The following is a 57,671-nucleotide window of genomic DNA, read 5'->3' on the forward strand; positions in this document are numbered from 1 at the left end:
TCACCGCCACCAGCCTGAACGGCACATGGACACCACAGGCCGCCACCGAGGGCAACCCCTTCGCCGGCAAGGCCAACAGCGGCGCCACCTGGACCGACGACATCAGCCACGGCGAACTGATCCGCACGAGCGCCGACCAGACCTTCACCGTGGACCCCTGCAACCTCCAACTCCTCTACCAGGGACGCAGCCCCAGCTCCGGCGGCGACTACGGCCTCCTGCCCTACCGACCGGGTCTGCTGACACTCCGGCACTGACGGCCTGAGGGGGGCGGGAACGGCCGTCCCCAGGTTCTCTGGAAACCGTCGTGGGCGGGCTCGGCACAAGGCCGGGCCCGCCCACGTCAGCTACGGCCGGCCGGTTCGCCCGCCTGCGGCGGGCGGCCGGCACAGGGCGTCACTCCCATCGTTCGCCGGCGTACGACCACGGCGACAGGTCCCCGCAACCGAGGGCCGACTTGTGGCAGACGTCGTGCCAGTCCGGGTGCTGTTCGCAGTGACCCCAGTGCGACTGCTCCTCGTGGCAGACGTCGTGCCAGTCCGGGTGCTGCTCGCAGTGGCCCCAATACGGATGTGCCTTGTGGCAGTCCCCCGGGTGGGACGGGGTGGGCGTCGGTGTCGGCGTGGGCGTGGGCGTCGGAGTGACGACCGGCGTGGGGGTCGGTGTCGGGGTGGGCGTCGGAGTGACGACCGGCGTCGGAGTCGGAGTCGGAGTCGGTGTCGGGGTCGGTGTCGGGGTCGGTGTCGGGGTCGGTGTCGGGGTCGGGGTGGGTGGGCGGTTGTAGACGGTGCAGCTGACGGCCGCGTCGCTCGGCACCTCGACCGTGAACCCGAGCCCGCCGCTGTTGGTCACCGGCACCTCGGCGCCGGTGTCGATCAGGCGGCAGACGGCGTTGCGCCCGTCCTGGGTGACCAGGGTGTGGCCGGGGTGCTGGGCTTCGGTGACGGTGACGTCGGCCGACGGGGTCTGGCTGAAGGTGAGGTCGAAGTTGACCGATCCCGTGCCGTCGTCGGTCGTCGACTCGGTGGCGGGCAGCCCGCCGATGCCCGGCGTGGTGGTCTCGGCGCCGAACTCCCAGCCGGGGCCGGCCGGGGTGGCGCCGGTGACGTCCTCGCCGGTGTTGCCGGACGGGACGATCTGCTTGACCACCGACAGTGACCCCCGGCACTGGGCCTGGACGATCTCGCGCAGCGCCTGTCCGGCGGCGGCGTAGTCGCTGGTCTGGAAGTAGTCGGCGGCGGCCGCGTTGGAGCCGTCGAAGGCGGTGGTGCCGGAGATGGCGCGCAGGTTGAGCGCGGTCAGGCCGGTCACGCCGTTGCCGACGCCGACGGCCAGGACGCGGGTGCCCTCGGCCTTGACCGCGTTGGCGGAGAAGATCCCGGCCTCCACCTCGGCGATGCGGGTGTTGCTGCCGTCGCCGAGCAGGGTGTCGTAGTAGGTGGGGTTGCCGTCGGTGAGCACCACCAGCAGGTCGTAGCGCGGCGCGGCCTCGGCGACCGCCCACAGGCCGCGGTCCCAGTTGGTGCCGCTGCCGAGCTGCCAGTCGGCGTACTGGTTCTTGAACGCCTCGGCGCCCGCCTCGGTGGACACCGGCATGAGGTCGGGGTTGTTCGTGGTGCCGGCGCTGGGCGAGTTGCGGTCGAAGGTGAACAGCGCCATCCGGGACGGGGTGCCGGTCAGGGCGTCGGTGAAGGTGTCGGCGGCCGACTTCAGGTCGGGCAGCGCGCTGCCCACCGAGGCCGACAGGTCGAGCAGCAGCGCGACGTCGAGGCCGCAGGTGAGATCGGGCCGGGGGTTGTCCCGTGACTGCTGCCAGATCCCGGTCGAGGCGGTGGCGTCGCCGCGAGTGTTGTTGATCATGAAGTCGCGGGTGGAGGTGTACGTGGTGTCGCTCTCCAGCGCGGGGGTCTGGAAGACGTACGGCGTGGCGACGGAGTTGGACCCGCTGCCGCGGCCGGTCCGCAGCTCGGGGTTGGTGTACCAGCCGTCGGGGGCGGAGATCTGCCTGACGTAGAAGCGCGCGCCCTCGTTGGCGCCGCCCGGCGCCGTGTCGGGGACGACGAAGCTGCAGTCGCCGTCGCCGTCCGACACGCACACGCCCCAGTCGCCGTCGACCGGGGTGGTGGCGTCGGGGCCGGTGAACAGGCCGAGCTCGACACCGGCCAGCGGGCCCACCGTGGTGTCGCCGGTCCGGTCGCCGCCGGTTCGCACCGTCACCACCGACGTGTCCGGCGACGGCTCGGGCACGACCAGCGGGGACGACGGGACCGCGAGCAGCCCGGCACACAACACCTTCGCCATCCTGACGGCGACTACGCGAACACTCTTCATCTTCCCCCCTGAGCAAATCAACCACTACGGACTGTAACCAGAGGGAGATCAAGGAACGCTCCCGCCGTTTCCGGCGACACGGACAATGCCGACCGCACCTTGGGCCGCGCTTGACGCAGGCCGGGCGCGCCGTCAGCCCGTCGTGCGCTCGGTGATCCAGCGGGCGGCGAGCAGGCCGGAGACGGCGGTGAGGACGGCGCCGGCGACGACCGTGGCGCCGAGGCCGAGCGCGTCGGCCAGGACGCCGGCGACGAGGGCTCCGGCGGCGTAGCCGATGTCGCGCCAGAAGCGGTAGGCGCCCAGGGCGTTGGCACGCCAGGCGGGGTGGGCGTGGTCGGAGACGGAGGCGATCAGGGCGGGGTAGACCATGGCGGTCCCCAGCCCGAGGGCGACGGCGGACAGGACCCCGGCGAGCAGGGGGACGTCCAGCAGGACGAGGGCGAGCAGCAGGCCGGCGGCCTGGACGAACATGCCGGTGACGATGAGCGGTTTGCGGCCGAGGCGGTCGGCGAGGTGACCGGCCGGGATCTGGCCGATGCCCCACAGGAGCGGGTACAGCCCCTTGATCAGCCCGACGGCGGCCAGCCCCAGGCCGTGGTCGGTGAACAGCAGCGGGAAGACCCCCCAGGTGAGGCCGTCGTTGAGGTTGTTGACGAGGCCGGCCTGGCTGACGCCGCGCAGCGAGCGGTCACGCCAGGAGGTGCGGGCGAACACGGCGGCCGGTCCCGGGGTCTCATCGGCGGCCAGGGGCCGGGGATGCCGGTCGAGTTCGAGGGCCACGTGGGCGGCGGTGTCGCGGACCACCAGGGCCAGCGCCAGGCCGGCCGCGACGAAGACGACGCCGACGAGTTCGGGGACGGGACGCAGGCCGTAACCGGTCGCGAGGTAGCCGGTGAGCAGGGCGGTGGCGCCGACGGCGGTGTACCCGGCGGCCTCGTTCAGGCCGGTGGCGAGACCGCGCCGGGCGGGCCCGACCAGGTCGATCTTCATGTTGACCGTCATCGACCAGGTCAGCCCCTGGTTGAGGCCGAGCAGGACGTTGGCGGCCACGATCCACCCCCAGGAGGGCGCCCAGGCCAGGACGAACGGGACGGGGACGCCGATCAGCCAGCCGGCCACGAGGAGCTGCTTGCGGCGGAACCGGGCCGTCAGGGCGCCGGCGGCCAGGTTGGTGAACGCCTTGGTGAGGCCGAAGGCGACGATGAAGGAGAAGACGGCGAGGTCGCTGGTCAGGCCGAAGGTGTGGGCGCCGATCAGCGGCACGGTGGTGCGTTCGAGGCCGACCAGGCCGCCGACGGCGACGTTGACGACGACCAGCAGGGAGAACTGGACGGCGTTCGCCCGGAGCCCGAGACGTACGGGCGGGCGGCCGGTCGCGGCGGGCGCGGGATTGGTCTTCACGGGCGGAGGTCCTTCGCACCTGGAACGAGGTCGCGCCAGAGGGCGGCGGGGGCATTCGTCCAGGTCACCATACCCCCATAGGTATGCTGGGCGATACCCGGAGGGGTATTTGACATCCGCTTCACCCACAACCTACTGTCGGGTACAAGATACCCGGGGGGGTATGGACAGCCACCGCCCCCACCGGTCGCGTTCCTCACGAAGGGATTGCCGTGTTCTTCACCCAGTACTACCTGGACTGCCTCTCGCAGGCGTCGTACATGATCGCCGACGAGGGCACCGGCCACGCGGTGGTCGTCGACCCCCGGCGGGACGTCTCCGAGTACCTGGCCGACGCCCGCGCGCACGGCTTCACCGTCGTCGGCGTCGTCAACACCCACTTCCACGCCGACTTCGTCGCCGGGCACCTGGAGATGGCCGACAGCACCGGCGCCTGGATCGGCTACGGCCGGCGCGCCGAGACCGAGTACCCGATCCGCAAGCTCGGCGAGGGCGAGCGCATCTCCCTGGGCGACGTCACCCTGGAGATCATGGAGACGCCCGGCCACACGCCGGAGTCGATCAGCGTCCTGGTCTACGAACGTGCCGGGGACCGCGTCCCGTACGGGGTGCTGACCGGCGACGCGCTGTTCATCGGGGACGTCGGCCGCCCCGACCTGCTCGCCTCCGTCGGCGTCACCCCCGAGGAGCTGGGCGCGATGTTGTACGACAGCGTGCAGAACAAGCTCATGGGCCTGGCCGACGAGGTGCGGGTCTTCCCCGCGCACGGCGCCGGCTCGGCCTGCGGCAAGAACCTCTCGACCGAGAAGCAGTCGACCATCGGCGAGCAGCGGGCCACCAACTACGCGTGCGCGCCGATGGACCGGGAGTCGTTCGTCGCGCTCGTCACCGCCGGGCAGCCGGCCGCGCCCGGCTACTTCGCCTACGACGCCGACCTCAACCGCAAGGAGCGCGCCCGCTACGACGCCTCTGCCGCCCCCAGGCCGCTGACCCTCGACGAGTTCACCGGGCTGCGCGCCGCCGGCACGGTGGTGGTGGACGCCCGCGACCCGCAGGACTTCGCCGCCGGCCACCTGCGCGGCGCCGTGAACGTGCCCGCCGACGGGCGCTTCGCCGAGCAGGCGGGGACCGTGCTCGACCCGGCCGGCGAGCTGGTCGTCATGGCGCCGCAGAACCGGGAGGAGGAGGTCGTCACCCGGCTGGCCCGGATCGGCTTCGACCGGGTCGCGGGCTACCTGCGCAACCCCGACAACGCCCTGGTCGAGCTCGCGGACGAGGTCGCCCCGGCCAGCCGCCTGACCGCCGCGCAGCTGCGCGCCGCCCTCGCCGGCGACGCCCCTCCCGTCGTCGTGGACGTCCGCACCTCCGGCGAGCGCGAGGCGAACGGCTTCATCGACGCCGCCGTGCACATCCCGCTGAGCGAACTGCCCGCCCGCAGCCGCGAGCTGCCCGCCGACCGGCCCGTCGTCCTGCACTGCGCGGGCGGTCACCGCTCGTCCATCGCGGCGAGCCTGCTGCGGCACCGCGGCTTCCAGGACGTCTCCGACGTCCTGGGCGGCTACGCCGCGTGGGCCCTGTCGGCCGGCGTCTGACCCCATTTGCTGACGCACGTCCCCTCTATACCCCCCTTGGTATTCGAACCCGAAGGAAAGTCTCATGAGCACCGCCCCCACCTCCTCCCTCACCCCCGCCGTGCTGCGGCGGCTCGTCGCGGAAGGGCGGGCGCCGCGCCTGCTCGACGTGCGCACGCCCGGCGAGTTCCGTACGTCGCACATCGCGGGCTCGTACAACGTGCCGCTGAACACCCTGCGCGAGCACCGGGCCGAACTCCTGAGCCACCTCGACGAGGACGTCGTGCTCGTCTGCCGCTCGGGAGCGCGGGCCGCCCAGGCCGGGCAGGCCCTCGCCGAGGCCGGGCTGGCGAACCTGCGCGTCCTGGAGGGCGGGATCGTCGGGTGGGAGACCGCCGGCGCGCCCCTTGATCGGGGGCCCGAGCGGTGGGACATCGAGCGTCAGGTCCGGCTGGTGGCCGGTTCGATCGTGCTGACCACCGGTCTGGCCGGGATCTTCGTGCCCGGCGCGCATCTGATCGGCACCGCGATCGGCGCCGGCCTGGTGTACGCGGCCGTCAGCAACTCCTGTGCCATGGGCGTCATGCTGTCCCGGCTGCCCTACAACCGCGGGCCGCGCCCGGACATCCGCACGGTGATCGCGCAGCTGCGGAAGACCCCGTGACCGTCCTGATCGTCGCGGCGTCCCTGCTCGTCGGCGTCAGCCTCGGCGTGCTGGGCGGCGGCGGGTCGATCCTGACCGTGCCGATCCTGGTCTACCTGGCCGGTCAGGACACCAAGGAGGCGATCGCCACCTCGCTGTTCGTGGTCGGCGTCACCAGTCTGGCCGCGCTGGTCCCGCACGCGCGGGCACGACGGATCCGCTGGCGCACCGGCCTGCTCTTCGGCGCGTTCAGCATGGCCGGCGCGTACGGCGGCGGACGCCTCGCCGCGTACGTCCCCGGCACGGCGCTGCTCGTCGCCTTCGCCCTGATGATGCTGGCCACGGCGGTCGCGATGCTGCGCAGGCCCCGGCACGCCGGGAGGCAGGCGCGGCCCGCCCAGGGCGAGCTGCCGCTGAAGCACATCGCGGCGGAAGGGCTCGTCGTCGGCGCCGTGACGGGGCTGGTCGGCTCCGGCGGCGGGTTCCTCGTCGTCCCGGCCCTGGCCCTGCTCGGCGGGCTGCCGATGGGCGTCGCGGTCGGCACGTCGCTGCTCGTCATCGCGATGAAGTCGTTCGCCGGGCTCGCCGGGCACCTGGCGGGCGTGGCGATCGACTGGCGGCTCGCCCTGACCGTCACGGCGGCCGCGGTGCTCGGCAGCCTGGTGGGCGGCCGGCTCGCGGGCCGCATCCCGCAGGACGCGCTGCGCACGGCGTTCGGCTGGTTCGTCGTCGTCATGGGCGTGTTCGTGCTGGTGCAGCAGGTCGACACCGCCGTCTGGAGCCATCCGGTCACGTGGGCGGGGCTCGCGGCCGTGCCGGCCGCCGCGCTCGTCGCCCGGCGGTGGCGCGCCTCAAACACCAGGTGACAGGTCAGGAGGCGGCGGCTCGTCGCGCACCTGGGCGGCCGTGACCGCGACGGTGGTGACGATGTCGGCCACGGTGGCGCCCCTGGACAGGTCGTTGACCGGCCTGCGCAGCCCCTGGAGCACCGGCCCCACCGCGACCGCCCCCGCGCTGCGCTGGACGGCCTTGTACAGGTTGTTGCCGGTGTTCAGGTCGGGCACCACGAAGACCGTGGCGTGTCCGGCCACCTGGCTGCCGGGCATCTTGGCCCGCGCGACGGCGGGGTCCACCGCGGCGTCGTACTGGATCGGCCCCTCCACCTGGAGGTCGGGACGGCGCTCACGGACCAGCTCGGTGGCGGCGCGCACCTTGTCGACCTCCGCCCCCGCCCCCGAGGCGCCCGTCGAGTACGACAACATCGCGATCCTCGGCTCGACCCCGAACATCGCCGCGGTGCGGGCCGAGGCGATCGCGATGTCGGCGAGCTGCCCGGCGGTGGGGTCGGGGTTGACGGCGCAGTCGCCGTACACCAGGACCCGGTCGGCCAGGCACATGAAGAACACGCTGGAGACCAGCCCCAGCCGCAGGATCTCGAACGCCGGCCTGATCGTGTGCGCCGTGGTGTGCGTCGCGCCGGAGACCATGCCGTCGGCCAGGCCGGTGTGGACCATCAGCGTGCCGAGGTAGGAGACGTCGGTGACGGTGTCGCGGGCCAGCTCGACGGTCATCCCCTTGTGCGCCCTGGCCTCGGCGTAGGCGTGGGCGAACCGCTCGCGCAGCTCGGGGTCGAACGGGCTGAGCACCCTGGCCGCGTCCAGGTCGAGGCCGAGCTGGGCGGCCTGGACCCTGATGCGGGCGGCGTCGCCGAGCAGGGTGAGGTCGGCCACGTCGCGGCGCAGCAGGATGTCGGCCGCGCGCAGGATGCGCGGCTCCTCGCCCTCGGGCAGCACGATGTGCCGGCGCCGGGCGCGCGCCCGGTCCAGCAGCTCGTACTCGAACATCAACGGCGTGACGACGTCGGTCTTGGCGATGTCCAGCCGGTCCAGCAGCAGCCGGCCGTCCACGTGCTCGGCGAACAGGCGCAGCGCCGTGTCGATCTTCCCGCCCGCCTCGGGCGTGAACCGCCCCTCCACGGCCGAGAGCCGGGTCGCGGTGTCGAAGGTGTCGTGACCGGTGGCGATCACCGGCAGCGGGATCGTCATGCCGCGCAGCAGCCGTTCCACGGAGGCGGGCAGGTCCGTGCCGCCGGTCAGCACCACCGCCGACAGGGACGGGAAGCCCGGCGCCTTGTGCGCGGCGATCAGGCCGGGCAGCAGCGCGGCTGCCCGATCGGACGGGATGATCACCGCCGCGCCCTCGGTGAGGCGCTCCAGGATGCCCGGCAGCGACATCGCGCCCACCATCAGCGCGCTCGCCTCCCGGCCGAGCCCGTCGCGCTCGCCGAGGAAGAACCGGCCTTCGCAGGCGTCCAGCAGGTCGGCCACCGTGGGCGCGCGCAGCGAAGGCGCCTCCGGCAGCACGAACACCGGCGTCGCGTGGCTGGGCGCGAGCGGCCCGCCGGCCGACCGGGTGACCACGACCGCGAGCTCCTGGGCGTGATGGTGGGCCAGCTCCCTGGACGACACCTCGACCGCCGCGGCGATCCTGGCGGCCGTCCGGCCCCGTCCGCTCACCACGTTGATCACGGGGGTGCCCAGGTCGGCGGCCAGACGGGCGTTGAACCCGAACTCCGTCGGCGCCCCCACGTCGGTGTAGTCGGTGCCGACCACCACGACCGCGTCGCACCGCCGGGCCAGCGCGCGGAAGCGGGCCACGACGTCCCCGGCCGCGCGCTCGACGTCGGCGTGCACCTCGTCGTAGGTGACACCCGCGCACGCCGCGTAGGGCAGGGCGAGCTGGAACCGGCTGCGGATGGTGTTGATCAGGCCGTCCTCGCGGCCGGCCCGTACCACCGGCCGGAACACGCCCACGGTCCCCACCTGCCGGGACAGCAGCTCCACCAGCCCCAGGGCGACGGTCCCCTTGTTGCTCCCCGCCTCGCCCGCGGCGACATACACAGCACGTGTCATGACACTCATTCTCGATGTCCTGGTACGTCGGAAACGCCACGGGCCCACCCCGTCGAGGGATGGGCCCGTGGCCGGAGGCCGGTCACCTGAGCCAGGCGTTGCGGCGGACGATCGGCAGGTTGCCGAGTCCGAGGGTGGTGCCGGCGCCGGTCAGGGCCAGGCCGATGAGGACGATGGCGTAGATGATGTGCTCGTCCAGGAAGGGGTTGGTGGCCAGGGGCAGTTCGGCGGCCCACATCATGGCGAGCAGGAGGGTGCCGGTGACGGCGGCGACGCGGGTTCCGACGCCCAGCACCAGGGCCGCGCCGATGCCCAGCAGGCCGGCCATGAACAGCCAGTCCACCCACGCCTGGCCGGCCAGGCCGGCGAACAGGCCGCCGAGCGCGTTCTCGCCGGTGCCCTTGAGGAAGCCGGTCGTGGGGCTGCCGCCCGCCAGCCACGCCTTGTTCGCCGGGGTGGCGAACCCCCAGCCGAACGTCTTGTCCAGGAACGCCCACAGGAAGACCCAGCCGATCGCGATCCGGGCCAGCGCCCAGACGTAGTCGACCGGGGTGCGCTCCGCCTTGGCGGCGGCGACGTCCGTCATAGGGCGGTGAATGGTGGTGGCCATGGCGGGCCTTCCTTTCGGTGGGGGGTGTGTCCTTGTTCGCACTTCCATTCCACTGGTTCCGCCGGCCCGCGATCAGTGTCGTACGCCCCTCGCTCGAAGGACCTTGGTCCTCTCATTCCAGGACGTCGGACAGCGGGCGCCGGGGCGTGCCCTTGCCCTCGTGGGTGACGCCGAGCCTCATGAGCATCTGCGGGTACTCCCCCGAGAACAGCTCCAGCCGCAGGAACTCGCGCAACAGGTCCAGCTCGAGGGCCTGGGTGTGGAAGGCGGCGCTCACCCCGTGCGCCGAGGCGTGCAACAACATCCGTTGCAGCGCCTGCCCGGTGGCCAGCCACTCCTTGCGGCCGTCCTCCCGCGTCGTGATCACGGCCACCACCCCGGTGGCCGTCTCCTCCTGACCGCCCGGCGCGCCCCAGCCGTGCCGCCACGAGTAGTGACGCTGAGGGAACTCCGCCTCCGTCGGCGCCGCCTCCCGCGGATAGCTCCCGGCGGGCACGCCGTCGGCACGCGTGCTGCCCGGCGGCCTGGCCCACCCGACGATCTCCAGGCTGAACCGCTGATCGGCGGCCTGAACGCCCTGCGCCGCCCGCGTGAGCGCCGCCAGCACCTCCACCGCCTCCCCGGACCGGACCGGCGTCAGCTTCACGCCCTCACCCAGCGCCCCCGCCACCAGCGACTCCACCAGCCGGTCGGGAACCGGGACGTCGGCGAACCCCGCCCGATGCGTGTGACGGCGCTCGATCTCACCGCCCAGCGACCGCGTCTCCTCGTCGGGCTCGCACTCCTGCCCCGGCCTGATCGTCGCCAGCAGCCCCGGCCGATCGGGATCGGGAAGAACCCGCACCACCGGCTCGAAGCCCGCGCACCGCATCGCCGTGCGCATCGTGAACAGCGCCGCACCACAACTGATCACCAGTTCCCGGCCGGACACGTCACCGGCCGAGAGCTTCCGGGAGGTGTCGGCCTTCAGCCCGATCTCCTCGTCGGAGACCGAGAAGACCCACGGCTGGGTGTTGTGCACGGAAGGAGCCCAACGCCCGGCCTCGACCGCCGCGTCCATGGCCTGCCTCGGCGAGCGCGCGCTCATGGTCCACCTCCAGAAGACGATGAGCACAGCGCATCACATCGGCGACCCTCAGTGAAGCAGCCCCGCCCGATCAAAGGACCAACGGCCCTGTCTTGGGGGTCGGGCAGCTGGGTAGCGTCACCGACATGGCCGCCCTTGACCTGCACCGGCTCCCAGCCGCGGTCCGCGACACCGACCGGGACGGGCGCGTCCGCGCGGGGTCGCCGTGAACCCGTGGACGCTCACGTACGAGGGCTTCGCCCCGGCCTCGGTCAGGCTGCGCGAGGCGCTGTGCACCCTCGGCAACGGCCGCTTCGCCACGCGCGGCGCCACGCCCGACGGCCGCATCCGCACGCCCGGCACCTACCACGCGGGCTGCTACGACCGGCTGGCGTCCGAGGTGGGCGGCCGGACGGTCATCAACGAGGACCTGGTCAACCTGCCCGACTGGCTGCCGCTCACCTTCGCCACGCCCGGCCAGGACTGGTTCGGCCCGGAGCTGGCCGAGCTGCTGGACTACACCCAGGAGCTCGACCTGCGCCACGGGGTGCTGCTGCGGGAGCTGCGCTGGCGGGACGGGCAGGGCCGGGTCACCCGGGTGCGGCAACGCCGCCTGGTCTCCATGGCCGACCCCGCCCTGGCCGCCCTGGAGACGACCTTCACGGCGGAGAACTGGTCGGGGCCGCTGCGCGTCCGCGCCGGGCTGGACGGGCGGGTCGCCAACGACGGCGTCGAACGCTACCGCGACCTGCGCGGCGACCACCTGACGGACCACGCCACGGGCCGCCACGACGAGCTGACCTGGCTGACCGCGACGACCCGCTCCTCCCGCGTCACCGTCGCGCTCGCCGCCCGCGCCGACGGCCCCGCCCCCGGCTCGGGCTCCGTCTCCATGGCGTCCGACCACGTCGCCGCCGAGTACGTGCTGGCGGCCGTCGAGGGCGTGCCGGTGACGTTCACGAAGGTCGTCGCCCTGCTGACCTCGCGCGACCCCGCCGTGCACGACCCGCTGTCGGCCGCCCTGCGGCGCGCGGGGACGGCGCCGGGCTTCGCCGAGCTGCTGGCGGCGCACGCCGCGGCCTGGGAGCGGCTGTGGGAACGGGCCGAGCTGAACGTGGACGGGCCGGAGCTGTCGCAGATCGTCCACCTGCACATCTTCCACCTGCTCCAGACCCTGTCCCCGCACACGGCCGACCTCGACGCCGGGGTGCCCGCGCGGGGCCTGCACGGCGAGGCGTACCGGGGGCACGTGTTCTGGGACGAGCTGTTCGTCCTGCCCTGGCTCAACCTGCGCTTTCCCGAGATCTCCCGCGGCCTGCTGCGCTACCGGTGGCGCCGCCTGCCCGAGGCCCACGCGGCGGCCCGGTCGGCCGGGTACGACGGCGCGATGTTCCCCTGGCAGAGCGGCAGCGACGGCAGCGAGGAGACCCAGACCTTCCACCTCAATCCCGACTCCGGACGCTGGCTGCCGGACGTCTCCCACCTCCAGCGCCACGTCGGCCTCGCCGTCGCCTACAACGTGTGGCAGTACCGCCTGGCCACCGGCTCCCTGCCGTCGTGGTGCGCCGACCTGATGATCGCCATCGCGCGGTTCTTCGCCTCGCTGGCCGTGCTCGACCCCGGCTCCGGCCGGTACGAGATCCGCGGCGTCATGGGCCCCGACGAGTACCACACCGCCTACCCCGGCGCCGCCGGACCCGGCCTGGCCAACAACGCCTACACCAACGTCATGACCGTGTGGCTGCTGCGGCACGCCCTCCAGTCGGGCGCTGTGGACGGGCCGGAGGCGGCGCGGTGGGAGGACATCACCCGCCGCATGCGGGTCGACTTCCACGAGGGCGTCATCAGCCAGTTCACCGGTTACGCCGAGCTGGCCGAGCTCGACTGGCAGCGGTACGAGGGCGTGCGCCGCCTCGACCGCGCGCTCGAAGCGGACGGCGACGACGTCAACCGCTACAAGGCGTCCAAGCAGGCCGACACGCTGATGTTGTTCTACCTGCTCGACGCCGGCGAACTGCTGGCGATCCTGGACCGGCTCGGCTATCCGGCCGACCCCGGCCTGATCCCGCGCACGATCGAGTACTACCTCGACCGCACCAGCCACGGCTCCACCCTCAGCGCCGTCGTGCACGCCTGGGTGCTGTCGCGCTGCGACCGGGCGCGCTCCTGGCAGTTCTTCGCCGAGGCGCTGGTCGGCGACGTGCACGACGTCCAGGGCGGCACCACGGCGGAGGGCATCCACCTGGGCGCCATGGCCGGGACCGTGGACATGCTGCAACGCTGTTACCTGGGCCTGGAGCCGAGGCCCGAGGGCCTGCTGCTCAACCCGCTGGTGCCCGCACGGCTGGGCACGCTGTCGCTGCCGGTCCTGTTCCGCGGGCGCCGGATCACCGTCGAGGCCGACCACGACGGCACGCGGGTGGACGGCGTCCCCGTGCCGGGCGGCGTCGGCCTCGTCCTCACGGAGAAGGAGATGATCATGACGAACAGTGGTGACTTCGGACGCAGGGTGACCCACCACCGCGACCGGCTCGGTCTCACGATCGACCAGCTCGCCGAGCGGGCCGACATGTCCCCGGGCTATGTCACGTACCTGGAGGGCCATCTCGGCGTCCCCGACAGGAACACGGTGACCCGCCTGGCCACGGCCCTGGAGACGACCCCGCAGGACCTGCTCGGCGGTGGCCGTGACCGTCCGCCGGGCCCCGGCGCCGGGCCGGAGGAGCCGGTCATGGACGTCCTCGACCCCGAGGAGTGCCTGCGCCTGGTCGCGCCGGGCGGCATCGGGCGGGTCGCGTTCAACGGCTCCCACGGGCCCACGGTGCTGCCCGTCAACTACCGGCTGCACGAGGGCGCCGTGCTGTTCCGGACCGCCCGCGGCGGCCCCATGGACCAGGACCTGCGCACCGGCCTGGAGGGCGTGGACATCATGATCGGCTTCCAGGTGGACCGGATCGACGAGGTGCGCAAGGAGGGCTGGAGCGTCCTGATCCAGGGCCCGGCCCACCACGTGCCCGAGGACGAGGTCGCCAAGCTGGCCGAGGCGGGCGTCACGCCCTGGGCGGGCGGGGAGCGCCATCTGTTCATCCGGATCGTCCCGCACCAGGTCACGGGCCGCCGCGTGCACGGCCTGTAGCGACGGCCCGTAGCGACGGCCTGTGGCGACGGCGTCAGACGGTCGCGGCGGGCCGCAGCAGCGCCTGTTGCAGCGTCCTGCCGAGGTCCGCGTCCGTGATCATGCCGGTGACGAGGCCGTCCTCGACGACCACGGCACGCAGGCCGCCCGTCCGCGAGGGGCGCTCCAGCAGGGCGGTGGCGTCGTCGTCCGGCGACAGGACGCGTGGCGGCGTCTGGGTCGCGACCAGCGCCTCCACCCTGGTCTCCCCCCTGCGTTCGGCGGGCACGGCGAGCAGGGACTCCAGCGACACCGCGCCGAGCGGGGCCCCGTCGAACCCCACGACGGGGAAGACGGACTGGTGGGAGCCGAGCACCACCGCGTCGACCAGCCCCTGCACGGTCAGCCAGGCGGGCGCCAGGTCCGGCGTGGCCGTCATGACGTCCCGTACCGACACTCCGCCGAGGCCGCGCCGGGCCGCCCTGCTCATGATCTCGCCGCGGGCGGCTCCCGCGATGTACCAGCCGGTGATCACCAGCCACATCCCGCCCAGCGGGCTCCACACCCAGATCACCGCGAACCCGGCGAAGGTCAGGGTGAGACCGATGCCGTAACCGGCCCTCGCGGCACCGACGTCGGCGCGGTGGCGATCCCCGTATCGGCTCCACAACAGCCCGTGCAGCACCCGCCCGCCGTCGAGCGGGCTGCCCGGCAGCAGGTTGAACACACCCAGGATCAGGTTCATCATGGCGAGCCAGGCCGCGGCGGCCCTGGGCACGCCCGGCGGCAGCACCGCCGCGGCGGCGTAGGCCAGGCCGCCGAGGAGCAGGCTCGCGACGGGGCCCGCGGCCGCCGTCGCCACCTCGCTCGCGGGCGTCCTCGCCTCCTCGCGGAACTCCGTGACGCCTCCCAGCGCCCAGAGCGTGACGCACTCCACCTCCATGCCGCACCGCTTGGCCGTCAGCGCGTGCGCCAGTTCGTGCGCGAGCAGCGACGCCATGAGCAGCAGCCCGATGACGACCCCGGCCACCCAGTACGCCGCCCTTCCCGCACCCGGGGCGGCGGCGGCCAGGACTCCGGAGCCCAGGGCCACCACCACGAGCGCGACGATGCCCAACGCGGACCAGTGAGCGCCGACGGGGATTCCCGCCACCCGTCCGAAGCGCAGGGTTTGCCTCATACTTCCAGCTTGCACGCTTCTCCACCCTCCTGACCAGCGACGTTCCGCCCGAGCCCCTCCGGCACGCCCCTCAGGGACGGACCACCGCGACGGGACAGCGGGCATGGTGCAGCACTCCCCTGCTGACCGAGCCGAGGAGCAGCGACCCGAACGTGCCCCGCCCATGTGAGCCGACCACGACCAGGTCGCACGGGACGCCGGTGAGCGCCTCGACCGGATGCGCGCTCTGGACGTCCTCGATCACGTTCACGTCGGGACATCTCTCCCTCCAGCCGGCGGTCCGGCCGCGGACCGTCTCGTGCTGGGCGGCCCGGACCTCGTCCAGGTCGTAGGCGATCTCGGGGGCGAAGGCGTGCACGGGCAGTTGCCAGGCGTGGACCAGGCGCAGCGTGGCGCCGCGCAACCTGGCCTGCTCGAAGGCGTAGCCGATCGCCGGTTCGCAAGTGCCGGAGCCGTCGACGCCGACCGCGATCTCACCGACCGGCTCCCGGCCCTCGGCGCGCACCACCACGACCGGGCAGGCGGCGTGCCCGGCCACGTGCACGGTCACCGACCCGAGCAGGGCTCCGGCGAACCCGCCCAGCCCCCGGTTGCCGATGACCAGCTCGTCGGCCTGCCGCGCCTGCTCCTGGAGCACGGCGGCGGGCGTCCCCTCGACGACCTCGGCGCGCGTCCTGAGCGACGGCTGACGGGCGCGCGCGACCGCCTCCGCGGCCTCCAGCACCCTGGACGCCGCCACCAGCAGGTAGTTGCCCTGGCCGTAGTCGGGGAACCTGGTGACGGCGTACGGCTGCCGGTCCAGGGCGTGCACGATCCGCAGTTCGGCGCCCGTGCGGGCCGCGTCGTCGGCGGCCCATTCGACCGCCGCGGCGCCGGGGGCCGAACCGTCGGCCCCCACCACGATCAGACCGGTCACAACGCCTCCTCCTCCGCGTGCGGCCGCACCACCGCCACCGGGCAGGCCGCGTGGTGCAGCACGCCGTGGCTGACGGAGCCGAGCACCGCGGAGGAGAAGCCGCCCCGTCCGCGCGAGCCGACCACGACGAGGTCCGCGGCGGCGGCGGCCTCGGCGAGCGCGGCCACGGGATGGCTCCGCACCTGCTCGTCGGTGATCTCGACGTCGGGGTTCTCGTTCCTCCAGGGGATCACCCGCGCGCGGGCCGACCTCGACTCCTCCTGGAAGGAGTCGGCCAGCAGATGGCTGTAGGCCGCCCAGTACGGCGACACCGCGGGCGTCTGCCAGGCGTAGACCACGTGCAGGCGGGCGCGGCGCGCACGGGCCTGCTCGACGGCGTACGCCATGGCCTGGCGCGACCCCGCCGAGCCGTCGTCACCGGCCACCACCAGGTCGTGCCGGACGGCGACGACCCCGCGGACGACCACGACGGTGCCCGCGGCATGCCCGGCCACGGCCCTGCCGACCGATCCGAGCACCATGCCGGCGAACCCGCCCATGCCCCTGCTGCCCAGCACCAGGCTGTCGGCGTCGGCCGATTCGCGGATCAGCACGTCGATCACGTTGCCCGTCAGCATCTCGGCGCGGACCTCGACGTCCCCGCTGATCGCGCGGGCCCGGTCGGCGGCGGCCTCCAGCGCGCCCGCGCAGTACCGGGCGTCGTCCACGCCGAGCACCCACTGTTCACAGACGTGCACGACACGTAGCGGGAGCCCTCTGCGCTGGGCGTCGCCGGCGGCCCATTCCACCGCGGCGGTCGATGACGCGGAGCCGTCCACCGCGGCCACGATCCGTCCGCGCATCATCCCTCCTTCGCCGTCAATATCCGCATTCCCTCCTATAAGGGACGGAAAGCAGCAAAAACCTCAAAAGACGTCAAGTTTCGGGAGGAACCGCATGACGGGCAAGCAGGTTAGGCCAAGAGTTTCCTCCCCTGTGGGGCTCATCGCGCGGGCCCCGGGAAGGCTCATCGGCGCAGGTACCCGGACGAATCACCTCCCGGAGGCGGCATTGATCGACGAACGCGCCGGCCGGCCCGTGCTCGTCGGCTACGACGACTCGATCGAGAGCCGGCACGCGTTGCACTGGGCGGTCGCCGACGCGCGGCTGCGCGGGCTGCCCGTCCTCGTCTGCCACGCCCTGCACTGGCCCTACGCCCCCAGGCCCGTCGCCCAGGAGATCATGGAGCACATCGAGCCGATGGCCCTCGGCGTCGTGGACGAAGGCGTCCGGCGGGCCAGGGAGCTGGCCCCGGAGCTGGACATCCAGCCGCTGCTGGGGCGGGGCACCCCCTCGGCGGTGCTGCTGGAGGCCGCGCGGGACGCCGAGCTGACCGTGCTCGGATCCCGCGGGCAGGGCGGGTTCGAGGGCCTTCAGGTGGGGTCGGCCGCCGTCCAGGTGCCCGCGCACAGCGTCACACCGGTCGTGGTCGTACGGCCGCCCCTCCAGCCGCCCACCCGGCAGGACGTCAGGATCGTGGTCGGCCTCGACGGCTCACCCGCCAGCCTGGCGGCCTTCGACCTCGCCCTGGACGAGGCCGCCCTGCGCGAGGGCACCGTCACCGCCCTGTGCTGCTGGGCGGACTGCGGGTCGTCGTCCTGGCAGGAGCCGCTGCCCTTCGTGGACTCGCACGCGCTGCGCAGAGGCGCGGAGAACCGCTTCCGCGAGGTCGTCTCCCACCTGGCCCGCAGGCGCACCGAGGTGACGGTGGTCACCGAGTTCCTGACCGAACGCCCCCAGCGCGTCCTGGTCGACGCCTCCAAGGACGCCACGCTCCTCGTGCTCGGCAACCGGGGCAACGAGGCCCCTCCCTGCCTGCTGCTCGGAGCGGTGACCCAGGCCGCGCTGCTGGAGGCCAGGTGCCCGGTCGCGGTGACCCCCGGGGCCGTCCTGAGCCCGCGGCTGCCGCCGGGATGACACGAGAGGAGACGGACGAGATGGCCGGACGGATCGTCGCGGGGGTGGACGGGTCGCCGCCTTCGCTGGCGGCGGTCGAGTGGGCCGCCGCGGACGCCCGCAGACGCTCACTGGACCTGCGCCTGGTGCACGTGTGCGAGCAGTGGTCGCGGGACGCCGGGATCGTCGAGTACTGCGCCGGGATGCTGGAGGCGGCGGCCGACCGGGCGCGCGGCCTGGCGCCCGGCATCGGGATCGGCACCGAGATGCTGCCCGGCCCGGTGGTGGCCGACCTGGTACGGGAGTCGGCCGAGGCCGACAGCCTGGTGGTGGGCAGCAGGGGGGTGGGCAGCTTCGCCGGCATGGTGCTCGGCTCGACGAGCCTGGCGCTGGCCGGGCACGCCGCGCGGCCGGTCGTCGTCGTCCGCGAGGCCGCCACCGTGCGGCACGGCAGAGTCGTGGTCGGGTACGACGGGCCGCACTCCCGCCCGGCCATGGAGTACGCCGTGACGCAGGCGCGTGCCCAGGACGCCGAGCTCCTGGTGCTCTTCGCCTGGCAGCCGCCGATCCTGTCGTCGTACGCGGCCGCCTACAACATGCTGAACGAGGACTTCCAGGACCGGGCCCGGGTCGCCGCCCAGGAGACGGCTCCCTGGCGGGAGGCCCACCCGGACGTGCGGATCGTCGACGACCAGCGCTGCGACCATCCCGTGGCCGCGCTCAGGAACGCCTCCTCCTCGGCCGACCTGGTCGTGGTGGGCTCGCGCGGGCTGGGCAGGTTCGCCTCGGCGCTGCTGGGGTCGGTCAGCCACGGCGTGCTGCACCACGCGGTGTGCCCGGTGGCCGTGGTGCCGTCGCCGTCCGGCTGACTCACGGCCGGGGGTGGTCCCCCGGCACGACGGCGACGGGGCAGGGCGCGTGCTGCGGGAGGGAACTCGTGGTGCCGAGGTGCGCGGCCCGCGGCCGGCCCACGACGACGAGGGTGGCCCGCTCGTGGGCCTCGCCCGGCTCAATGCGGACGTCCGGGTGGCGGGCCGGCCACTCCCCCAGGTCGGCGGAGGCCACCAGGGACAGCCCGCGCAGGGCCGCCTCGGCGAACGCGAACTCGACGACCGGCGCCTCGGGCTCCCGCTCGGCCAGGACGACCGGGCCCGGCCGGGTGGCCTTGGGCAGCGGTCCCGGGCCGCGTACGACGATCACCGGGCACTCGGCGTGGGCGGCGGCGTACCCGGCCACCGAGCCGACCACTGCCCTGGGCAGCGCGCTCAGCCCCCGGGAGCCGACCACGAGGAGCGCGGCCCGGCCGGAGAGCTCCACCAGGCGCTGGGCGGCCGGGCCCTCGTACAGGTCGGTCTCCACGCGGATGCCCGAGCTGGTGGAGCGGGCGCACTCGGCGCCGTGCCACAGGACGTGCTCGGCCGCCTTGCGCAGGTGGGCCTTGGCCTCCTCGTCCGCGTCGCCGTACGGCCACTGCCAGGCGTGGACGACGGTCAGCGGCAGGTTCCTGAGCTCGGCCTCGTCCAGCGCCCAGTCCAGGGCCTGCACGGAGAAGTCCGAGCCGTCGTAGCCGAGCACGATGCGATCCAAGTCCGTGGTCCCTTCAGTCGTCCCCAGGGCTCATCTCCCCGCGAGCCGACCGGCCACGCTGGAGCGGCCCTGTTTGACGGGACCTTGGTCCTCCTTTTCCGGCCGCGCGGGTCCGGCGCCGCTCGCGGGCGGCCGTGCTGAAACGGTGGGCCCTGCGGTGCGTGCGATGGGCGGCGGTACGCCCGCCACCGGCGAGGGCCTGCGGCGCGGCCCGGTAGAAGCGGCGCTTGCCGAACTCGATGAGGGCCAGATAGGCGGCCACCATCAGGCCCAGCGCGACGAAGAAGGGGCCGGGCAGCGGCTGGAAGCCCAGGACGGCGGCGAGCGGGGTGGCCGGGATGACCGCGCCGAGGGCCACGACGCCGAGGGCCGCCATCAGCAGGGGGACGCTCGGACGGCTGCGGAAGAACGGCACGCGCCTGGTCCGGATCGCGAAGACCACCAGCACCTGGGTCGCCAGGGACTCGACGAACCAGCCGGTGCGGAACAGCGACGGCCCGGCGTGGAAGACGCCGAGCATGACCGCGAAGGTGACGAAGTCGAACACCGAGCTGATCGGGCCGAAGAACAGCATGAACCGCCGGATCAACGACACGTCCCAGCGGGACGGGCGCCGCAACTGCTCGGGGTCGACGTTGTCGGTGGGGATGGCGAGCTGGCTGGAGTCGTAGAGCAGGTTGTTGAGCAGGATCTGGGAGGGCAGCATCGGCAGGAACGGCAGGAACGCCGAGGCAGCGGCGGCGGAGAACATGTTGCCGAAGTTGCTGGAAGTGCCCATCAGGACGTACTTCATGGTGTTGGCGAAGATCTGCCGACCCTGGGTGACGCCGTCGGCCAGGATGTCGAGGTTCTTCTCCAGCAGCAGCACGTCGGCGGCGTCCTTGGCGACGTCGGTGGCCGCGTCGACGGAGATGCCCACGTCGGCGGCGTGCAGCGCGAGGGCGTCGTTGACGCCGTCGCCGAGGAAGGCCACGTCCAGGCCGTTGCGCCGCTGGACGCGCACGATCCGCGCCTTGTGCTCGGGGCTGACGCGGGCGAACACGACGGCCTGTTCGATGAGCGCGGCCAGCCGGACGTCGTCGGCGGCCTCGACGTCCTGCCCGGTCAGCACCCGGCCGCCGGGCAGGCCGAGGTCGGCGCACAGCTTGGCCGCGACCGCGGGGTTGTCGCCGGTGAGGACCTTGACGGTGATGCCGAGCCCGGCCAGGCGTTCCAGCGCCCGCGAGGCGCCGGCCTTGGGCGGGTCGAGGAAGACCAGCAGGCCGCGGAAGGTCAGGTCGTGCTCGTCGGCCGGGGTGAGGGTCGCCTGGCGGGCGGCGGCGCCGGACAGCCGCCGGGTGGCGACCGCGACCACGCGGTTGCCCGCGGCGAACTCGGCCTCCAGCACGGCCCCGGCCCGGTCGCCGACGGCGGCGCAGCGCGCCAGCACGGCCTCCGGGGCGCCCTTGGTGATGATCATCCGGCCGTCGTCGTCCTCGACCAGGACCGAGGCCGCCCGCCGTTCGTGGTCGAAGGGCACGACGGCCAGGCGACGGCCGGCCGGCCCGGGTCGGAGGACGGCGGCGGGCGCCTCCCACAGGGCGACGTCCAGGGGGTTGCCGCTCGCCGTCCGGCCCGTCTCACCGTCCTGGCCGTCGAGGACGGCCTCGTTGCACAGCAGGCCCAGCTCCAGCACCTGGTCGTCGGGCCGGCCGTCCGGCCCGAGCGAGCGCATGAAGCTGATCCGGCCCTCGGTCAGGGTTCCGGTCTTGTCGGTGAACAGCACGTCGATGTCGCCCAGGTCCTCGATGCAGACCAGCCGTTTGACCAGCACCCGGTGCTGAGCCAGCCGGTGGGTGCCGGCGGCCAGGCTGGTCGAGACGACGGCGGGCAGGAGCTGGGGGGAGATGCCGACGGCGATCGCCAGCGAGAACAGCAGCGCGTCCAGCACCGGGCGGTGCAGGACGAGGTTGATGACGAAGATCCCGGCGGTGAGCGCGGCGGCGACGCGGACCAGCAGCATGGAGAACTTGCGCAGCCCGATCTGGAACTCGGTGTCCGGATGGCGTTCGCCGAGCTGGAGCGCGATGCGCCCGAACTCGGTCCGTCCGGCGGTGGCCACCACCACGCCGGTGCCGGACCCGGCGTGCACGACGGTGCCCATCAGCGCGCAAGCGGACAGCTCGGCCAGCGGCGTGCCCGGACCGACGGGCCGGACGGCCTTGGCCACGGGCAGCGACTCGCCCGTCAGCACCGACTCCTCGCACTCCAGCCCCGCCGTCGAGACCAGCCGCAGATCGGCCGGGACGATGTCCCCCAGCCGCAGCGTGACGACGTCGCCCGGGACCAGCGTGACCACGTCCACCAGCCGGGGACGGCCGTCCCGCAGGGCAAGGCAGCGGTGCCGGATCTGGGTGTGCAGCGCCTCGGCCGCCTTCTCCGCCCGGTACTCGTTGAAGAAGCCCAGCCCGACCGAGACCGCCAGGATCACGCCGATGATCAGCGCGTCCGACGACTCGCCGAGGAAGAACGACGCGGCGGCGGTGACGGCCAGCAGGATCAGCAGGGGCGAGCGCAGCTGGCGGGCCAGCACCGCGACGCGCCTGGCCCGGTGGGTGCGCAGGGAGTTGGGGCCCACCACCGCCAGGCGGCGCTCCGCCTCGGCCTGGGTCAGGCCGCCGGTCGTGCCGTCCAGCCGGGCCACGACCTCCTCGACCGGGAGCCCGGCCGCGGCCGCGACGTCCAGCGCGTCCTTCCCGTTCATGTTCCGGTCTTCCCGCTCGTCTCCCCCTGGTTCTGGGTTACCAGGCCCTCGCCCAAGACAACGGCAAACCCGTCCAACGCCGACGCCAACGCGGCGCCTCCCCGCCGGACCGGCACGTTTACGGCCCTGACCAGGGCGAAGACTAGATCCTGAGACACCTTGCAGCGACTCCGCCGACCCGTAGGCCACGGCGGGCAGGAAGGACACCCACGTGACGCCCTCGTCCTCTGGCCTGTCGTCGGCGGAGGCGGCCGTCCGCCTGGAACGCGACGGCCCCAACCTGCTGCCGCGCAAACCGCCCACCCCCTTGTGGCGGCGCGTCGTCACGCAGCTCAGGGATCCGCTCATCATCGTGCTGCTGGTCGCGGCGGCGCTGACGATCAGCACCGGCGACTGGACCGACGCCGCGGTGATCGCGCTGGTGATCGTGGTCAACACCGCCGTCGGCGTGACGCAGGAGGTGCGCGCCGACCACGCCATCACGGACCTGGCCGAGCTCGCCACCCCCGAGGCGCGCGTCGTACGGGACGGCCACCAGCGGCAGATCCCCGCGGGCGACGTCGTGGTGGGAGATCTTCTGGTGCTCGCCGAGGGCGACATCGTCCCGGCCGACGCCGAGGTGGTGGAGTCGGCGGCGCTGCTGGTCGACGAGTCGGCCCTGACAGGCGAGTCGGTCCCGGTGGACAAGATCGCCGGCGCGGCGGTCTCCTCGGGAACCGTCGTGGCCCGCGGCAGGGGCCGGGCGGTGGTCACCGCGATCGGCGCGGCGAGCGCCGGCGGCCGCATCGCGGCGCTCATGGTCAAGGGGGCCGGCCTCACGCCGCTGCAACGCCGCCTGGCCGGGGTCGGACGGCTGCTGGCCGGGGTGGCGGTGCTGCTGTCGGCGCTGGTGCTGGTCCTGGGCCTGGTACGCGGCCAGCCGGTCGAGCTGATGGTGGTGACCGCGATCAGCCTGGTGGTCGCCGCCGTGCCCGAGTCGCTGCCCGCGGTGGTGACCCTGAGCCTGGCCCTGGGCGCCCGCCGGATGGCGGCCCGCGACGCGCTCGTCCGCAACCTGCCCGCCGTCGAGACGCTGGGCTCGGTGACCGTGCTCGCCACCGACAAGACGGGCACCCTCACCGAGGGCCGGATGGTCGCCCGGCACGTGTGGACCCCGGCGGCGGAGGCCGCCGTCACCGGTTCCGGCTACGCGCCCGACGGCGAACTCGTCACCGACCGGGACCCCGGCGCCTTCGCCGAGCTGCTGAGCGCCGCGGCGCTGTGCAACGACGCGCGCCTGCGCCCACCCCAGGAGGCGGGCGAGGAGTGGACGGCGCTGGGCGACCCCACCGAGGCCGCGCTGCTGGCCGCCGCCGCCCGGCTCGGCCTCGACCGCGAGCGCCTCCAGGAACGTCTCCCCAGAGTCGCCGAGCTGCCCTTCGACAGCGACCGCAAGCGGATGAGCACGGCGCACCTGTTGCCGCACGGAGGCGTCCGCCTGATCTGCAAGGGCGCCCCGGAAGCGCTGCTGCGCCCGGACGTGCTGACCGACGATCCGGCGTCACGGGCGAGCGCCGCCGAACGCGCCGACCGGTACGCCCGGGACGGCTACCGCGTGCTGGCGGTCGCGAGCGCCGACCTGGACGCCCTCCCCCACCCCGTCCGGGAGGAGGGGCTGTCACTGCTCGGGCTGGTCGCGATCCTGGACCCGCCGCGCCCCGCCGCGGCGGCGGCCGTGGCCGACTGCGAACGGGCCGGCATCAGGCCCGTCCTCATCACCGGCGACCATCCCGGCACCGCCCGCGCCGTCGCCGTCGACCTGGGCATCATCGGCCCCGCCGAGCGGGTGGTCGACTGCCGCGAGCCCGGCGCGCTCGCCGCGGGCCCGGCCGGCGTCTACGCGCGGGCCACTCCCGAGCAGAAGCTCGACATCATCGAGGGCCTGCGCGGCCGGGGCGAGGTCCTGGCGATGACCGGCGACGGCGTCAACGACGGCCCGGCGCTGCGCCGCGCCGACATCGGGGTGGCCATGGGCAAACGTGGCACCGAGGTCGCCCGGCAGGCCGCCGACCTCGTGCTCGCCGACGACAACCTGGACACCGTCGTCGCGGCCGTCGAGGAGGGCCGCCGGGTCTACGCCAACATCCGCCGTTTCCTGGTCTACGGCCTGTCGGGCGGCACGGCCGAGATCGCGGTGATGGTGCTGGGCCCGTTCGTGGGGCTACCGCTCCCGCTGCTGCCCGCCCAGATCCTCTGGATCAACCTGCTCACCCACGGCCTGCCCGGCGTGGCGCTGGGCGGGGAGCCGACCGTGCCGGGAACCATGTCGCAGCCGCCCAGGCCACCCGGTCAGAGCATCATGGGGGCGGGCCTGTGGCAGCGGGTCGTGCGCATCGCCGTCGTGCTCACCGCCGTCACGCTGGGCGTGGCCGTCTGGGGGTCGCTGACCGGGCGGCACTGGCAGAGCATGGCCTTCTTCGCGCTCGGCGCCACCCAGCTCGGCGTGGCGCTGGGCACCCGGACCCGGCCCGGCACGCTGGCCAACCCGATGCTGCTGCTCGCCGTGGCGGGCGCGCTCGTCCTGCAACTGGCCGGGATCTACCTGCCGCCGCTGCGCGAGCTGCTCGGCACCCGGCCGCTGCCGCCGGGTGACCTGCTGATCGTCCTCGCGCTGTCCACGCTCGGGTACGCCGCCGCCCGCCTGGACCGCATCCTGCACCCGTCCCCGACGCCCGGGGCGGCGCCGCACCGGTGACCCGGCGCCCGGCGGCTGGTCAGGAGGCCGGGACCCGGACGGACGCGGCCAGGCTCTCGCCCCACTGCCTGGCCCGCTCCAGCTCCCCCGGCACCAGCGGCCCCTGCGTGCCGGCCACGTAGAAGCCGCGCGGCGGCACGACGAGCCGGACCCCGAGGCGGCGCAGCCGCTTGGCCACCGCCCGGCCCGCCGAGCCCGGCAGTCGGGGTCTGGCCACGCGGGTGTCGAACGCCGCCGAGCAGAGCCCGGCCGACGACGTGCTCAGCGTGGCCAGCCACTCCCGCACGCCCCTGCCGCGCGACACCAGCGGCCCGCCCGCCTGCTGGGCGGCCGAGTCGCGGGTGGAGGCGCGGCTCATGGAGAAGGCGTGCGTCGGCCCGCCCACCACCAGCAGCGCGACCTCGCCGCCCACGTGCCCGGGGGCCGAGCCGACCTCCGCCACCTCGGCCCGCATCCGGGTGGCCAGCCCCTCGGCCACGGCCTGGGCGATCCGCTCGGTGTTGCCGTACATGGACTCGTAGACGACCAGGGCCTTCATCTCACGCCTCCCGCCAGCTCTTCGACGACCGGCACGATTCCCGCCGTTCCGGCAGGATCGGTTCGAGGTGGAACATCCCGGTCATCACCTCGGTCGGCTCGTGCGGCGGCTCGATCCGTCCGGCGACCGCGGCCAGGACGTCCCGGGCGGTGATCAGGCCGACCAGGCCGTCGTCGGACAGCACGGGCACCGCGTCCACGTCGGCGTCGAGCATGACGGCCGCGACCCTGCCCAGCGGCGTGCCCGGCCCGACCCTGGGCGTACGGACGCCGCCCAGCAGCTCCCGCACCTCACGCCCGGCCTGCTCCTGCGGCCCGCCGGACCAGGACGCGGCCAGTTGCTCACGCGTCAGGATGCCCAGCAGGTGCCCTCCGTCGACGACCGGCAGGTGGTGCACGCCGGCCCGGCGCATCAGCTCCCACGCCATCAGCGGGGACTCCTGGGGTTCGACGGCCACCAGGACGCGGCTCATGACCTGTCCCGCCGTCGTCAGGCTGTTCATGCCCGGTCTTCCTGGCGAGGGCGGACCACCGCGACCGGGCAGGTCACGTGGTGCAGCACGCCGTGGCCGACCGAGCCGAGCACGGCGGAGGCGAACCCGCCCCGGCCGCGCGAGCCCACCACGACCAGGTCGGCCGTCGCGGCCGCGTCCATCAGGGCCGAGACCGGGTGCGCGCACGGCTGCTCGTCGGTGATCATCAGGTCGGGGTTGGCCTGCCGCCAGGGCGTCACGCGCTCGCGCGCCGCCGCCTGCTCCTCGCGCACCACGTCCTCGACCAGGCCGCTGTAGGCGACGGCGTACGGCGAGAACACCGGCAGTTGCCAGGCCGAGACCACATGGAGCCGCGCGTGGCGGGCCCTGGCCTGCTCGACGGCGTACTCCATGGCCGCCCGCGAGTCGTCCGAGCCGTCGTGGCCCACCACCACCGTGCCGTGCCCGGACGCCCCGGCCGCCCCGGACGCCTCGGCCGTGCGGACGACGACGACCGGCCCCGCCGCGTGCCCGGCCACCGCCAGGCTCACCGAACCGACCATCATCCCGGCGAACCCGCCGAGCCCCCGGCTGCCCAGAACCAGGGCGTCGGCCGCCGCCGACTCGCGGATCAGCTCCTCGACCACGTTCCCGGACAGCACCTCCGTCGTCACCTTGACGCCGTCCGCCACCGCGCGGGCCCGGCCGGCGGCCTCCTCCAGCGCGCGGGCGCAGTGCCCGGCGTCCCCCTCGTGCAACCATTGCGGGCCCACGTGCACGAGCCGCAGGTCCAGGCCCCGCCGCCGCGCGTCGGCGGCCGCCCATTCCACCGCTTCGGTCGCCGGGACGGACCCGTCCACACCTACGACGACGTGAGTGCTCATCACGCATCTCCTTCACCGGTCGAAGCTCTCACCGCCACCCTCGTACGGGCGGCGGCGCGGCGCCGGAGGAGGAAGTCCCGGACGGCAGGGCCATTGGTCCTTCGGCCGCGCGCCCGTCGTCAGGACGAGGCCAGCCGCGCGAACGTCTGGTGGGCGATCTCCCACTCCTCGTCGGTGGGGATGACCAGGACGGGCACCTCGGCGCCGGGGACGGACACCGCGCGCTCACCGGCCGAGCCCGCCGCGTTGAGCGCGGGGTCCACGGTGATGCCGAGCCGGTCGAGCCCGGCCAGGGAGGCGGCCCGGGTGGCGGCGTCGTGCTCGCCGACGCCGCCGGTGAACACGATCGCGTCCACCCGGCAGCCGAGCAGGGCGTGGTAGGCGCCGACGTACTTGCGGATCCGCCGGGCGTAGATCTCCAGGGCCAGCCGGGACTCGTCGTCGTCGCGGGCGCGCACCTCGCGCATGTCGCCGGACCCGGTGAGCGCGAGCAGGCCGCCCCGGTGGCTGAGCGCGTGCTCCACCTGCTGGGCGTCCAGGCCGCCGGTACGGGCGAGGTAGGCGGCCAGGGCCGGGTCCACGTCGCCGGATCGGGTGCCCATGACCAGCCCTTCCAGCGGCGTCATGCCCATGGACGTGTCGACGCTGCGCCCGCCGGAGACGGCGGTGACGCTGGCGCCGTTGCCCAGGTGGAGCACGATCAGGTTGAGGCCGGCGAGGTCGCGGCCCAGCACGGCGGCGGCGCGGCGGGAGACGTACGCGCACGAGGTGCCGTGGAAGCCGAAACGCCGCACGCCCTGCTCACGCCACTCACGCGGCACCGCGTACGTGTACGCCTCGGGCGGCAGCGTCCGGTGGAACGCGGTGTCGAACACGGCCACCTGCGGCACGTCGGGGAACACCTTGAGCGCCAGCCGGATGCCGGTCAGGTTGATCGGATTGTGAAGGGGGGCGAGCGGGGCCAGTTCCTCGATGGCGGCGATGACCTCGTCGTCGATGCGCGTGGCCGCGGCGAACCGGGTGCCGCCGTGCACCACCCGGTGCCCGACCGCGGTCGGAGCCAGGTCGGGGCCCGCGGCGGCGAACGCCTCCAGCATCGCCTCCAGCCCCTCGGCGTGGCCGGGGAAGGAACGCTCCAGGACGTACGGCGGGCCTTGCCCGTTGCGGTGCGTGAGCCGTCCGCGTTCCTCCCCGACTCGCTCGACCAGCCCTCTGGCGGCGCGCGAACGGGTGTGCGGGTCCACGAGTTCGTACTTGATGGAGGAGGATCCCGTGTTCAGCACGAGAATGGGGTCGGCCATGTCCCCGAGCCTATTTCCGGCCGACTCCGGCGAGGGACTCGGTGGCGTGCTCGGGACAGGGGTCGCCGCCGTACGGCCGCCAGTCGCCCAGCGGCACCAGCCCGGGGTCGAGGAGGGTGAACCCGTCGAAGAAGGCCCGGATCTCGGCCTCCGTGCGCGCACGCACCGGGTTGGCCGTCCGCGCGTGGACGGCCTTCCCCGCTTCCTGGGCGGGCTCCGGGACGGTGTCCGCGCAGACATGGCTGATCGCCAGATGGCTGCCGGACGCGTGGGCAGCCGCGTCTTGAACGCCTCGGCCGCCTGCCGGTCCACCGGATGGTTGTCCGTGCACGCGTGCACGGCTGATTCCCGGTGCGCACGGCGCCAGAACGAGGCCGGATTCCGGTCATAGGAGGAATAGCTGTCATTTCAACTATTTCCGGAAGAGCCGAACCCAAGTCCATGATCACACGGACGCGGTCCGTCCGGCGAGAAGGGAGCACGCCGGGCCGCCCGCGAGAGGCCGGTGAACTTAGTGTGACCATTCGATGAACGGCCTTTCGGTGCTGGTCAGGCCGTCTTTTCCGAGCCCGCCCGACCGGGCTCCCGCCTTGGGAACGTTCCGAATTCTCCGGCGGAAAAGCGGAGCGATCTTGTCTATTGACCCGGGTGATCGCGCATGTAAGGCTTCGCTCCGAATGATCAAGCGCGGCCCCGCGGAACTGCCATGAAAGGCCAGGGCTTAATGGCGCATTTATCCTCTTTCCGGACCGTCAAGAACGCCTTCCTCCATCTCGAAGTCGAGGACTCCGAGGCCGCCTCGCTGGCCTCCTGGACCGGCCACGTCCGCTACACCCCCAAGTACGGGGCGCGGAAGACCACCGCGGAAACCTGGGGGCTCGAACTGGCTCCCCTGTCCTCCCTGACGGCGGGCGTCAACTCGGTCCGCGGGCGAGAGCGTGAGCGCTTCTCGCTGGCCGGCGGAGAGGTCGTCGTCTACGACTGCGAGGACCCGTCCGACGCCAGGTGGGCGGCCTGGCTCGGCCCGTGGCACATGGCCCACGGGCTCTTCTACGCCCCCGAGTGGGAGTCGGCCGACATCGTCGACATGTTCAGCCGCGTGGCGTGGCACGACACCCCCGAGGGCATGACGACCGACGGAGGCCGGCGTTTCGACGTCTCCATGGAGCTCTACGCGATCTCGATCGCGGGCGTCGGGACCATGACGGTCGAGCCGAAGCAGGCGGGGATCAACCGGATCCCCAAGTGGCGGGGCTTCGGCGCGCCCTCGGGTGAGCTGTGGCGGCTGCCCGCGCCTCCCACGGACCAGGCGACGCCGTTCCTGCTGGTCACCGACACCGCGATCGTCACCCTGCACCCCTGGAACGCCCCGAGCTACAACAAGGCCGGGCTGGCCGCCCGCGCCGCGGCGGGCACCCCCGAGACCGCCGCCGACTTCCTGAACAAGGTCAAGCGCGTCGAGTGGCGGGCCTGACGTGGAACCGATGACCGCAGTGGTCATCATCCTGGCCGTCCTGGTCGCCCTGCTGTTCGCGGCGGGCGCCGGACTCTACCGCCGGGTACGCGAACTCGAACTGGCCACCTACAACGGCGTCGGCGTACGCTTCGCCGCCGCGGGCCCCGAGGCCCGGGCGAACGCGCTGGCCGTCCCCGGTGCCACGACCATGGTGATCAAGGTCAACCGTCGCTGCCCCATCTGCGACGACGTCCTGCTTGCTGCCGCCGCGATGGCGGCCGGCCTTCCCTCGGACCTGTCGTTCACCGTGTTGTCCGACGACCCCGGGTTCGACAAGTCCCTTCCCGACTCCATCCGGGTCATCAAGGACCCGGCCATCTGGCGCGCGACGAGCGTGCCGTACGCCCCGGCCCTGCTCGTCGTGGACGAGAACGGCGTCGCGGTGTTCACGGCCCCGGTGGGGTCGGGAGAGGCGCTCACGGAGATCGTCGAGCGAGCGGTAGCGAACAAGAAGGAAGTGAAGCTGTGAAGGCAGAGAAGCGGACCTCGATACTCGACCAGATACCCAGTGCCGAGGAGATGCCCGAGCAGGCGTTGCCGACGCTCGTCGGCGCCAAGCGGGAAGGCTGGAGCAGGCGGCGCGTGCTCGGCCTGGCCACCGGTGCCGCGGTGGCGACGGGGCTGGGCGTTCTCGACCTGCTGCCCTGGTCGAAGCCGCGCGGCGCGACGGCCGCCGCCTACGCCGTGTGGGAGACCTGTCACGGCTTCGCCGACGCCGGTTCCGTCTGCGTGCCCTCGTCCGCGCTCTACTCGGGCAACTGCTCCGGCTCGTGGCACCGCAACGACGGCGCGTCCGGCACCTGCTACAACCTCCGGTACACCCACAACCCCTCCAGCTGTGACGGCAACAACGCCTGGAAGTGGTACGGCGGCGGTACCACCAGCACCCGCCGCATGTGCTCCGACGGCTGGTACGAGTACCACGACTGCGGCGGCGGCAACGTCTCCCGCTTCTCCATCTGCCGCACGGCCATCTGACCCGGGTCCATGAGCGACTCCGCCACCAGAACGTCCGTCCGCCTGCTGGTGCCCGGTCTGGCACTGATCGCGGCGGCGGAGGCCCTGGTGCTGTATTCGAGGGTTGCGGGCGGGGACACGAAGGGCTTCACCTGGCTGGTGGCCGCCCTCGTCGCCGGCTTCTCCCTCTCGGGCTCCGTTTGAAGCCTGAACAGCGCCTGGGTGCTGTCCTCGTCGGTCCGGCGGGGTGCTGATGTCGCCGGCTTCATCGCCGGATTGTTCGTGGGAGCGGGCGCCGTCACGTTCGTGCTGGTGGTCCTCGGCTCCGTGCTGCGGGCTCCGTTCCCGGCAGTGGCTCTGCAGATCCTGGTCGCCGTGACCGCGGTGATCTTCCTGCTGCGCGAGCTGGACGTGTTGTCCTTCCCCTTGCTCCAGAACGCGCGGCTCGTGCCGCAGTTCGTCACCAGAATTCCCTTCTGGGGTGCCGTGCAGTTCGGCGCCGAGATGGGCACGGGGATGCGCACGTACTCTCCGACGGGGCTGCCGCACATCATGGCGGTCGCGATCCTGTTCCTGGCGTCCTGGGAGGAGGCGCTCCTCGCGGGCGTCGGCTTCGCGGCGGCGCGGGCGATGATGCTCCTGACCTTCGCCCTGGCACGGGACAGGATGCAGGCGGACACGGCGTTCTTCTTCACGCTGCCGAAGATGAAGGTCCTGTTCGTCGTTCTCGCGCTGCCCGTGGTGGCGTTGCTGGTGATCGGGTGACCGGGTGATCGCCTTCGTCGCCCGTTATGGGTTGGGCGTCGTCCTGGCGCTGGCGGTGCTCGGGAAGGCGCGCGACTTCGGCGCCTTCCGGAGCAGCCTGGCGACCTTCGGGCTGCATGGACGGACCGCCCAGGTGGGCGCCTTCACGGTGGTGACCGTGGAGGCGCTCGCCGCGCTGGCCGCCTTCTCCTTCCTCGCCGACGACCTGGTCGTGGGCGTGACGGGGACCTGCCTGGGCCTGTCGTTCACGGCGGCCCAGACGTATCTCCTGGTCATGGGCGAGCAGGCGGCTCCCTGCCTGTGCTTCGGCTCGGCGGAGCGGGCCTCGGCCCGCACGTTCGGCAGGGCCGCCCTGGTCCTGCTGCTGGGGCTGGCACTGTGGGGTGCCGCGGTCTGAAGCGGAGGTGTGCGCTCATGAACCGGGCTCTCGGCGGGGCCTCGGCCGCCCTCATGATGATCGTCGGCGGGGTCGCCGCCTGTCAGGCGCGTTCCCCCGCCGAGCCGGACGCCGCGGTGATCGTGGCGTCACCGGCGTACGCCGTCGAGCCGCCCGCCCAGGCGCCGACGCTGCCCTCCAGCGGCCCGGTCGGCCGGGGCGCCTTGGTGTACACCGCCTGCCCGTCGCGGTGCCCCACCTTCCTGCTGCTCGCGGACGGCCGGCAGTACCTGCTGGGCGAGCGGACCGTCAGCCCGCCGGGCAACCTCACGCTCTCACCCGACGGCCGCTGGCTCGGACGGCCCGCCGACGGCGGGTACGAGGTCAGGGACCTGCTGGGCGGCGCGGTGCACAGACTCGAACCGCCGACCGGCGGCGACGCGGACAGCGCGTACAGCCCATGGGTCTGGTCCGCGGACTCCCGGCGGCTGATCGTCGGGTACCACGCCAGCGGGGACGTGCGTTCGTATCAGGCGCTGGAGTTCCCCGGCGGCCGCGCCGGCGAGCTGGACCTGCCGCGCGGGCAGGAGCCGGTCGGCCTGCTGCCCTCCGGCGAGCCGCTCCTCCTCGACGTCGCCCGTCACGACAGGCGGCCGCTCAAACGCGTCACGCTGACACAAGCGGACACCGGCCGCGCCCTCACCCTGACGTCCGGGGCTGGAGTGCTCGCCGACGCGGACCACGGGTTGACCGTCCAGGTGCGCGGCGAGCGCGTCTACACCCTGGAGTACTCCGGCGACCGGATCGCGGTCCTGGAGTTCGACGTCACGGGCAGGCAGGTGGGCCGTCTGCCGCTACCGTCCGGCCAGTTCCCGGTCGGACCGGTGGACGGCGGCTTCGCCGTCGTCCAGGTTCCCCAGGACCAGGCCCGTGGGCGGCAGAAGCTGGAGGTCGTCTCCCCTTCGGGCCGCCGTCCGCTGTTCGACGTCCCGGGCCTGGCGGCCGTCGTCCTGCCGGGAGGAGCCCGCCACTAGCCGGGCGGCTGCTCCCTACAATGGCCGGGTGAATCGGGATCGGGTCGTGAGCGGCACGTGCTGAGCGCGGCGGGGCTGGGCGCGGAGGAGGAAGCCGCCTACCGGCTGCTGGTCAGGACCACCGAGGTCGAGTCCGACGCCCTGGCCGAGGAGCTGGGCGTGGCGGTCGAGGTCGCGCGGCAGGCGCTCGGCTCGCTGCTGGCCAAGGGGCTGGCGCGGGCCGTGCCGGGAGATCCGGGCCGGTTCACGGCGGTCGCGCCCGACGTCGCGCTCGCGGCCCGGCTGCACCGGCGGCAGGCCGAGATCGACCGGGCGCGCCACGTCATGGAGCAGCTCACGGGAGAGTATCTCGCGCACGCGCGGCGCCGCGAGGCGGCGCAGCTCATCGAGGTGATCACCAGCCGTACGGCCCTGCGCGAGCAGCTCCGCCTGCTCCAGGACGGCGCCCGCCACGAGGTGCTCAGCCTCTGCCGGGCCGGGCACGTGGCGATGACCTCGCAGGAGAACACCGAGGAGCTGGCGGCGCTGCGGCGCGGCGTCGGCTTCCGCGTCATCTACGAAGGGGCGTTGCTGGAGGAACCCGGCATGCTGGTCAACCTCGCCGACGGCATCACGCTGGGCGAGCAGGCCCGCGCGCTGCCCGTCCTGCCGGTACGGATGATCATCGCGGACGGCGAGCTCGGGGTGCTCCCGCTCATCCAGCACACCGACGGCCTGACCCAGCTCACCGCCGCGCTGATCAGGCCCAGCAGCCTGCTCGACGCCCTCAAGGCCCTGTTCGAGAGCCTGTGGGAGCGGGCCACGCCGATCAGCCTCACCAACCCGGGCAGCCCGCTCGACGCCGACCATCTCTACCTGCTGTCGCTGCTGGTCGCCGGCGTTCCGGACAAGTCGATCGCCACCCAGCTCAAGATCTCGCAGCGTACGGTGCAACGCAGGATCGCCTACCTGATGGAGCGGGCGGGTGCGCAGACCCGGATGCAACTGGCCTGGCACGCCGCCCGCGAGAACTGGCTCTGACCGATCAGTAGGCCTTGATCACCGTCTGGCGGACCGAGTTGCCGGCCGAGTCGGTGGCGGTGACCCGCAGCGACGGGTGCTGACGCAGGACGACCGCGGTGTAGCGTCCGCCGCCGAGCGCGACCACCGGCTGCGCCCGCCACGTCGCGCCGTCGTCGTACGACAGCTCCAGCTTCAGGTCCTTCGCGCGCGCTCCGCTGACGCCCTCCTGATGCCGTACGGCGAAGCCCACCAGACCGGGGCGCTCCGGACGCACGTCGTAGTCGATCTGCAGCAGCGGCAGCACCCCGTCGCCCGGCTTGGAGCGGAACGTCCAGGCCGTCTCGGTCGCGGTCGCCGTGGTCCACTCCTCCGAGGTGCGCCTGGTGGACAGCTCCAGCCGGTAGGCGGCCTCCTGCGGCGCGGCGGGGAACGCGCCCCAGGCGGCGTCACCCTCCGCCACCAGCTTGCCGTCCCGGTAGAACCGGGCCGACGCGGTGTCGTTGTCGACACCCGCGCGGGAGACGTGCCCGGAGGAGTCCACGAACTCGGGGATCCGGATGTCCATCGTGTCGCCCTCGCGGGTGGAGGGCTTGAGCCAGGCGGGGATCGCCGGGCGGACCACCGGGGCGTGCCAGCTCTCGCCGGTCCGCGTGCCCGGCTGGTAGGTGCGCGGCTGCTCGGTCATGCCGTCGAGCAGCCGGCCCATGTCGTCCCAGACGTACTGGTGGTTGACGAGGTGCTGCCAGTAGGAGCCGTTGGCGCTGACGTACTCGGTGCGGCGCAGCGGGGTCTTGACGATCCGCTGGGTCTCCATCTGCTGGCCGAGCGAGTACGACTGCCAGGGCCGCCAGCCGAAGCGCTGCTCCTTGGCCCAGGCGAAGCCCCCGTTGTCGGCATATGTCGTGTCGACACGGGCGGTGTTTCGGTCGTTCACCTCATACACGATCTTGTCCGGCACGCGCCCCTCGGAGACCTGCATGACGTCGTAGAGGTAGGGCGAGTCCATCTGCCCGGTGACCTCCAGCTTGGCGTTGCCCTTCGTCATCCGCTCCAGCATCCGCCGGCCGTCGTCGTTCGCGACCACCAGCGCCGGGATCGGCAGGTCGGCGCCGAGCGGCCGCCACCCGTGCCCGAACGCGTCGTCGGGGGGCAGCACCAGAACCACGGCGGCCGCACCCGCCTTGATCGCGGCCCCGGACGGGTCGGCCCAGTCGATGTCCTCGCTGCGGATGACCGCGGCCTTGCCCTTGGACCCGGCCGCCCCGTCGGAGAGCCGCCACATGTGCCGCCCGTCCACGCCCGGCGACCTGCCCAGGAACCCCATCGGGAACGACTCCGCACCGGGCACCCGGGCGGTGAGCTTCGGCGCGACGAGCTGCCAGCGCGAGGCGAACTCGAACGACCCGTCACGTACCGGCTGGGTCGGCGAGACGTTGAGCCCCTCGATGACGTCGAAGTTCATGACGCCCTGGGAGATCTTGCGCGAGCCGAACGCGCGATAGGTGAAGTAGGTGTAGATGCCCACCTGCTCGGTGGGTTCCTTCGTCCTGATGGTCACCGGGGTGGTCTTGCGGAAGTCGAGCACCACGTCCAGGTCGCGGTCGACCTTGAGCTCGGGGATGACGACCATGCCGTCACGCGGGTGCATCCGGCCCCAGCCGCTGCCCAGGTTGAGCGACTGCGTCATGTACGTGCCCTCGGGCACCTCCACCGTCAGCCCGTCCTCGGGCAGCCAGGTGAAGACGTCGTCCAGCTGCGACGCGCCGAACATCGACAGCGTGTCGGCGCCGGTCCGGTCGCCCGCGGCGTCGATGGCGGTGAAGCGGACCTTGTGCTGCGGTCCCTTCCAGGTCAGCGCCAGCGTGGTGTGCACCTGCTCCGCGCCCCCGGTGGCGGCGGCGGTGGCGGTGACCAGCCCGCCGTACCGGCCGAAGGAGAGCGCCGCCAGGTTCACCGTGACCTTGACGTCGGCGGTGCCGCCCGCCGCGACCGTCACGGACCTGGCGCTGAGCTCGGCCCCTTCGAGGGTGGCGGCCAGCTCCAGCGTGACCGGCGCGGCCGTGCCGTTGGTGTACGTGATCGTGCCCCCGGCCGTGGCCGGGCCGTCGCCCTGCTGGTGCTTGCCGAGGTCGACCACGCCGGTCGCGGTCACGCCCTGGCGCACCGCGCGGGCCACGTCCAGGCGGCCGGCGCCGGCGTCGTCGATCGGCTGGCCCGCGATGGGCTTGGCCGAGCCGACCAGCGCATCCTTGATCTGCCTGGCCGTCCAGTCGGGGTGGCGTTGCTTGACGATCGCGGCGGCCCCGGCCACGTGCGGCGTGGCCATCGAGGTGCCGGAGGCGGCCGTGTAACGCTCGTCCACCGGCTCGCCCATGCTGGTGCCCGCCGCGCGGGCCGCGACGATGGCCACGCCGGGGGCGGTGAGGTCGGGCTTGGGCGCGTCGTCCAGGCGCGGGCCCCGGCTGGAGAACTCCGCGAGCGCGTCCTTGCTGTCGACCGCGCCGACGGTCAGCGCCGAGGTCGCCGCGCCGGGCGTGCCGATGGAGTAGGCCGCGCCGTCGTTGCCCGCCGCGACCACGAACAGCACGCCGGTGCGCTCGGTGAGGGTGTCGACGGCGAGGCTGAGCGGGTCGGTGCCGTCGGTCGCGCCGCCGCCGAGGCTCATGTTGATCACCGACGCGCCTTCGGCGGCGGCCCACTCCATGCCCTCGATGACGCCGGACAACATGCCCGAGCCGTCGTCGCCGAGCACCTTGCCGACCATCAGCTCGGCGCCGGGGGCGACGCCCTTCCTGCCGTCGCCGCCCGCGATGGTGGCGGCCACGTGCGTGCCGTGCCCGTTGCCGTCCTGGACGCTCGGCTCGCCGGTGAACACCTTGCTCTGCTTGACGCGTCCGGCCAGGTCGGGGTGGGTGGCGTCGACGCCGGTGTCCAGCACGGCGACCTTGACCCCCTTGCCGTCGAACCCGGCCTGCCACGCCTCCGGCGCGCCCACCTGCGGCACGCTGTGGTCGAGCGTGGCCTTGACCTTGGCGTCCAGCCAGATCTTCGTCACGCCCTGCGACAGGGTGGCCCGCGGCTCGTCGAGCGACTTCCACAACTGCCCGATCGTGCGCTTGTCGGCGGCGACGGCCCGGCCGTTGACGCTCTCCAGCTCGGGCGCGGTCGCGGTCTTGGGCGCGGAGCCGTCGTAGAGGAACAGCAGCGGCAGCTTGTCCGTCTTCGCGTCGTCGTACCCCTGGGCGATCAGCCGGGTGACCGAGAACAGGCTCGGGTCCAGCCGCTTGGCCGCCAGGAAGGGGACGATGTCGCTGGGCAGGACCCGCAGCTCACCGTTCTCCTCGGTGGTGCTGAACGCCATGCGTTCCCGGCCCGGCCCGGGCTTCACCTCGACCGCGCGCCGGCCCGCCTCGGCCTCCCTGACGGTCACCACGTCCCCGGTGATCAGCGTGACGCGGTGGACGCTCCCGCCGGCGGGCTCGGGCGCGGCCGCGGCCGCGGATAACGGGGAGCTCAGCAGGGCTGCGGTGGTGACTCCTGCCACCGTCACATGGGCGGACCAGTGCATGGGGGTGAAACCTCTCGTAGCAACAACTAGTGCACACGAGAGTGGGTGACGGGGTGCCCGGCGCGCCAGGTGTCGGACGTGCCGTTTGTCCGCCATGTCGCGATTACGACACCGGACACCTCCCGCCGGGCCTTGACCCGGGCGGCCCCGAATGTCCTGTCCGGCATTTCCGATATGTTCTCTTTGTCGTGTCTTTGTACTGTCTTGGGGGAATTCTCGGTGCGCGCAATACCGCTGATCGCGGCTCTCGTCCTGAGCCTGGCCGGCTGCGGCGCGATCCCCGGACTGCCACTCCGGCCCGCCCCCACGCCGCCGCCCGCCGCCTCACCGGCCCCGACGCCGAGCGCCGCCCCTTCCGTGAGCGGCAGCCCCACCCCCTCCGCGACCAGGGCCGCCCTCACCGTCCCCCAGGCCCGCCAGGCGCTGCGGACGTGGCTGGGCACGTACAACGCGACGCTCGGGAAGCGCCAGTGGTGGCGGTCGAACGCCCGGCTCGACGCGCTGTTCCTGGAGGGCGCCCTGTACGAGGGCGTGCTCGAACGCAGCCGGGAGGACCTCGGATGGCGGCCGGCGCACAAGCCGATCAACCCGGCCGGCACCCCGGTGATCTACCTGCCCAGGCCGGAGCGGCAGCCCTCGGCCGGTGACTGGTTCATCGCGCAGGCCACCTACAAGGACACCAAGGGCCACAGCCGCCCGCACGTGCTCGCGTTCTTCCGCTCCCCCGGACAGTCCTTCAGGCTGGCCGTCGTGACGCCGCTGCACTGGGGGCAGCGGATGCCCAGGCCGCTGCTCGACGCCGACGGGTACGTCACCGACATGGACGACGCCGTGGCGGGCGCCGTGGCCGAGGAGTACCGGAACTTCTGGAACGGCGAGAAGAAGAAGGAAGGCGACTCCGGCTACCGCCTGGCCAGGAACAGCTACAGCCGCCAGGCGTTCCCCCGGGTCAACAAGGGGATGTACGTCGGTTTCGCCGGCCACGGCTCCGTCTTCGGCTTCCGATCGGCGGACGGCGGCATGTTCTTCCTCTTCGCGCTGCTCAACGACGCCAAGAGCGTCAACAACGTACTGAGCGAGGCGCTGCTCGTCCCCAAGGGCAGCAGGACCATCCAGGAGCTCGGCGGCAGCTGGTTCTCCTGACGTCGCCGCCTCAACGGGCCAGGAAGGCGTCACCTTCTCGACAGGTCACTCTGGGTAATCATGCGCCTACCTTGTGTATGCACTACCGGCCCGCAAACGTGGAGGAGTCCCCATGCCCGTCAGTCCCCTCGCCCGCCTTCTGGCCACGTCCGCAGTCGCCGTGGTGGCCGTGGCCGTCGCCCCGGCCGCCGCCTCCACGGCTCACGCCGCCCAGGCCGGCCCACCGGTGTGCCTCGACGCCACCAACAGCCGCGCCGACAACACCGTCGTCCGCCTGTGGACCTGCCTCGACCACCCCAACCAGAAGTGGGTCATCCAGAACGGCCACATCAAGGTCGAGGACACCATCGGCACCGGACGCGAAGTCTGCCTCGACACCACCAACAGCCGCGCCAACAACACCAACGTCCGCCTCTGGACCTGTCTCAACCACCCCAACCAGAAGTGGGTCATCCAGAACGGCCACATCAAGGTCGAGGACACCATCGGCACCGGACGCGAAGTCTGCCTCGACACCACCAACAGCCGCGCCAACAACACCAACGTCCGCCTCTGGACCTGCCTCGACCACCCCAACCAGAGGTGGGTCGTCCAAGGCGGCCAGATCAAGGTCGAGGACACCCTGACCTGACCCTGCTCCCCCGCCGACGGCGGGCGGCACGGAGGAGCAGCCGACCGGGCCCCGGCGCGGGTCCGGCGGCAAGGCTCCGACCCGGGTGCTTCGCCATGACGACGACCTGCGGCGGGCGACCCGCTCACCGGTCCGGGGAGGACCCCGTCAGCCCGTCGCGGAAGGCGATGGCCGCCGCCTCCGTGCGGGTGGTCGCGCCCAGTTTCGCCAGGATGTGGGAGACGTGCACACCCGCCGTACTCGGCGAAATGTGCAGCCGGGCGGCGATCTGCCGGTTGCTCAGCCCCTCGGCGATCAGGGTGAGCACGTCGCGTTCGCGCTCGGTGAGCCCGTCCCGGGCCGGCCTGGGCCGTCCGAGCAGGGCGATCTCGCGGGCGAGCGGCGCGGCCCCCAGGTCCTCGGCCAGCCGCCCGGCCTCCCTGAGAAGGGCCGTTCCGCCGGGCCGGTCGCCCGCCGCCAGCGCGGCCCGCGCGCCGTGGAACAGGCTCAGCGCCAGCTCGTACGGCTGCCGCAGTTCCCGCCAGGCGGCCGCCGCTCCGTCCCAGCCGTCGTCCTCGACCAGCGCGCGCAACATCACCTGCCAGCCTCGGTCGAACGGCCCCTCCACGCCGAGCCGATCATCGACGGCGACGAGTTCGGCCTGCCGGGCCGCGACCCGCTCGCCGGGCGCGCCGCGGTCGAGCCGGGCCCGCTGCACCAGGGCGCCGGCGACCAGGACCGGCCGGGCGTCGCTGCTGTAGACCCGGGTGAGCGCCGGGTCGGCCAGCGCCCGGCCCAGCAGCACATCGGCCCGTTCCGGGTCGCCCTGGGCGACGGCGAGCAGGCAGAACAACTGGTGGCGGGAGAACAGGCTGCCGCTCCCCGCGTGCTCGACCGCCGCGGCGGCGTCGGCGGCGGCGGCCAGGTCCCCGCGCAGCAGCGCCAGGTGCCCGGCCAGGACGCGCAGGGCCTGGCGCGACAGCGGCGGCGGATCCTGCTGGAGGCTCTCCGCCAGCAGGGCGGACGCCTCGTCCCACCGCCCGGCCAGGATCAGGCCGTGCGCGGCGTGGCGGGCGAGTTCGGCGCCGCGGCTGCGGCCCAGCCCGTACCGGCGGGCGTGGCGGATGCCGTCGCCGGCCGCCTCGACGGCGCGGTGCTGGTCGCCGGCCTTGGTGTGCAGCGTGGCCTCGTACATGGGGACGGTCATGAGCAGGTCGGGGCTGTCCAGCCGCTCGGCCAGCGTACGGGCCTCGGCCAGCATCCCGAGGTCGCGCGTCATGGACCCGACCCCCAGCAGCCCGCGGACGGTGACCGTCGCGTCGCCGGTACGCCGGCCGATGCCGAGCGCCTCCACGAACAGGTCGCGCGCCCTGTCCACCTCGGGCAGCAGGCCCATGGCCAGCACCCCGAGCAGCCGCCCCCGCTGGACGCCACCGGGTGCGGCGGCCAGCAGGTCCAGGGCGCGTTCCCAGTCGGAGACGCCGGTCGCGTTCAGCCGGTGCGACAGCCTGCCCCGAAGCTCCAGGAGGTGGGCGGCCCGCTCGGGTTCGCGCCGTTCGTCCACGGCGGCCAGTCCCGCGGTGGCGTGGTCGATGCCGCGGGCGTACTCGCCGCTGAGCATGGCGGCCTCGGCCGCCATGGTCAGGACGCCGACCCGGTCGACGCCCAGCCGGGCCCGCGGGTCCCACAGTTCGAGGACCTGGTCGAGCATGCGGACCTGTTCCTGGTAGGCGTAGGACCTGCGCGCCTGCCCCGCGGCCAGGTAGGCGGCGGACAGCGCCAGCCCGCGGTCACCGGCGGCGTAGGCGTGCGCGGCCAGCTCGGCGTGGGCGTTGCCGTCGCGCAGGGCCTCGGCGTAACGCGCGTGCAGGCGTGCCCGCTCGCCGGGCAGCAGATCCTCGTAGACGGCGTGCCGGATCAGCGCATGGCGGAAGTCGTAGCCGTCCCCTACCGTGACGATCAGGCTGCGGTCCACGAGCTCGCGCAGCAGGGCGTCCAGCTCGGTCCCGTCCTGCCCGGCGACCTCCGCCAGCAGCAGGTGGGCGACCCGCCCGCCCGCCACCGAGGCCAGGCGCAGCAGCTCACGGGCCGGGCCCGGCAGTGAACGCGGGCCGTGCAGCAGCAGGTCGCGCAGGCTGTCCGGGGTGCGCTCGCCGGCGCGCGCGAGCGCCTCGACGAACAGCGGATTGCCGTCGCTGCGTTCGTGCACGCGGAGCACGGCGTCGGCGTCCGGTTCGGCGCCGAGGATGGCGGCCAGCTGGCGGCCCACGTCCTGCCGGTCCAGGCGGTCCAGCCGCAACGCGGTGGCGCGCGGGCGGCGGGTGAGCTCGGACAGCAGCGGCCCGTCGGCGGTCTCGTGCGGCCGGTAGGTGATCAGCAGGAGCACGCCGGGCCGGGTCAGGTTCCTGGCCAGGAAGCCGAGCAGCTCGCGGGTGGCGGCGTCGGCCCAGTGCAGGTCCTCGACCGCGAGGACGACCGGCTGGTCCGCGGCCGCCCGCTCGACCAGCGTCAGGACCTCCTCGTACAGCCGGTGCTTGCCGCCCTCCGCCTCACCGGCCTCCCCCAGCTCGGGGAACCAGCGGGCCAGCTGCCGGTACGGCCCGGGCAGCACCCCCTCGACGCGGATGAGCCGGCGCAGCACCGTCACGAACGGCGCGTACGGCAGGCCGTCGCTGCCCAGCTCGGCGCAGGCGCCCTCGACCACCCGCACCCCCGGGCCCAGCGACCGCGCGAACTCGGCGAGCAGCCGCGACTTGCCGATCCCGGCCTCCCCGGCCACCAGCGCCACCGCGGGCCCCTGCTCGACGGCGGTGTCCAGGGCCGCCACCAGGGCCGCCAGCTCCTCGCCCCGGCCGACGAACACCGGGCTGACCACACGCTCCGCCACCACCGCGCCAGCATATAAATACCTGGATCACCCGATGTGCGACGCCTGTTTACCCGGCCACCCTCGAAACATGACAGCCACCTACCCGCTGCGGACCATCGCCGCCCACGAGCTCGACACCTGGGCCCGCATGATCACCACGACGTACGGCCAGGACTGGCGCGAGGGCGGCCTCCGGAACGCCGCCGTCTCCATCGAGCCCGAACGCACGATCGCGGCCTTCGACGGCGAGGAGATCGTCGGCGGCGCGTCGATCTACGGCCGCGTCATGACGATCCCCGGCGCGGCCGTCCCCGTCGCCGGCATCACGCTCGTCGCGGTCCTGCCCACGCACCGGCGCCGCGGCATCCTCACCGCGATGATGCGCAAGCAGCTCACCGACCTGCACGAGTCGGGCGGTGAGCCGATCACCGCGCTCAACGCCGCCGAGGCCACCATCTACGGCCGGTTCGGGTACGGCATCGCCAGCCACGTCGCCGAGATCCAGGCGGACAAGAGGCTCATGGCCCTGCGGCCCGGCACGGACCTCGGTGACGGGAGGATCCGTCTGCTCGGCCGCCAGGAGGCCCGCCCGCTGCTGGAGAAGGTCTACGACACCGTCCGCCGTGGCGCGGTCGGCTGGGTGGACCGCACGGAGAAGTTCTGGCAGGCGCGCCTGGCGGACGGCGAACGCGTCCGCGACGGCGGGACGGAGCTGCGCTTCGCCGTCCACGCCGAGCCCGGCGGCGAGGTCACCGGCTACGTCCTCTACCGCTCCAAGGAGGCGCTGGTGCAGGTCATCGAGGTCGCGGCCGCCACCAGGCAGTCCTACGCCGCCCTGTGGCGCTACCTGATCGACCTCGACGCGCACTCCGGCCTCACCTACGACGGCGCCGTCGACGAACCGCTGAAGCACCTGCTGACCGACCCGCGCGCCGCCCGCACCGCCTTGATCGACAACCTCTGGGTCCGCCTGGTGGACGTCGACCGGGCTCTGACGGCACGCCGCTACTCGACCCCGCTGGATCTCGTCCTGGAGGTCCAGGACCCGTTCTGCCCGTGGAACGCCGGACGCCACCACCTGCGGGCCGACGGCGACTCCGTCACCTGCGAACGCACCGAGGCCCGGCCCGACCTGCGGCTGACCTCCGCCGAACTCGGCGCGGCCTATCTGGGCGGCACCACCCTGTCGTCCATGGCCGCCGCCGGCCGGGTCGAGGAACTGCGCCCCGGCGCGGTCACCGCCGCCTCGCTCGCCTTCCGCGGCGAGCGCGCGCCCTTCCACCCCTCGGGCTGGGCCTTCCCCGCCTTCTGAAGGGGCCGCCAGGTGGGTGCGGCGGCTTCTTCCGAGGCCGCGCGGCGGTGAGGGGGAGCGGCCAGAATCGAGGCATGCCCGATGCCACGCTTCTCCCGGCCGTCGTCTCCGCACTCGGTGGCGTGATCGGCGCCCTCAGCGCCCTGGGCGGCGTCACCCTGACCAACCGCGCCGCCGCCCGCAAGGAGGAGCGGGAGGCCCGCCGCCGCCGTGAGGAGCAGCGGGAACAGCAGCGCGACGAAGCCTGCGCCAACCTGCTGGGCGGCGCCCGGAAGCTCCGGCTGCAGATCGAGGTCGCCGCCCACCGCCCCTGGGAGGACATGAACCAGCGGCTGGCCGCCATCGAGACCCAGGCGGCCCTGCTCGGCGACCTCGCCGCCCGCGTCGCCGTGCTCTCCCCCGGCCCGGCCGCCACCGCCGCCCGCAGGCTCGCCGAGGCCGGCTACGAACAGGCCAGCCGCGCCGCCCAGGCGACGAAGCTGACCTACGACGTCGAGGGCCAGTTCCTGAAGGGGGAGATGGTCGGGCCGCTGGCCTTCGAGGAGCTGGACGCGAGCTGGGAGGCCTTCAACCGGGCGACGTCGGACCGGGAACCGTCGGATCAGAAGGCGCTGGACCCGCCGCCCAGGAGCTGAAGCGCCGCCTGGTGCTGGTGGGGCGCCAGCGCCGGCGCGGTGGCGGCCAGCGAGAGCCGGGCGAGGTCGGCGGCGCCGGTGCGGTTGCCGCCCAGCTCGCGGACCCGGGCGGCGTACAGGAGGGCGGGCCCGTTGCCCGAGCCGGCGGACAGCGCGGCCTGCACGTCCTCCTCGGCCTCGCCGGGCCGCCCCATGGTGCTGAGTGCGAGCGCGCGGGCGGCGCGGCCCTCCGGGCGCAGATGGCGCCCGACCTGGTTCAGGTCGCGCAGCGCCGCCTCGGGCTGGCCGAGGTCGGCGAGCATCTCGCCGCGCGTGCGCAGGGCCTCGGGGGCCCGGGAGTCGGCGTTGAGGACGTCCGTGAGCACCGTCACCCCGGCGCGTGCCTGGCCGACCAGCCACAGGACGCGGCCCAGCTCGGTCTGCAGGGCGGAGTCGGCCGGCGTGCGGTCGACGGCCGACCGCATGGTCTCCACGGCCTCGGCGTCCTTGCCCTTGGCCAGCAGCGAACGCCCGATGGCCGCCAGCAGCCGGGCCACGGCCGAGTTCTCCTGCACGGTCTCGAACAGCGCGGCCGCCGTGCGGTAGTGGTCGACGGCCTGGGCGGGATGGCGGCGCAGGTGCGCGACGTCGCCGAGCCGCGACTCGGCCACGGCCCGGATCGACAGGTCGTCCTCCTCGGCGGTGGCCAGGGCGGCGTTGGCCAGGCGTTCGGCGGCGGTGAGATCGAGCCTGGACAGCGCGGACTCGGCCGACTCCAGATACCGCTCTGGGGTGATCTCGCCGGTCTGGAGCTCGGGCACGTCCACCCGCATCAGGGGGGCGGCCAGCAGCTCGTGCCGCAGCCGGTACGCCGTGCCGCCTTTGAGCACGTGTTCGTCCTCCAGGGCCCGGAGCACCGCGGCGGAGAGCTCCTCGCGCGTGATCCCGCCGGTGCGCCCGGGTGCGAAGGCACGCTGCAACGCCGAGGTCAGCCGCAGGGCCGACACGTTGTGGTCCCTGGCGACCTCTCTGATCGCCCGCCCGCACAACAGCGTGAGCGACCGCTCGACGCCCGGCCGGGTGCGCACGTCCTGGACGGTGATGCCCGGCGTGTCGGCGGGCAACGACGCCCACAGGTCCGAACACGCCGCCTGGAGCAGCACCGGATCGACCCCGCCCGGCCCTCCCGTGCGGGACACGATCTCCTCGGCCGCGCCTTCGGCGAACCACCGCCCGCTGCCCCGGATCGGGCCCTCCACGGCCTCCAGCGCCTGCCGCTCCGTCAGCGGCCCCAGCCGGTACGGCTCCAGAGGCCCCAGCGCGCTCTCCAGATCACCGAGACGCTCCTCGCGGATGGACACCAGCATCCGCAGATCCGGCATCTCCTCGATGACCTCGCGCATCTGGGCGAGGAAGTCGTCGCGGTGGGCGCTCAGCTGCGGCGGCCCCTCGAACACCTGCTCAACCCGGTCGACGACCACGGACCGCACGGCGTTCCCGCGCAGGAACTCGTAGATCGACAGGCCCACGAGCCGATGCGGCGGCACGGCCGGGGACCACGTGGACAGCAGCGCCAGCGCATACGGGTTGTGCTCGGGTACGGCGCCGAGCGGGAGCGGAGGTGCGCTCAGCGGGCTCCCGACGGGCACGGCGGCGGACACGATCCTCGCGTTGATCAGCGAGGTCTTCCCCACCCCCGACGCCCCGGCGAGGACGGTGACGCGATGCCGCGCCCAATGCCGGGAGAGCTCGGCCGCCACCTCGTCCCGCCCGAAGAATTGACTGGCCTCATCCGTACGAAAGGGACGACCGCCAACATATGGATGCCTATCGACATCATGGGACATCATGCTGATGGTCATCCCGATGGCCTCATTCGAATCCGGCGGGCGGCGCCCGGTTCGGCGTACGAGGCGATTTTAGGGTGGCCGAGAGAGTGGAAATGGCGCGACCCACCGCGCGGGACGCGGACGGTGTCCTGCATGGCGGTCGCCTCCCAAACGCAGTCGGCGAACAAAACGGGTCATATGGATTGATTGAACCCAGGGAGGAATCCACTCTGGGCGATCGCCCTCTTGACCGCCTCCGCGAAGACGGACGGGTCGTCGTCCGAGAGGGCCGCGATGTCTCGTAGTGACGCCTCAGAGAGGTCGAACGAGCCCTCGCCGCCTTCCTCTGGACTCTTGTGCACACCTTCCTCCTGTGTCCCCGCCGGGCGGACGGCCGCAAAGCTCACCCGCTACAGCATCGCCCATTGGGCGATCCTTGCCTAGATAGACGTAACCTTCCGGGCGAAAGATAAATATATCAGAAGGTTATACCGAGATGTCCTTTTTGCCGACACTGGTGTGGCGGTGCGCTCCACAAGCGGGTTATTGCTACGATCGGAAGCGTGACGGGTTCGCGGGCTGCGGCCATGCCCAAAATTTGGGGCGACAAGATACCACCGCGCAATAAGAATTTCACGGGCCGAGAAGCCCTTCTTGAACAACTTCACGCTGGAATCGCCTCAGATGTCACAGCGGTCGTGCCGCACGCCCTGCACGGCATGGGCGGCGTCGGCAAGACCCAGGTGGCGGTGGAGTACGCCTGGCGCTACGCGGCCGACTACGACATCGTCTGGTGGATCGCCGCCGACCAGGCCCTTCTGGTGCCCGCCGCCCTGGCCGCCCTCGCCCCGCGGCTGGATCTCCCGCCGGTCAAGGCCGTCGGCATCGAGGACACCGCGGCCGCCGTTCTCGACGCGTTGCGCCGGGGCGAGCCCTCCGACCGCTGGCTGCTCATCTTCGACAACGCCGACCAGCCCGAAGACATCAACAGGCTGATCCCGCGCGGTCCGGGCCATGTGCTGATCACCTCGCGCAACCAGGAATGGCGCAGCGTCGTGGACACCGTCCCGGTCGACGTCTTCACCAAGGGCGAGAGCGTCCAGTTCCTCCACAAGCGGGTGTCGAACAAGTTGCAGGAGGCCGACGCCCGGCGCCTCGCCGAGGAGCTGGGGCACCTGCCGCTCGCCCTTGAGCAGGCCGGCGCCCTGCAGGCCGAGGCGGGAATGTCGGTGGAGGAGTACCTCCAGCAGCTCGCCCGGCACATGCCCGACACCCTCCAGGACCCCAAGCCGCTCGACTACCCGCGCTCGATGACGGCCGCCTGGAGACTGTCGGTCTCCCAGCTGGAGCAGCAGATGGCCGAGGCGGTCGACCTCCTGCGCTGCTGCGCCTTCTTCGGCCCCGACCCCATTCCGGTCGACGTCTTCCGCTGGGGCGCCGAAGGAGCCGGCCCGGGTCTGCAGGATCTCCTCGACAAGCCGTTGATGCGCAGCAAGGCGATCCGGGTCATCGGCCGCTACGCCCTCGCCGGGCTCGACCCGGAGAACCGCACGCTCCAGGTGCACCGGCTGATCCAGGCGCTGCTGCGCGCCGACCTGAACGACGAGGAGCAGGACCGCTTCAGGAAGGTGGTCCACCGGCTGCTGGCCAGCGCCCGGCCCGGAGACCCGGAGAACGAGGCCAACTGGCCGCGTTACAGCGAACTGGTGCGCCACATCGTGCCCTCGGAGGTGGCCTTCACCCGCGACCCCGAAGTGCGTGACTTCGCCCTGAACATGGTCCGCTACCTCTACCGGTCCGGGCAGCACCAGCTGGGCCTGTCCTTCGCCGGCGACTTCCTGCGGCAGTGGACCATCGACTCCGGCCCCGACGACCGCCATGTGATCGCCGCCCAGGCCCAGATGGGAAGCGTGCAGCGCGAGCTCGGCGACTACCCGGGGGCCTACGAGACCGACAGCGCGGCGTGGGAACGCGCGAAGCAGGTCCTCGGCGACGAGCACGAGATGTCGTTGTTCATCGCCCAGGGCCTCGGGGCCGACCTGCGCGCCCGGGGCGACTTCGCCGACGCGACCCGGCACGAGGAACAGGTCCTCCAGGCGCACGTCTCCGCCCTGGGCCGCACCCACCTCGAAGTGCTCAACGCCACCAACAACCTGGCGCTCGACTACGCCCTGATCAGCAACTACACCCGGGCCCGCTCGATGCACGAGGACGTCTACAACGCCTCCAGCAAGCGCACCGACGTGAGCAAGGTCTCGCACCTGATCTTCTGGGGCAACCTCGTCCGGGTGGTCCGGCTCTGCGGCGACTACGAGGAGGCCTGCGACCTCGCCGAGGAGGCGCACGCCTTCGGCGTCAAGGAGCTCGACGTCGAGCACTGGGTGACGCTGCGCACGGCCAAGGACTGGTCGATCGCGCTGCGGCGCTCAGGCCGCTACGACGAGGCCAGCGCCCTGGCCCAGGACGTGCTCGAACGCAGCACCCGGCTGTTCGGCCCGAGCCATCCCGACACCCTGGCCGCCGCCATGAACAACGCCAACGCCATGCGCACCACCGGCCGGATCAACGCGGCGTTCGACCTGGCCGCGCAGACCATGGAGCGCTACCCGGGGGCCTACCGTCCCGAGCACCCCTACAACCACGGCTGCGCCGGCAACCTGGCCCTCATGCACCGCGTGCGCGGCGACGCCGCCAGCGCCCGCAAGCTCAACGAGCAGTGCCTGGAGGCGCTCGACGCCAGGCTCACCCGCGACCACCACTACTCCCTCACCGTCGCCATCAACCTGGCCAGCGACCTGACCGCGCTCGGCGAGCTGACCCTCGCGCAGCGACTCGGCGACGACACCCACAAACGAACCAGGCAACTCCTCGGGGAGAGCCACCCGCTGACCCTGGGCTGCGCCGCCAACCTCTCCGTGATCCTGCGGCGGACCGGGTCCGAGGAGGAGGCCGACGCCCTCCTGTCCAGCACGCTCGTCCACTACGACCGCGTGCTCGGCCCCAACCACCCCGACGCGGTGGTGGCCAGGGAACAACGGCAGCTCGACTTCGACTTCGACCCGCCGCCGATCTAGACTCGCGGCTCGCCGTTCGCCAGCCGCCACCGGGTGAGGTGCCGCTCGGCCTGGTGGCGGGCGTTGGCCATGGCGGGTGCGGGCACGGGCTCGCCGAGCCAGGAGAGCAGCACCCGGCCCATGCCGGTGACGAAGCGCCGGCCTGCCGGGGTGAGCAGGCCGCTGTCCATCAGCGTGTCCACCGCCTTGCTGGTGCCGTCGCGCCAGCGCGCGAACTCGGCGTCGGCGTACAGGGCGATCTGCTGGTGCCGGCGTTGCCGCCGCCAGAACCCGCTGACGCCCAGGAACGCGTACGCGCCCTGGAGCAGCGCTGCCACGGGCCGTGGATCGTCGCGCCAGGGGGCGTAGAAGCGGCTGCGGTCGTCCGGCTCGGTCAGGCGGACGACCTCCTGCAGCGCGCCGAGCTTGGCGTGCTGGACCTCGTGGGCGAGCGCGGCGGCGAGCGTCAGGCCGTCCGGTGGGGCCGACACGCCGACGGCGCCGAAGGTCTCCGACGCCGTCCCGCTCACCTGCCCTCCTCGTTCGGGTTCGCGCAGCGGAGTGACCACGCGGTAGGCGAGCCGGATCTCGTCCGCCGTGGCGGGATGGTGGGCGGTGAGGATCTGCCACGCCTCGCGCAGCGCGGCCCGCCACCAGGGGAGCTCCTCGTCCGGCAACCGGCCCGCCACGTCGGCGGCCATCCGGTGCGGGTCGAGGTCGTCGACCATCAGTTCGAGCGTGTGGCCGTTCGCGGAAGCGGTCAGCCGGCGCAGCCCCCGCCAGCCCGGGGCGTCGCCGGAGGGCATGATCACGACATCTCCGACCCGCGCCCCCTCGGGCGTGGAACGCACCGTCACCCGGTCCTCCGCCACGGACGCCACGCCCAGCGACGGGAGCACCAGGGAACCGTCATGGGTGCTCACCTCGACGGACAGCGGGGCCCGCGCCCTGATCGCCGCGGCCGCCGCCAGCGCCGCCAGGCCGTCCGGACGGGCCCGCGCCGGGTCCCGTTCCAGCTCCATCACGGTCGTCCGCAACCAGGCCCCCACGGACGGGTAGCACAACACCGCCTCGACGGCCGCGGGCGCCTTGTCCTGGACGGCGGCCAGCAGCTCGTAGGCGTCCGCGGCGTCGCGTGCGCCCGGATGGCCGGCGGTCCGGGCGCCGAGCACGACTCCGCGCAGCAGCAACAGGTGTTTACTGCGTTCGATGGCGGCCAATTGGCGCATGGCCTCGGCCCCGCCTCCGCCGGACGCCATCAACGTGAACAGCTCGTCGGATATGCGATGCCTCCTGAAGCTCATCTGAACCTTTCCAGATCGGCTGCCACGGCTTTCCTGACGTGCCCGATGAGTTTCAACAAGTCAGGGCAGTAGACGGACGGATTCGCAAAACCCCGGCCCCGGTCGTAACGATGCGCGTAATAACCGCCGCCGCAAACGCTGCGCACCCGGCAGGAACGGCATTCCGGCGCCAGCGCCTGCTCCCCGATCTGCCGGGCGGCGGCGTCGGGCAGGAGCAGCGCCTCGTCGAAGGTGTTCCTGGAGACGTGCAGCCCGGTCGGGGGCGAGTCCGGGCGCAGGGATTTGACGGTGTCGGACAGCTCGATCGCGCCGTCGGTGTCTATCACCACGACGGTCACCGGCATCAGCCCGATGGACTCGTTGACCGACCGCCCGCCGAGCAGGAGCTGGATGATCTCGCTGAACAGGCGGATCTCGGTGTCCTTCCGGGGGGCGGCGTACCAGCGGTCGAAGACGGCGACGAGCCAGTCGGCGTACGGCGTGCGCGCGGATCCGCGGACCCGCCCCGGCGGCGGGGACGACCAGTCGCCCAGGGGCAGCAGGAAGTCCATCTTCGGCGGCTCGTGGCCGAGCAGCGCCTCGTAGGTGGTGACCGGGTCGTTCGCGAGGTCGACGGTGCACAGCAGGCCGCTGAACAGGTGCGGGAACGAGCCGCGCAGCAGGGCCAGCGAGCGGGCGACGGCGTCGTGGCTGCCCTTGCCGTTGGCGTACCGGCGGTGACGGTCGTGGGCGGCCCGGTCGCCGTCCAGGCTGACCGCCACCTTGATGTCCAGCTCGTCGAACGCGCGAAGGGATCGGGCGTCTAGCCGGACGCCGTTCGTCTGCACGCGGGCGTTCACCCGGGCCGTCCCGCCGACGGCCTCGCGCACGCCGGCGACGACGGCGCACAGGCGGTCGGGGCCGGCCAGGAGCGGTTCGCCTCCGTGCAGGATCAGCTCGACCGAGCGCAGCCCGTGGGTCTCGGCGTGCTCGGCGATCCGGTGGGCCGTCCAGGCCGCCGTCGAGGTGGACATGCGCATCGGCTGGTCACGCCAGCTCTGGTCGGCCATCTCGTACACGTAGCAGTAGTCGCACGCCAGGTCGCACCTGCTGTTGACCTTGACCACGAACTCGCCGAACGGGGTGGGCGTCCATCCGCCGGCGACGAGCGCGGGCACGTCCAGCGTCGCGGGCCACTCGGGTCGGCCGTCGCGCGGCATCGATCCGGAGTCCACTGCCACGCCTCGATCAACTCCCGAAGTGAGCATCCGGCCGCCGTCGCGCATTTGACCGACGTGCATAACCACTATGAGCGGGTAAAGCTGCGCAGTCAAACGATGTCACGGTCCATCCGGCACCCCGGAATACGGTGGCGAATTTGGAAAAGGAGGGCACGGGAGCGCGATTTGGCGCGGCGAAAGTCGCCGCGAAAGGCCCGGCCCGGCGGCGGGCCCAAGGCGGCGCTCGGCACAGGAATCGATCTCACCTCGCTAGGTGACTTCAGCACATACTGTACCGACTTACTTACCGTACGTGTGCATCTCTTGCTATACCGGACACCGTGGGCCCGGATGACACCTTCGACAGCGTCCGCGCGATCGCCGACGCGATCCTGTACGAGGGGTACCTGCTGTACCCCTACCGCCGCTCCTCCGGCAAGAACCGGGTCCGGTGGCAGTTCGGCGTGCTGCTGCCGCCCGCCTGGGCGCGGGCCCGGGGGCTCACCGGCGCGGGCGTGGCGGGCTCGGCCGAGTCGTGGTGCCAGCAGACGGAGTGCCTGCTCGAAGCGGCCGGTGAGGCCGCGGTCGAGCTGCGCGTCCGGTTCCTGCACCAGCAGCGGCGGCAGGTGCAGCGCCGGGACGCCGACGGCGCCTGGCGGCCGGTCGATTCCCTGGGGGACGGCCCCGCGCTGGAGCTGAGCTTCGACGAGGCCGTGCCGCGCGAGTTCGAGCTGCGTACCGGCACGGCGGAGCTGCTCGCGGGCGAGAGGCGGATCACCGTCGAAGTGCCGGCGGGCGAGGAGATCCGGCCGCTGGACGGCGGCCGGGTCCACGTCAGCCGGTCGGCGATCCGGGCGACGGTCGTCGTCTCGCTCACGCCGTGCGCGACGACGTCCCCGCTCCTGCGCCTGCGCTGCCGCGTCGAGAACGACGACCCGGCCACCCCGGCCGACGCCTGCCGCGAGGACGCGCTGCGCGCCTCGCTCCTGGGCTGCCACACCCTGCTCGCCACGCGCGGCGGCTCGTTCGTCTCGCTGCTCGACCCGCCGGAGTGGGCCGCGGCGGCGGCCCGCGGCTGCGTCAACGCGGGCACGTTCCCCGTGCTGGCCGGTGAGCCGGGCGGGCGGGACGTGGTGCTGTCCTCCCCGATCATCCTGTACGACCACCCGCGCGTGGCCCCCGAGAGCCCCGGCGACCTGCACGACGCCACGGAGATCGACGAGATCCTGTCACTGCGCACCCTCACGCTGACCGACGCCGAGAAGCGGGAGGCCCGCGCCACCGACGCGCGGGCCGCGGAGATCATCGACCGGGTCGACTCCATGCCGCCCGCCGCGCTGTCGCGGCTGCACGGCGCGGTCCGCTCCCGCCGTCCCGCGGCGGGCGCCCACGGCGTGACGGTCGCCGGGGTGGAGGTCTCGAAGGGCAGCCGGGTCAGGCTCCGGCCGCGACGGTCGGGCACCGACCCCCAGGACATGTTCCTCGACGGCAGGACCGGCCTGGTCGAGGACGTCCTGCAGGACGTGGACGACAGCTGGCACCTGGCCGTCACCGTCGAGGACGACCCGGGCGCCGACCTGAACCGCTGGTACGGGCGCTACCGCTACTTCACCCTCGACGAGGTCGAACCTCTGGAGACGACATGAGCATCGAGGCGAGATGAGCGCCGGTGGCTCCCGGAACGTGCTGGTGGCCGGCATCGGGAACGTGTTCCTGGGCGACGACGGCTTCGGCGTCGAGGTGGTCAGGCGTCTGGACCGGGCGGAGCTGCCCGTGACGGCCGACGTCGCCGACTACGGCATCCGCGGCGTGCACCTCGCCTACGAACTGCTGGACGGCCGCTACGACACCCTGATCCTGGTCGACGCCGTCCCGCTCGACGGCCCGCCGGGGACGCTGGCCGTCATCGAGGCCGACGACCGGCCGGCCGGGGGCGACGTGGCGATCGACGGGCACGGGCTGCATCCGGACGCCGTGATCCGGCTGCTGAACCACCTCGGCGGCGGCGTCGAGCGGGTCATGATCGTGGGCTGCCGGCCCGCGGTCCTGGACGAGGTGATGGGGCTGTCCGAACCGGTGGCCGCCGCCGTGGAGGAGGCCGTCCGCCTCGTCGCGGAGCTGGCCCGGCAGGAGGCGGCGGGGAACATCGAGAAGGAGACCACCGATGCATGAACTGGGACTGTGCGACGCGATCGTGGAGGCCGCGCTGGGACGGGCCGGCGGACGCCGGGTGGACGCGGTGCGCGTCCGCGTCGGCGGGCACCCGGTGGACCCGCGGGTCATCGACACGGGCTTCCGCCTGGCCGCCGCGGGCACCCTCGTCCAGGACGCGACCGTCGAACTGGTCACCGCGCCGTACGTGGTGCGCTGCGCGGGATGCGCGGCCGAGCAGGAGGCGCGGACCGCCACGGACCTGCTCGCCTGCCGGAGCTGCGGCGGGATGGACGTGGAGAGCGTCACGGACGAGAGCGTCGTGGTGGAGTCGATCACGTTCGCACCGGCCCCCGGGACCGCCTGACGGGCCTGCCGGCACCGGCCGGTGAACAGGCCGCCGACGTGAAGGAGAGAGGCGACATGGCCGACCAGACCAACGGATTCGACGAGATGCACATCTTGTGGATCTCCGAGGGCATGAGCTGCGACGGCGACACCGTCTCCGTGACGGCCGCGTCCCAGCCCGCCATCGAGGACGTCGTCACCGGACTCGTGCCGGGGCTGCCGAAGGTGCATCTGCACAACAAGGTCCTGTCGCCCACCGTGGGCGGGGAGGACTTCCTGGCCCCGTTCCGGGCCGCGGCGCGCGGCGAGCTGGAGCCGTTCATCTTCGTGCTGGAGGGGTCCGTCCCCAACGAGAGGATCAACGGAGAGGGCTACTGGACGTCGTTCGGCAACGACCCGGACACGGGCGAGCCGATGACCCTCAACACCTGGATCGACCTGCTCGCGCCCCACGCCTGGGCGGTCGTCGCGATCGGGACCTGCGCCACCTACGGCGGCATCCACGCCATGGCGGGCAACCCGACCGGCGCCATGGGCCTGGCCGACTACCTGGGCTGGGACTTCCGGTCGGCCGGCGGGCTGCCCATCGTCAACGTGCCGGGCTGCCCGGTGCAGCCGGAGAACTTCATGGAGACCCTCACCTGGGTCCTGCAGCACGCGGCCGGTTCGGCGCCGCCGCCGCCGCTGGACGCGCTGCTGCGTCCCCAGTGGCTGTTCGGCAGGACCGTGCACGAGGGCTGCGACCGGGCCGCGTACTACGAGCAGGCCGACTTCGCCAAGGACTACAACTCGCCCAAGTGCCAGGTGAAGGTCGGCTGCTGGGGCCCGGTCGTCAACTGCAACGTGCCCAAGCGCGGCTGGATGAACGGCGTGGGCGGCTGCCCGAACGTCGGCGGGATCTGCATCGGCTGCACGATGCCGGGCTTCCCCGACAAGTTCATGCCGTTCATGGACATGCCGCCGGGCAGCAGCCTGTCGTCGATGCTGATCAAGCCCTACGGGGCCTTCATCCGCCGCATGCGCGGCATCACCAACAACACCGCGAACGCCGAGCCGCGCTGGCGGCACAACCGTGACGCGCTGACCAGCGGCTTCGATCCGCGGTGGCGCCCGTAAGGGCCCACGACGCCAGAGAGGACACATCAGCACATGGCCATCTCCGAGCAGGAAGCGCCCGACCGGCGACCACCGGGGGAGCTCGTCGAGATGTCGTGGGATCCCATCACACGCATCATCGGCAACCTGGGCATCTACACGAAGATCGACTTCGCCAACCGGCGGGTCGCCGAGTGCCACAGCACCTCGTCGCTGTTCCGCGGCTACTCGGTGTTCATGAAGGGCAAGGACCCCAGGGACGCGGGCTTCATCACCAGCCGGATCTGCGGCATCTGCGGTGACAACCACACCACCTGCTCGGTGTACGCCCAGAACATGGCGTACGGCATCAAGACGCCGCCGATGGCCGAATGGATCGTCAACCTCGGCGAGGCGGCCGAGTACATGTTCGACCACACGATCTTCCAGGACAACCTCGTCTTCGTGGACTTCTGCGAGGCGATGGTCAAGGAGACCAACCCGACGCTGCTGGCGCGGGCCAGGACCACCGAGGCGCCCGGGGCGGCGATCCACGGCAAGCGCACGATCGCCGACATCATGGAGGCGTTCAACCCGTTCGAGGGCGACATCTACAAGGAGGCGCTGCGGGTCAGCCGCGTCACGCGGGAGATGTTCTGCCTGATGGAGGGGCGGCACGTGCACCCGTCGACGGTATATCCGGGCGGGGTCGGCACGATGCCGGAGCCGACGTTGTTCACCGACTACCTCTCGCGGCTGCTCGGCGTGGTGGACTTCGTCAAGAAGGCCGTCGCCCTGAACAACGACGTGTTCGACTTCTTCTACGAGGCGCTGCCCGGCTACGAGGAGGTCGGCCGCCGCCGGATCCTGCTCGGCTGCTGGGGCGCCTTCCAGGACCCGGCCGTGGTCGACTACCGCTACGAGACGATGAACGACTGGGGCAAGGCCATGTTCGTCACCCCGGGCATCGTGGTGGACGGCGAGCTGGTCACCAACAACCTCGTCGACATCAACCTCGGCATCCGCATCCTGCTCGGCAGCTCGTACTACGAGGACTGGACCGGCGAGGAGCCGTTCGTCACCCACGACCCGCTCGGCAACCCGGTCGACATGCGGCACCCGTGGAACCAGACGACCCTGCCGGCGCCGCAGAAACGCGACTTCGACGGCAACTACAGCTGGGTCATGAGCCCCCGGTGGTTCGACCGGCGCACCGGCGACCACCTGGCGCTCGACACCGGCGGCGGCGCCTTCGCCCGGCTGTACGTCACCGCCCTGTCGGGCATCGTGGACACCCCGTATGTGAAGGCGACGGGCTCGTCGGTGCAGATCTCGCTGCCGAAGGGACGCGACCTGCCGGAGACGACCCTGGAGTGGCGCATCCCGCCCTGGTCCAACGCCCTGGAGCGCAACCGGGCCCGGGTGTACTTCGTGGCCTACGCCGCGGCCATGGCGGTGTACTTCGTCGAGCAGGCCATGGAACGCATGCGCGCCGGGGACACCAAGGTGTTCACCGACTTCGCCGTGCCGGAGGAGGGCATCGGCGTCGGGTTCCACGAGGCGGTGCGCGGCGTGCTCTCCCACCACATGGTCATCCGGGACGGGAAGATCGCCAACTACCACCCGTACCCGCCCACGCCCTGGAACGGCAGCCCGCGCGACAGCTTCGGCACGCCCGGCCCGTACGAGGACGCCGTCCAGGACATGCCGATCTTCGAGGAGAACGGCCCGGACGACTTCAAGGGCGTCGACATCATGCGCGCGGTGCGCAGCTTCGACCCCTGCCTGCCCTGCGGCGTGCACATGTACGTCGGCAAGGGACGCACGGTGAAGAAGCTGCACTCGCCGATGTTCGGCGCGAGCCATGGCTGAGCCGGACCGCCTGGACGACCAGGCGGTGGCCCGCCTGCTGGAGCGGCTGGAGGAGACCCTGGGGCGGCTGGAGGGCACGCCCGGCCCGACGGCGGAGACGGCGCTCGACGCCGTCGCGATCCTCGCCGAGGTCTACGGCGAGGCCCTGGCCCGGGTCATGGACCGGGCCCCGGCCGGGTCCGCGGTCGCCGCCGCCCTGGCCGACGACGAGCTGCTCGGCCACCTGCTGGTCCTGCACGACATCCACCCCGAGCCGCTCCGGCGGCGGGTCGAGCGCGCGCTCGACGGCCTGGCCGGCGCCCTGCGTGCCCAGGGGGTGGAGGCGCGGCTCGCCGACGTGACGGACGACGTCGCGCGGGTGCGGCTGACAGGCGGCTGCTCGTCCGGGTCGGAGCCCGTACGGCGGGCCATCGAGCAGGCGGTGCGCGCCGTCGCGCCGGAGGTGGGGACGGTCGAGGTGAGCCGCGCCGCTCCGGTCGCCTTCGTCCCCGCCGACGCGCTGCTGGTCCGGCCCGGCGGCGCCGCGTGAGCACGTCCGCGCACGGCCGGCTGCTCAGGCGGACCGCGCGCCGCCGGGACGCGGGCGCGCGCTGCGAGCTGTGCGAGGCGCCGGTCCAGGGCGGGCACGGGCACGTCGTGGACACGCGTTCGGCGGAGGTGCTGTGCGCGTGCCGGGCGTGCGCGCTGCTGTTCGAGCCGGACGGCGACGGCCACTTCCTGCGGGTGCCCGAACGGCGGCTGCGGCTGACCGGGGTGCGGCCGGCCGACCTCGGCATCCCGGTCAGCCTGGCGTTCTTCGTGACCGCGCCCGACGGCTCGGCCACCGCGCACTACCCGAGCCCGCTGGGCGGCACCCGCAATGACCTGGACGCCGCGGCCTGGCAGGCGGTCGCCGCCCGCGCCGCGGAGCTGGGCACCATGCGGCCGATGGTCGAGGCGCTGCTCGTCAACGGCGTACGGGGGGCCGGGGAGTGCTGGCTGGTCCCGATCGACGACTGCTACCGGCTGATGGCCCTGGTACGAGGTGAATGGACCGGTATGTCAGGCGGCGATCAGGTATGGGCAAAGATCGCGCAGTATTTCGCCCAGCTCGACGACGCAGGGCATCGCCGGGGGTAGGACCCGCACCATGGCAC

At 72.9% G+C, this 57,671-nt stretch carries 50 protein-coding genes (1 of these 50 running past the window's edge); 29 read left to right on the plus strand and 21 right to left on the minus strand.

The genetic code is table 11. The annotated features are described in order from the left end of the window. Positions 1–257, plus strand: a 257-nt coding sequence (locus ACWCSU_RS47835) for a non-reducing end alpha-L-arabinofuranosidase family hydrolase (protein WP_449943177.1), incomplete at its 5' end; no start/stop codon positions are given. Between the two features lie 139 nt (positions 258–396). Here ACWCSU_RS47835 and ACWCSU_RS47840 read toward each other — a convergent pair. Both ACWCSU_RS47840 and ACWCSU_RS47845 read right to left on the minus strand, forming a co-directional pair. Then, complete coding sequence (locus tag ACWCSU_RS47840; protein ID WP_449943180.1) at positions 397–2,331, minus strand: vWA domain-containing protein; 1,935 nt, start codon at positions 2,329–2,331, stop codon at positions 397–399. A 132-nt stretch (positions 2,332–2,463) separates the two neighbouring features. Then, positions 2,464–3,732 (minus strand): MFS transporter, encoded by a 1,269-nt coding sequence (locus ACWCSU_RS47845; RefSeq protein ID WP_449943183.1) that lies wholly within the window; start codon positions 3,730–3,732, stop codon positions 2,464–2,466. Between the two features lie 212 nt (positions 3,733–3,944). Between ACWCSU_RS47845 and ACWCSU_RS47850 the strand changes: the two genes are divergently transcribed. The 3 genes from ACWCSU_RS47850 to ACWCSU_RS47860 all read left to right on the plus strand — a co-directional run bounded on the left by ACWCSU_RS47850 (position 3,945) and on the right by ACWCSU_RS47860 (position 6,812). Beyond that, a complete protein-coding gene (locus ACWCSU_RS47850; RefSeq protein ID WP_449943186.1) occupies positions 3,945–5,324 on the plus strand; it encodes an MBL fold metallo-hydrolase in 1,380 nt (459 codons plus the stop codon). 64 nt (positions 5,325–5,388) lie between these two features. After that, entirely contained in the window at positions 5,389–5,967 is a 579-nt protein-coding gene (locus tag ACWCSU_RS47855) for a rhodanese-like domain-containing protein (protein WP_449943188.1), read from the plus strand. Continuing rightward, positions 5,964–6,812 carry a sulfite exporter TauE/SafE family protein gene (locus ACWCSU_RS47860; protein WP_449943190.1) on the plus strand — a complete coding sequence of 283 codons (849 nt, stop codon included), beginning with the start codon at positions 5,964–5,966 and terminating at the stop codon, positions 6,810–6,812. Before ACWCSU_RS47855 ends, ACWCSU_RS47860 begins: the two co-directional genes overlap by 4 nt. Here the strand turns inward: ACWCSU_RS47860 and pta are convergent. The 3 genes from pta to ACWCSU_RS47875 form a co-directional block, all read right to left on the minus strand. Next, positions 6,798–8,858 carry a phosphate acetyltransferase gene (pta, locus tag ACWCSU_RS47865; protein WP_449943191.1) on the minus strand — a complete coding sequence of 687 codons (2,061 nt, stop codon included), beginning with the start codon at positions 8,856–8,858 and terminating at the stop codon, positions 6,798–6,800. The genes ACWCSU_RS47860 and pta overlap by 15 nt on opposite strands. Positions 8,859–8,940: 82 nt before the next feature. Beyond that, a complete protein-coding gene (locus ACWCSU_RS47870) occupies positions 8,941–9,468 on the minus strand; it encodes a hypothetical protein (RefSeq protein WP_449943194.1) in 528 nt (175 codons plus the stop codon). 112 nt (positions 9,469–9,580) lie between these two features. Next, positions 9,581–10,555 (minus strand): Acg family FMN-binding oxidoreductase, encoded by a 975-nt coding sequence (locus tag ACWCSU_RS47875; RefSeq protein WP_357707694.1) that lies wholly within the window; start codon positions 10,553–10,555, stop codon positions 9,581–9,583. A 205-nt stretch (positions 10,556–10,760) separates the two neighbouring features. Here ACWCSU_RS47875 and ACWCSU_RS47880 point away from each other — a divergent pair, with 205 nt between their 5' ends. Further along, complete coding sequence (locus ACWCSU_RS47880; RefSeq protein ID WP_449943197.1) at positions 10,761–13,670, plus strand: pyridoxamine 5'-phosphate oxidase family protein; 2,910 nt, start codon at positions 10,761–10,763, stop codon at positions 13,668–13,670. A gap of 34 nt (positions 13,671–13,704) precedes the next feature. On the opposite strand, the gene ACWCSU_RS47885 is transcribed toward ACWCSU_RS47880, so the two are convergent. The 3 genes from ACWCSU_RS47885 to ACWCSU_RS47895 form a co-directional block, all read right to left on the minus strand. Beyond that, positions 13,705–14,829, minus strand: a complete 1,125-nt coding sequence (locus ACWCSU_RS47885) for a site-2 protease family protein (protein ID WP_357707692.1) — start codon at positions 14,827–14,829, stop codon at positions 13,705–13,707. 70 nt (positions 14,830–14,899) lie between these two features. Continuing rightward, positions 14,900–15,745, minus strand: a complete 846-nt coding sequence (locus ACWCSU_RS47890) for a universal stress protein (RefSeq protein ID WP_357707691.1) — start codon at positions 15,743–15,745, stop codon at positions 14,900–14,902. Further along, positions 15,742–16,590, minus strand: coding sequence for a universal stress protein (locus ACWCSU_RS47895; RefSeq protein ID WP_449943200.1), 849 nt, complete (start codon positions 16,588–16,590; stop codon positions 15,742–15,744). Before ACWCSU_RS47895 ends, ACWCSU_RS47890 begins: the two co-directional genes overlap by 4 nt. 205 nt (positions 16,591–16,795) lie before the next feature. On the opposite strand from ACWCSU_RS47895, the gene ACWCSU_RS47900 reads away from it, so the two are divergent. Together ACWCSU_RS47900 and ACWCSU_RS47905 are read left to right on the plus strand one after the other, a co-directional pair. Further along, positions 16,796–17,701, plus strand: coding sequence for a universal stress protein (locus tag ACWCSU_RS47900; RefSeq protein WP_357707689.1), 906 nt, complete (start codon positions 16,796–16,798; stop codon positions 17,699–17,701). A gap of 20 nt (positions 17,702–17,721) precedes the next feature. Continuing rightward, positions 17,722–18,549 (plus strand): universal stress protein, encoded by an 828-nt coding sequence (locus ACWCSU_RS47905; RefSeq protein WP_357707688.1) that lies wholly within the window; start codon positions 17,722–17,724, stop codon positions 18,547–18,549. 1 nt (position 18,550) lies between these two features. Here the strand turns inward: ACWCSU_RS47905 and ACWCSU_RS47910 are convergent, their stop codons facing one another. Continuing rightward, positions 18,551–19,267 (minus strand): universal stress protein, encoded by a 717-nt coding sequence (locus ACWCSU_RS47910; RefSeq protein WP_357707686.1) that lies wholly within the window; start codon positions 19,265–19,267, stop codon positions 18,551–18,553. 13 nt (positions 19,268–19,280) lie between these two features. After that, positions 19,281–22,010, minus strand: a complete 2,730-nt coding sequence (gene mgtA, locus ACWCSU_RS47915; protein WP_449943203.1) for a magnesium-translocating P-type ATPase — start codon at positions 22,008–22,010, stop codon at positions 19,281–19,283. 211 nt (positions 22,011–22,221) lie between these two features. Between mgtA and ACWCSU_RS47920 the strand changes: the two genes are divergently transcribed. Continuing rightward, positions 22,222–24,744 carry a cation-translocating P-type ATPase gene (locus ACWCSU_RS47920; RefSeq protein ID WP_449943205.1) on the plus strand — a complete coding sequence of 841 codons (2,523 nt, stop codon included), beginning with the start codon at positions 22,222–22,224 and terminating at the stop codon, positions 24,742–24,744. A 19-nt stretch (positions 24,745–24,763) separates the two neighbouring features. Here ACWCSU_RS47920 and ACWCSU_RS47925 read toward each other — a convergent pair whose 3' ends face one another. From ACWCSU_RS47925 to ACWCSU_RS47945, 5 genes are all read right to left on the minus strand, one after another. Further along, entirely contained in the window at positions 24,764–25,282 is a 519-nt protein-coding gene (locus ACWCSU_RS47925) for a flavodoxin family protein (RefSeq protein ID WP_357707683.1), read from the minus strand. A 1-nt stretch (position 25,283) separates the two neighbouring features. Beyond that, positions 25,284–25,784, minus strand: coding sequence for a CBS domain-containing protein (locus ACWCSU_RS47930; protein ID WP_364101742.1), 501 nt, complete (start codon positions 25,782–25,784; stop codon positions 25,284–25,286). After that, positions 25,781–26,638: a universal stress protein gene (locus ACWCSU_RS47935; protein WP_357707681.1), complete on the minus strand. Its 858-nt coding sequence runs from the start codon at positions 26,636–26,638 to the stop codon at positions 25,781–25,783. Before ACWCSU_RS47935 ends, ACWCSU_RS47930 begins: the two co-directional genes overlap by 4 nt. A gap of 119 nt (positions 26,639–26,757) precedes the next feature. Next, positions 26,758–27,939 (minus strand): acetate/propionate family kinase, encoded by a 1,182-nt coding sequence (locus ACWCSU_RS47940; RefSeq protein WP_449943210.1) that lies wholly within the window; start codon positions 27,937–27,939, stop codon positions 26,758–26,760. A 10-nt stretch (positions 27,940–27,949) separates the two neighbouring features. After that, on the minus strand, positions 27,950–28,270 hold the full coding sequence (locus ACWCSU_RS47945) for an SAM-dependent methyltransferase (RefSeq protein ID WP_449943212.1): 321 nt from the start codon (positions 28,268–28,270) through the stop codon (positions 27,950–27,952). A gap of 393 nt (positions 28,271–28,663) precedes the next feature. Between ACWCSU_RS47945 and ACWCSU_RS47950 the strand changes: the two genes are divergently transcribed. The 8 genes from ACWCSU_RS47950 to ACWCSU_RS47985 are packed head-to-tail and all read left to right on the plus strand — an operon-like array spanning position 28,664 to position 33,607. After that, positions 28,664–29,413: a hypothetical protein gene (locus ACWCSU_RS47950; protein ID WP_357707678.1), complete on the plus strand. Its 750-nt coding sequence runs from the start codon at positions 28,664–28,666 to the stop codon at positions 29,411–29,413. A gap of 10 nt (positions 29,414–29,423) precedes the next feature. Then, entirely contained in the window at positions 29,424–29,924 is a 501-nt protein-coding gene (locus ACWCSU_RS47955; RefSeq protein WP_357707677.1) for a hypothetical protein, read from the plus strand. Then, a complete protein-coding gene (locus ACWCSU_RS47960; RefSeq protein ID WP_357707676.1) occupies positions 29,921–30,433 on the plus strand; it encodes a hypothetical protein in 513 nt (170 codons plus the stop codon). The genes ACWCSU_RS47955 and ACWCSU_RS47960 overlap by 4 nt, the downstream gene beginning before the upstream one ends. Positions 30,434–30,442: 9 nt before the next feature. Continuing rightward, a complete protein-coding gene (locus ACWCSU_RS47965) occupies positions 30,443–30,616 on the plus strand; it encodes a hypothetical protein (RefSeq protein ID WP_189650821.1) in 174 nt (57 codons plus the stop codon). Between the two features lie 18 nt (positions 30,617–30,634). Then, positions 30,635–31,177 (plus strand): hypothetical protein, encoded by a 543-nt coding sequence (locus ACWCSU_RS47970; protein WP_449943217.1) that lies wholly within the window; start codon positions 30,635–30,637, stop codon positions 31,175–31,177. Positions 31,178–31,181: 4 nt separating this feature from the next. Next, positions 31,182–31,574: a MauE/DoxX family redox-associated membrane protein gene (locus ACWCSU_RS47975; protein WP_449943219.1), complete on the plus strand. Its 393-nt coding sequence runs from the start codon at positions 31,182–31,184 to the stop codon at positions 31,572–31,574. Positions 31,575–31,591: 17 nt separating this feature from the next. Beyond that, complete coding sequence (locus ACWCSU_RS47980; RefSeq protein ID WP_449943221.1) at positions 31,592–32,587, plus strand: hypothetical protein; 996 nt, start codon at positions 31,592–31,594, stop codon at positions 32,585–32,587. Positions 32,588–32,644: 57 nt separating this feature from the next. Continuing rightward, positions 32,645–33,607: a helix-turn-helix domain-containing protein gene (locus ACWCSU_RS47985; RefSeq protein ID WP_357707671.1), complete on the plus strand. Its 963-nt coding sequence runs from the start codon at positions 32,645–32,647 to the stop codon at positions 33,605–33,607. A gap of 4 nt (positions 33,608–33,611) precedes the next feature. Here ACWCSU_RS47985 and ACWCSU_RS47990 read toward each other — a convergent pair whose 3' ends face one another. Further along, complete coding sequence (locus tag ACWCSU_RS47990) at positions 33,612–37,157, minus strand: S8 family peptidase (RefSeq protein ID WP_449943224.1); 3,546 nt, start codon at positions 37,155–37,157, stop codon at positions 33,612–33,614. Between the two features lie 219 nt (positions 37,158–37,376). On the opposite strand from ACWCSU_RS47990, the gene ACWCSU_RS47995 reads away from it, so the two are divergent. Further along, a complete protein-coding gene (locus ACWCSU_RS47995; RefSeq protein ID WP_449943227.1) occupies positions 37,377–38,300 on the plus strand; it encodes a hypothetical protein in 924 nt (307 codons plus the stop codon). A 112-nt stretch (positions 38,301–38,412) separates the two neighbouring features. Then, positions 38,413–38,931 carry an RICIN domain-containing protein gene (locus ACWCSU_RS48000; protein ID WP_449943229.1) on the plus strand — a complete coding sequence of 173 codons (519 nt, stop codon included), beginning with the start codon at positions 38,413–38,415 and terminating at the stop codon, positions 38,929–38,931. Positions 38,932–39,055: 124 nt separating this feature from the next. Here the strand turns inward: ACWCSU_RS48000 and ACWCSU_RS48005 are convergent, their stop codons facing one another. Next, complete coding sequence (locus tag ACWCSU_RS48005; protein WP_449943231.1) at positions 39,056–41,800, minus strand: helix-turn-helix transcriptional regulator; 2,745 nt, start codon at positions 41,798–41,800, stop codon at positions 39,056–39,058. Between the two features lie 67 nt (positions 41,801–41,867). Between ACWCSU_RS48005 and ACWCSU_RS48010 the strand changes: the two genes are divergently transcribed. Beyond that, entirely contained in the window at positions 41,868–43,091 is a 1,224-nt protein-coding gene (locus ACWCSU_RS48010) for a GNAT family N-acetyltransferase (protein WP_449943233.1), read from the plus strand. 74 nt (positions 43,092–43,165) lie between these two features. Then, complete coding sequence (locus ACWCSU_RS48015) at positions 43,166–43,726, plus strand: hypothetical protein (RefSeq protein ID WP_449943236.1); 561 nt, start codon at positions 43,166–43,168, stop codon at positions 43,724–43,726. On the opposite strand, the gene ACWCSU_RS48020 is transcribed toward ACWCSU_RS48015, so the two are convergent. Next, positions 43,693–45,567 (minus strand): nSTAND1 domain-containing NTPase, encoded by a 1,875-nt coding sequence (locus tag ACWCSU_RS48020; RefSeq protein WP_449943239.1) that lies wholly within the window; start codon positions 45,565–45,567, stop codon positions 43,693–43,695. The genes ACWCSU_RS48015 and ACWCSU_RS48020 overlap by 34 nt on opposite strands. Positions 45,568–45,728: 161 nt before the next feature. Beyond that, the gene (locus tag ACWCSU_RS48025) at positions 45,729–45,941 is read right to left on the minus strand and encodes a hypothetical protein (RefSeq protein WP_357707661.1); all 213 of its coding nucleotides are present in this window, start codon (positions 45,939–45,941) and stop codon (positions 45,729–45,731) included. Between the two features lie 180 nt (positions 45,942–46,121). On the opposite strand from ACWCSU_RS48025, the gene fxsT reads away from it, so the two are divergent. Continuing rightward, positions 46,122–48,608, plus strand: a complete 2,487-nt coding sequence (gene fxsT / locus ACWCSU_RS48030; RefSeq protein ID WP_364101841.1) for an FxSxx-COOH system tetratricopeptide repeat protein — start codon at positions 46,122–46,124, stop codon at positions 48,606–48,608. Here the strand turns inward: fxsT and ACWCSU_RS48035 are convergent. Both ACWCSU_RS48035 and ACWCSU_RS48040 read right to left on the minus strand, forming a co-directional pair. Further along, entirely contained in the window at positions 48,605–49,891 is a 1,287-nt protein-coding gene (locus tag ACWCSU_RS48035) for an HEXXH motif domain-containing protein (RefSeq protein ID WP_449943242.1), read from the minus strand. The two genes, fxsT and ACWCSU_RS48035, sit on opposite strands and share 4 nt — an antisense overlap. Next, positions 49,888–51,111 (minus strand): FxsB family cyclophane-forming radical SAM/SPASM peptide maturase, encoded by a 1,224-nt coding sequence (locus ACWCSU_RS48040; RefSeq protein WP_449943244.1) that lies wholly within the window; start codon positions 51,109–51,111, stop codon positions 49,888–49,890. The genes ACWCSU_RS48035 and ACWCSU_RS48040 overlap by 4 nt, the downstream gene beginning before the upstream one ends. Positions 51,112–51,431: 320 nt before the next feature. Here ACWCSU_RS48040 and ACWCSU_RS48045 point away from each other — a divergent pair, with 320 nt between their 5' ends. The 8 genes in view from ACWCSU_RS48045 to ACWCSU_RS48080 are tightly spaced (at most 56 nt apart) and all read left to right on the plus strand, a layout consistent with a single transcriptional unit that may run on beyond the window. After that, on the plus strand, positions 51,432–52,736 hold the full coding sequence (locus ACWCSU_RS48045) for a hypothetical protein (protein ID WP_449943247.1): 1,305 nt from the start codon (positions 51,432–51,434) through the stop codon (positions 52,734–52,736). A 13-nt stretch (positions 52,737–52,749) separates the two neighbouring features. Then, positions 52,750–53,262 carry a hydrogenase maturation protease gene (locus ACWCSU_RS48050; RefSeq protein WP_449943250.1) on the plus strand — a complete coding sequence of 171 codons (513 nt, stop codon included), beginning with the start codon at positions 52,750–52,752 and terminating at the stop codon, positions 53,260–53,262. Then, positions 53,255–53,608, plus strand: coding sequence for a hydrogenase maturation nickel metallochaperone HypA (locus tag ACWCSU_RS48055; RefSeq protein WP_449943252.1), 354 nt, complete (start codon positions 53,255–53,257; stop codon positions 53,606–53,608). The genes ACWCSU_RS48050 and ACWCSU_RS48055 overlap by 8 nt, the downstream gene beginning before the upstream one ends. A 56-nt stretch (positions 53,609–53,664) precedes the next feature. Next, positions 53,665–54,705, plus strand: a complete 1,041-nt coding sequence (locus tag ACWCSU_RS48060) for an NADH-quinone oxidoreductase subunit B family protein (protein WP_449943255.1) — start codon at positions 53,665–53,667, stop codon at positions 54,703–54,705. Between the two features lie 33 nt (positions 54,706–54,738). After that, positions 54,739–56,535 (plus strand): nickel-dependent hydrogenase large subunit, encoded by a 1,797-nt coding sequence (locus ACWCSU_RS48065; RefSeq protein ID WP_357707654.1) that lies wholly within the window; start codon positions 54,739–54,741, stop codon positions 56,533–56,535. Next, positions 56,528–57,064 (plus strand): NifU family protein, encoded by a 537-nt coding sequence (locus tag ACWCSU_RS48070; protein WP_449943257.1) that lies wholly within the window; start codon positions 56,528–56,530, stop codon positions 57,062–57,064. The genes ACWCSU_RS48065 and ACWCSU_RS48070 overlap by 8 nt, the downstream gene beginning before the upstream one ends. Beyond that, a complete protein-coding gene (locus ACWCSU_RS48075; RefSeq protein WP_357707652.1) occupies positions 57,061–57,654 on the plus strand; it encodes a DUF5947 family protein in 594 nt (197 codons plus the stop codon). The genes ACWCSU_RS48070 and ACWCSU_RS48075 overlap by 4 nt, the downstream gene beginning before the upstream one ends. 10 nt (positions 57,655–57,664) lie before the next feature. Beyond that, positions 57,665–57,671 carry the beginning of a hypothetical protein gene (locus ACWCSU_RS48080; RefSeq protein WP_357707651.1) on the plus strand. Its footprint extends 203 nt past the window's final position, so only the first 7 of its 210 coding nucleotides appear in the window; its start codon is at positions 57,665–57,667; its stop codon lies beyond the right edge, outside the window.

The organism is Nonomuraea sp. NPDC001699, from assembly GCF_053596455.1.

What these genes read in the sequence shown, in the direction of transcription:
- ACWCSU_RS47840 (WP_449943180.1), bottom strand. Translation starts at nt 2,331, where the DNA reads ATGAAGAGTGTTCGCGTAGTCGCCGTCAGGATGGCGAAGGTGTTGTGT.
- ACWCSU_RS47855 (WP_449943188.1), top strand. Translation starts at nt 5,389, where the DNA reads ATGAGCACCGCCCCCACCTCCTCCCTCACCCCCGCCGTGCTGCGGCGG.
- pta (WP_449943191.1), bottom strand. Translation starts at nt 8,858, where the DNA reads ATGACACGTGCTGTGTATGTCGCCGCGGGCGAGGCGGGGAGCAACAAG.
- ACWCSU_RS47870 (WP_449943194.1), bottom strand. Translation starts at nt 9,468, where the DNA reads ATGGCCACCACCATTCACCGCCCTATGACGGACGTCGCCGCCGCCAAG.
- ACWCSU_RS47875 (WP_357707694.1), bottom strand. Translation starts at nt 10,555, where the DNA reads ATGAGCGCGCGCTCGCCGAGGCAGGCCATGGACGCGGCGGTCGAGGCC.
- ACWCSU_RS47885 (WP_357707692.1), bottom strand. Translation starts at nt 14,829, where the DNA reads ATGAGGCAAACCCTGCGCTTCGGACGGGTGGCGGGAATCCCCGTCGGC.
- ACWCSU_RS47895 (WP_449943200.1), bottom strand. Translation starts at nt 16,590, where the DNA reads ATGATGCGCGGACGGATCGTGGCCGCGGTGGACGGCTCCGCGTCATCG.
- ACWCSU_RS47905 (WP_357707688.1), top strand. Translation starts at nt 17,722, where the DNA reads ATGGCCGGACGGATCGTCGCGGGGGTGGACGGGTCGCCGCCTTCGCTG.
- mgtA (WP_449943203.1), bottom strand. Translation starts at nt 22,010, where the DNA reads ATGAACGGGAAGGACGCGCTGGACGTCGCGGCCGCGGCCGGGCTCCCG.
- ACWCSU_RS47925 (WP_357707683.1), bottom strand. Translation starts at nt 25,282, where the DNA reads ATGAAGGCCCTGGTCGTCTACGAGTCCATGTACGGCAACACCGAGCGG.
- ACWCSU_RS47930 (WP_364101742.1), bottom strand. Translation starts at nt 25,784, where the DNA reads ATGAACAGCCTGACGACGGCGGGACAGGTCATGAGCCGCGTCCTGGTG.
- ACWCSU_RS47935 (WP_357707681.1), bottom strand. Translation starts at nt 26,638, where the DNA reads ATGAGCACTCACGTCGTCGTAGGTGTGGACGGGTCCGTCCCGGCGACC.
- ACWCSU_RS47940 (WP_449943210.1), bottom strand. Translation starts at nt 27,939, where the DNA reads ATGGCCGACCCCATTCTCGTGCTGAACACGGGATCCTCCTCCATCAAG.
- ACWCSU_RS47950 (WP_357707678.1), top strand. Translation starts at nt 28,664, where the DNA reads ATGGCGCATTTATCCTCTTTCCGGACCGTCAAGAACGCCTTCCTCCAT.
- ACWCSU_RS47955 (WP_357707677.1), top strand. Translation starts at nt 29,424, where the DNA reads ATGACCGCAGTGGTCATCATCCTGGCCGTCCTGGTCGCCCTGCTGTTC.
- ACWCSU_RS47965 (WP_189650821.1), top strand. Translation starts at nt 30,443, where the DNA reads ATGAGCGACTCCGCCACCAGAACGTCCGTCCGCCTGCTGGTGCCCGGT.
- ACWCSU_RS47980 (WP_449943221.1), top strand. Translation starts at nt 31,592, where the DNA reads ATGAACCGGGCTCTCGGCGGGGCCTCGGCCGCCCTCATGATGATCGTC.
- ACWCSU_RS47990 (WP_449943224.1), bottom strand. Translation starts at nt 37,157, where the DNA reads ATGCACTGGTCCGCCCATGTGACGGTGGCAGGAGTCACCACCGCAGCC.
- ACWCSU_RS48000 (WP_449943229.1), top strand. Translation starts at nt 38,413, where the DNA reads ATGCCCGTCAGTCCCCTCGCCCGCCTTCTGGCCACGTCCGCAGTCGCC.
- ACWCSU_RS48010 (WP_449943233.1), top strand. Translation starts at nt 41,868, where the DNA reads ATGACAGCCACCTACCCGCTGCGGACCATCGCCGCCCACGAGCTCGAC.
- ACWCSU_RS48015 (WP_449943236.1), top strand. Translation starts at nt 43,166, where the DNA reads ATGCCCGATGCCACGCTTCTCCCGGCCGTCGTCTCCGCACTCGGTGGC.
- ACWCSU_RS48020 (WP_449943239.1), bottom strand. Translation starts at nt 45,567, where the DNA reads ATGACCATCAGCATGATGTCCCATGATGTCGATAGGCATCCATATGTT.
- fxsT (WP_364101841.1), top strand. Translation starts at nt 46,122, where the DNA reads ATGCCCAAAATTTGGGGCGACAAGATACCACCGCGCAATAAGAATTTC.
- ACWCSU_RS48035 (WP_449943242.1), bottom strand. Translation starts at nt 49,891, where the DNA reads ATGAGCTTCAGGAGGCATCGCATATCCGACGAGCTGTTCACGTTGATG.
- ACWCSU_RS48050 (WP_449943250.1), top strand. Translation starts at nt 52,750, where the DNA reads ATGAGCGCCGGTGGCTCCCGGAACGTGCTGGTGGCCGGCATCGGGAAC.
- ACWCSU_RS48055 (WP_449943252.1), top strand. Translation starts at nt 53,255, where the DNA reads ATGCATGAACTGGGACTGTGCGACGCGATCGTGGAGGCCGCGCTGGGA.
- ACWCSU_RS48060 (WP_449943255.1), top strand. Translation starts at nt 53,665, where the DNA reads ATGGCCGACCAGACCAACGGATTCGACGAGATGCACATCTTGTGGATC.
- ACWCSU_RS48065 (WP_357707654.1), top strand. Translation starts at nt 54,739, where the DNA reads ATGGCCATCTCCGAGCAGGAAGCGCCCGACCGGCGACCACCGGGGGAG.
- ACWCSU_RS48070 (WP_449943257.1), top strand. Translation starts at nt 56,528, where the DNA reads ATGGCTGAGCCGGACCGCCTGGACGACCAGGCGGTGGCCCGCCTGCTG.